The following is a 49436-nucleotide window of genomic DNA, read 5'->3' as shown; positions in this document are numbered from 1 at the left end:
CCCATCCCGAACAGGACAGTGAAACGACTTTGCGCCGATGATAGTGCGGGTTCCCGTGTGAAAGTAGGTCATCGTCAGGCTCTTACAGTGAAAACCCCGTAGTCGAAAGATTACGGGGTTTTTTATTTGATCAATCGGTATTCTTGATATTGCTTGCGCAGTAGTGGATATGGAAAGGATGAGCATGCAGCTGCAGGACATGTTGTATTCACAGGGCTTTGGCATTCGCCGTGTCTGCTCCGGCTTGGTGCAGCAAGGCTGGGTGGAGCTGTGGAACCCGCAGACTTCTGACTGGGAGAAGGTCCTGGATTCCACCCAGCAGGTGGATCCCGAAGGTCTGCGTTTCAGGGTGCAAGGCGTGGAGTGGGAGTATCACGAGCTGGGTTATGTGCTGCTGAACAAGCCAGCCGGCACCGAATGCTCGCAAAAGCCATCGGCCTATCCCAGCATCTATACCTTGCTACCGGCTCCGCTGCGTCAGCGACCCAACAAAGGGGCGGTGCAAGGTGTTCAGGCGGTGGGTCGTCTGGACCAAGATACGACGGGCATGCTGCTGCTCAGCGATGATGGCCAGTTCATCCATCGCATGTCGTCGCCCAAAAAGCATGTCTCCAAAGTTTATCGAGTGACTTGCAAGCATCCGCTGGATGCCAAGCAGATACAGCGGCTGCTGGATGGTGTCGTACTCGATGATGATCCCAAGCCCGTCAAGGCAGCGGCCTGCGAGCAGGTGGATAGCCATGTGCTGGATCTGACGCTGACCGAGGGCAAGTATCACCAGGTCAAGCGCATGATTGCGGCTGTGAGCAACCGGGTCGAAGGTCTGCATCGCAGAAGAATCGGCGGCATGGAGTTGCCCGCAGAGTTGGAGCCTGGCCAATGGCGCTGGCTTACGGCGGATGAGCTGGAATTGTTCAAGCCGGGCAAGTAAGACAAAGCAAGATAAAAAGCCTGCTGGCTTGCGCCAGCAGGCTTTTTGATTGGCGACAGGGGAAATCAGTGCCGCTGCGCAGGGAGCATGGACGCCTGCTGGAGCTTGCCCGAAGTTTGCAGCGCAGCGCCGGGCAGGAATTCGATGCCGGTACGGCGTACCAGCTCCGCATAGCTGATGGGCTCGGTGACGCGGGCTGCGTCATCATTGGCCTGCCAGTGCGCCCAGGCACGCTGGCTCTGAGCGTCATAAACCAGCTTGTAGAGAAAGCTGGGCACACGCACCTGGTTGTGGCCGACGGAGGCTGCGCCGGCCTCAAAGACCGGGCCGGTGATGATGTAGACATCGCCCTGAGCCCGTTGTGCATAGCTGCGCGTGTCTTTTTCGATACGGGCCCAGGGGCCGCCGTTCTGCTTGATGGACTGGGGCACCATATTGGCCAGCGAGAAGCTCTGGGCCATGGCCTGTGCGCTCGGCATGTCGCCAGCGGGAGCCATGTGGCCGCGTGAGTAGCCGGAGCGCTTGTAGTCGTCCAGCTCGGCGCGTTCATCGCGGGGCAGGCGGGCATCGCTGTAGAACTTGTTGGTGCGCTTTTCGTCGGCATCGGCGACCAGGGCCTTGTTCAGACGTTGAGCAACGAAGACGGGCGTCTTGCTCTGGCCGCTGTGCAGCACGGCAAACGCGTCATAGCACAGGGCCCGCAGCTTGGGCTGATCGCTGAGCACGGGAGCTTTGCCATTGGCAAAGAACTGCGGGCATTGCTCAAAGCCCTGGGTGCTGCGTGTGGGATTGCTGATCTGGATGAGCGGTGCGGGGCTGGCCGCTGCCGGGGGGGCAGGCATCCTGGCGGAGCAGGCCACGCTGCTGATGACCAGCACTGCGATGCCGGCATGGCGCAGCCATAGCGGGACTCGTGAGGAGAAAGAGGAAAGCGGTGCTGAAAAAGCGGAAGACATGCGCGAAGAAGGCCGAGGGAGATGAAAAGAGTGCCAGCAGCCCAGGCGCAAGAGCGAGTCTGCCCGTCATCGAGGATGATTGATTGCTACTTGAATAAGAGCTGCTTGCGCAAGCTTTGAAAGCTTTTCAAGGTAAAAGTTTCCTAAAAAGCTTTCTAATAAAGCGCTAAGTGCTCATATTTTATGAGGGTGGACTTTGCCACAGCCCAGCCCCGGCTTACTTCGCCTAGTTGCGAATCCCCGAGGGCGTTCCATGCATGAGCAGAATCTGCAGTGCGGCTTGGGTTTGCAGATGCAGCTGCTTGAGTGCCTCATCTTTCTGAGGCGGCAAGATGTACTGGCCCTGTGCGTTCCTGGCGTAGGGCTTGCCCAGAATGTCTGCCATGTCGATCTGGTAGTAGCTGCGGTCGCCATATGGCCGCTTGCCGTCGATATAGGGCAAGGGCCAGATCGCCTGGCCGTCTTCCTCCTCGGCCAAGACATAAGGCAGGTCATCGGTACCGACTTCACGCCACAGGGCGGCATGCAGCAGCGTCAGGTGTTCGGGGCGAAAGTCGAAGCTGCTGTCTGGCGCCTGACCTGAGAAGTCGGGCGGCAAGGCATAGCGACCGGGCGCCAAGGTGGCGGTGGCCACAAACTGCGGCAGCCAAAGGCAGACCTCGGTCAGGAGCCGGGTGGCCAGAGCAGGATCGTGACTGCGCAGCACTTGCTGGGCCGTGTCGAGGGTGGACAGATCGCCGCCAAAGGGTTGCACGGGATCGAAGCCGGGTGCCCCAGACTCTACGGGCATCCACCGCACCCGCAGCAGGCGCATCAGCTGCTGATGCTGGGCGCTCAGCGGCGGCAGCGCCTGGCTGAAGACCGTCTGGATCACGGCTCGACGTTCGGTACTGCCCTGCCGCTTGCGCAGCCACGACCAACTCAAGGCGCCGGTTGCCGCAACTGCCAGGGTGGAGAGTGTGGAGATCAGCAGCCTGCGCTTCATGGGCGAAGGTTTTCAGTCATCGATGGAAGCGCTCCAGCGGTCGCCCCAGCCGCTGCGGTCCTGACGCACGCGATCGATTTCGCGGCGGTCGCGCTTGGTGGGGCGGCCGGTGTGCTGGGCCGCCAGTGCTTCGGCGGGCTCGGGTGCCAGACGGCGCTGCTCGGCCAGTTGTTCGCGCTGGGCAATGCTTTGTGCCGTTTCCTCGTATAGCTGTTGGGCCACGGGTGCCGGGCCGCGCATGCCGCTCAGCCCGCGCACTATGACTTCCCTGGGAATATTGCCCTGGCGCAGGTGGATGTGGTCGCCCGGGCGGATTTCACGCGAGGCCTTGGCATTGGCGTTGTTGACCGTGACCCGGCCTTTGCCAATCTCCTCCACAGCCAGGCTGCGGGTCTTGTAGAACCGCGCGCACCATAGCCATTTGTCCAGACGCATGGATTCAGTTTCACTCATATCGGTATTTTGCGGCGTGAAGGGATGGCGATTCAAGTCAGAGCAGTATCCATGTCCTGGGCATCGCCATTGTGCAGGGGCAGCTGAATCAGCGCCTGCAGGCCACGCACGCGGCCGAGTCCGTCGTGCAGGTTGCGCAGCTCGATCTGGCCGTCCAGGGTCTGCACGATTTCCTGGCAGATGGCCAGGCCCAGGCCGGAGCCGCTGCGCGTATTGCCCGCCGAAAAGGGCTGGAACAGCCGCTGGGCCAGTTCATCGTCGATGCCGCTGCCGCTGTCTTCGATACTCAGCTGCGCCATGCCATCGTGCGCGCGCACATCGACCTGCAGACTCCCGTGCCTGGGGGTGTGGCGTATGGCATTGTGCAGCAGGTTGCGGGTCAGCTCGCGCAGCATCCATTCATGGGCGGCCACGCAGCAGGCCTGGGTTTCGATGCCGAAATCCATGTCGTGATCGGCAATCAGCGGTGACAGCTCCAGCGCCACGTCGCGCACGATATCGTCGAGCTGGGCGAGTATGGAGCTGTTCTGGTTGCTGTCTTCCTGGCGCAGCTGCTCGACCTTGGCCAGGGCCAGCATCTGATTGGCGACGCGGGTGGCGCGGTCCACCGTGTCGTCAATCTCGGCAAAGGCCTGGGCCGGTGGAATATCGCCGCGCTTGGCAGACTGGACCTGAACCTTGAGCACGGCCAGCGGCGTGCGCAGCTGGTGCGAGGCGTCGCGCACAAAGCGCTTCTGATTGCTCAGCAGGCCTTGCAGGCGCTGCATGGTCTGGTTGGTGGCTTCCAGCAGAGGCTGGACTTCGCGCGGGACCTCGGGCGCAGCCAGCGGACTCAGATCCCCCTGGGCACGGCCCTGCAGGTCCTGGCTGAGCTGGCGTATGGGCTGGGTGGCGCGCTGTACCACGATGATGACGATCAGGGCGACGACCAGCACCAGCAGGGCCTGACGAATCAAGGTGTCACGCAGAATCTGCAAGGCCAGGGATTCGCGCAGTTCCAGGGTTTCGGCCACCTGGATCACGGCCATGCCGCGTCCGTCGGCGCTGGCAACCGGCTGCAGCAGCACGGCCACGCGCACGGGGTGGCCGCGAAACTCGTCGTCGTAGAAGTCCACCAGCGCCGCATAGGGCGGGCGCTGTGGAATCCTGCCGTTCCAGACAGGCAGTTCCTCGAAGCCGGAGATCAACTGTCCGTCCAGCGTGGAGACGCGGTAGAACATGCGGCTCTGGTTGTCAGCCTCGAAAATTTCCAGTGCCGAATAGGGAACGATGGCGCGCAACTGTGCCTGATCGTCGTATCCCGTGACGCCAATTTGCTCGCTGATGCTTTTGGCCGAGGCCAGCAGGGTTCTGTCGTAAGCCGTGTGCAGCGATGCCAGGGTTTGCTGATAGAGGCTCCAGGCGTTGAGGGCAATCAGCGCCAGCACAGGCAGCAAGATGCCGGTGAGCAGCAGGCGCCGCAGCGACCAGGCTGTCTTGGGCCGCGCTTTGGCCGCAGCGGCTGTCATGCCGCGGCCTCGGCCTTGACCAGATAGCCCAGTCCGCGCAGCGTGACCAGTTGCACGCCGGTGCCGCCCAGCTTTTTGCGCAGCCGGTAGGCCACGACTTCCACGGCCTCGTATTGCACATCGACCTCGCCGGGGAAGACCAGACTGAACAGCCGTTCCTTGGTGACCGCATGGCCTGGGCGGGCCAGCAACGCATGCATCATGGACAGCTCGCGCGGGGTCAGCTCCAGAACCTTGTCGTCGAGATAAATGGCGCCGCTTTCCTTTTCATAGCGCAATGCGCCCAGGGTGATAACTTCAGAGGCCGATCTGGGGGTGAAGCTATCCTGGCTACGGCGCAGCAGGGCGCGCAGGCGTGCTTCCAGTTCGTCGAGGTCAAAGGGCTTGGCCAGATAGTCGTCGGCACCGGCGTTCAGCCCCATGACGCGGTCGCCCACGGTGCCACGTGCCGTCAGTATCAGCACCGGTGTGCGCAGGCCCAGGGCCCGGGCGCGCTCCAGCACCTGCAGGCCGTCGAGGCCGGGCAGACTCAGGTCCAGCACCACGGCATCGGGTTCGCGGGTCTGCCAGTGAGCAAGGGCACTGGGGCCGTCGGCCGCCACATCCACATGCAGCCCGCGGCGCATCAGGGTGCGCTGCAGCGTGGTGCGCATGGCGGAATCATCTTCAACAAGCAGTAATTGCATGCAGCCGAACATAGCACTGCGCTGCGAATGCGAAGACAAGTCGTGAAACTACCGGGCTTGCTTAAGGGATAGCCCTAGGTGATTGGACAGCCGTTTGACAGGCAGGCTGTCCATGATTGCATTCACCAACTACATAAGGAGTACATCATGCGTCGTGATACGTTTCTGAAGTCTCTGGCAGCCCTGGCGGCGGCCGGTGCTTTGCCCCTGTCGGCCCAGGCAGCGGCAGCCATCAAGATGATGCTGCCCGCCAACCCTGGTGGCGGCTGGGACACGACAGGCCGTGCCCTGGGCAAGGCCTTGCAGGACGCAGGTGTGGCTTCTTCCGTCACTTATGACAACAAGGGCGGCGCTGCCGGCGCCATCGGTCTGGCCCAGTTCGTCAACGGCAGCAAGGGCGATCCCAATGCCATGATGGTCATGGGCGCCGTGATGCTGGGCGGCATCATTACCGGCAAGCCTCCTGTCAACCTGAGCCAGGCCACGCCTTTGGCGCGCCTGACCAGCGAGTACAACGTGTTTGTGCTGCCCGCCAATTCGCCCTACAAGAACATGGCGGAAGTGGTGGCCCAGCTCAAGAAGGACCCTGGCTCCATCAAGTGGGGCGGTGGCTCGCGCGGCTCCACCGAACACATTGCTGCAGCCATGATCGCCCGTGAAGTGGGTGTGGACCCCGCCAAGATCAACTACGTGGCTTTCCGTGGGGGCGGTGAGGCCATCTCCGCCATTCTGGGCGGCAACGTCACCGTGGGCGGCAGCGGCTTCAGCGAGTTTGCCGAGTACATCGCGACCGGCAAGATGAAGCCCATCGGCGTGACTTCGGCTCAACGCCTCAAGGGTGCGGCGTCCAGCATTCCCACGCTCAAGGAGCAGGGCATCAATGTGGAAATCGGCAACTGGCGCGGTGTGTATGGCGCGCCCGGCATTTCCAAGGCCCAGCGCGACGAGCTGGTGGCCCAGATTGAGAAAGCCACCAAGAGCAAGGCCTGGGCTGAAGCGCTGCAGAAGAACGACTGGACACCTGCCTGGCTGAGCGGCGATGCCTTTGGCAAGTTCGTCGACGACGAGTTCGCCAGCCTGCGCGCCACCATGGCCAAGTCCGGCATGATCTGATGATCTCCAGGCCGCTGCGTTCTGCAGCGGCCTTTTCAGGACATGGCACAGGGCTGGCGACTTCAGCCCTGATCGCGTTGTGTCCTGCTGTTTTCCCCCGCACTGATTGATGGCCTGCCCCCTGACGGCGCAAGCCAGGGTTTGTGCAACCCCATGATGCCGTGAGAGCTGCTGGCAAGTTTGCTCTGACGGGTTCCGAAAACCATTGAAATCAAACACATTCATCATGTCTGATTCATTCCAAGATCTGGCCCGGGCAGCGGAGGCCGCACAGGTTTCGGCCTATGCGGACCCCGATGAGCCTCAAAGCCCCAATGTACCGTCCAAAAGAGCACAAACCATTGTCGGTTCGGGCGTGCTGCTGGTCGCTGTCGGCCTGGCTGTCGGCGCACTGCAGATTCCTTCCGATTCGGGCTATGGTGGCGTTGGCCCCAACTTTCTGCCCTGGCTGTGCGCCATCGTGCTGGCCGTTTGCGGTGCGTTGCTGATTTGGGAAGCTCGGAGCGGCGGCTTTCGCCATGCGGCGGATCCTGGCGGCCATGCCAAGGCCGATATATTGTCTTTTGTCTGGGTTTCTGCAGGCCTGCTGATCAATGCGGCTTTGATTGGAACCGTCGGCTTTATCTTCAGCTGCACGATTTGCTATGTCTTGGCCGTGCAAGGCCTGCGCCGCGCCGCGCATCAGCCTCAGGCCTCTGAAATCGGTACCTGGGTGAAGGATGTGATCACTGGCTTGCTGATTTCAGCGCCCGTTTTCTGGATGTTTACTCAGTTCCTGGCAATCAATCTGCCTGGCTTGACTCAGACGGGGTGGCTGTAATGGATATCTTCAATGCTTTGATGGCAGGCTTTGCCACCGCCATCACGCCCGTCAATCTGTTGTGGGCTCTGGTGGGTTGTGCCCTGGGTACGGCTGTGGGCGTGCTGCCCGGTATCGGCCCGGCCGTGGCAGTGGCCATGCTGCTGCCCATCACCGCCAAGGTGGATGTGACGGCTTCCATGATCTTTTTTGCCGGCATCTACTACGGTGCCATGTATGGCGGCTCGACCACCTCGATTCTGCTGAACACGCCCGGCGAAACGGCGTCCATGGTCACGGCCATGGAGGGCAACAAGATGGCCAAGAGCGGCCGAGCGGGCGCGGCGCTGGCAACCGCCGCTATCGGCTCGTTTGTCGCGGGGACCTTTGCCACAGTGGTGGTGACCCTGTTTGCTCCCTATGTCGCTGACTTTGCCGTGAAGCTGGGCCCGCCCGAGTACTTCATGCTGATGGTGCTGGCCTTCACCACTGTGAGCGCCGTGCTGGGCCAAAGCTCGCTGCGCGGCATGACGGCGCTGTTTGTCGGCCTGGCTGCAGGCTGCATCGGCATGGATCAGATCTCCGGTGCCGCGCGCTATACCGGCGGCAAGATGGAATTGCTGGACGGCATCGACATTGTGCTGGTGGCAGTGGGGCTGTTTGCCGTGGCCGAAGTGCTGTATGCCGCCATGTATGAAGGCAAGGTCGAGGAGTCGCAGAACAAGCTGACCCGTGTGCACATGACCAAGCGTGACTGGAAGCGTTCCTGGCCCGCCTGGATGCGCGGCACGCTGCTGGGTACACCGTTTGGCTGCATTCCCGCTGGCGGCACCGAGATCCCGACCTTTCTGAGCTACGCGACCGAGAAGAAGCTGGCCAAGGGCGAAGACAAGGCCGAGTTCGGCGGCAAGGGCGCCATCGAAGGCGTGGCCGGTCCGGAAGCTGCCAACAACGCCACCGTGACCGCAGCCCTGATTCCGCTGCTGACGCTGGGCATTCCTACCAGCAACACCACGGCCGTGCTGCTGGGCGCCTTCCAGAACTACGGCATCAACCCCGGCCCCCAGCTGTTCACCAGTTCGGCTGCCCTGGTCTGGGCGCTGATTGCCTCGCTGTACATCGGCAACGTGATGCTGCTGGTGCTCAACCTGCCCATGGTGGGTCTGTGGGTCAAGCTGCTGAAGATTCCGCGTCCCCAGCTGTATGCCGGCATCTTGATCTTTGCAACGGTCGGTGCCTACGGCATGCGCCAGAGCGCGTTCGATCTGTTCCTGCTCTACGGTATTGGCTTGCTCGGTGTGATCATGCGCCGCTTCGACTTCCCCACCGCCCCCGTGGTGGTGGGCATGATCCTCGGCCCCTTGGCGGAAGCGCAGATGCGCAATGCAGTGTCGATCGGCGAAGGCAGCTGGTGGATCTTCCTGCAGCGTCCCATGTCGCTGACGCTGATCATCATTGTGCTGGCCGTACTGATCATTCCCCGCGTGCTCAAGCGCCTGTCGGAGGCCAAGCAGGCCCGGGAGGCAAGCGCCGCCTGAGTCCCGTTTCCTAGCCTGCTGCGGGTGCTGTACGCATGGAGCCCGTTGCATTCATATCCCCTGTTCGGTGAGCTGGACAGGGGATTTTTTTATGGAGGCCGGCTAAAGCATTGCTTTGAATGCGCTAGCTGGAGGTCTGTGCCGATGGTTTTGGGGCAATGTCGCCCTACCATGGCGCAATGATCGAAATGAGCCAACGGCTACCCAACGATTTCGCTTGCGAGCTGCCCGACGATGCCGACGGCATCTATGCATTGGCGGCACGGTCCATGTTTCAGCTGTTCTCGTCAATGAGCCAGGGTATGTTTCTGGTCGACAGAAGCGGGCGCATTGTCTGGGTCAACAAAGGCTACGAGCGTTTTTTGCCACGCCTGGGAGTAGCCGGTGTGGGCGATTTTCTCGGGCATAAGGTGGAGGAGGTCATCCCCAACACGCAGATGCGCAGCGTGCTGGAGACCGGCAAGCCGGTCCTGATCGATCTGCTGACCAATAGCGCCGGAACCTTTGTCGTCAGCCGCCTGCCGCTGCATGACGATGAAGGTGGCGTGATCGGTGCCATCGGCATTGTGCTGTTCGACCAGCCCGAGACAACCTTGCAGCCGCTGATCAGCAAGTTTGCGATGCTGCAGCGCGATCTCGATGAAGCGCGGCGCGAGCTGGCTGCCCAGCGCAGCCGCAGCCTGCAGGCGTCCGTGCAGGGTTCGCGCCGCAGCAAATACAGCTTTGCCAGCTTTGTGGGCAGCAGTCCAGCTGCGGTCGAGGTCAAGCGCCAGGCGCGACGGGCGGCCCAGTCCATGAGTCCGGTGCTGCTGCTGGGCGAGACCGGTACCGGCAAGGAGGTGCTGGCCCATGCCATCCATGCCGCATCGGCGCGGTCTGCCGGTCCTTTTGTGAGCGTCAATATCGCGGCCATTCCCGAAACGCTGCTGGAGGCAGAATTCTTCGGCGTGGCTCCGGGCGCATTCACCGGAGCCGACCGCAAGACGCGCGATGGCAAGTTCAAGCTCGCCGATGGCGGCACCCTGTTTCTCGACGAAATCGGCGACATGCCCGCCAGTCTGCAGGCCAAGCTGCTGCGGGCCTTGCAGGAGGGAGAGATCGAGCCGCTGGGCTCTAACCAGATCGTGCATTTCGATGTGCGCGTGGTGGCCGCCACCTCTCGGGATCTGCTGCAGATGGTGCGCGACGGGCGCTTCCGGGAAGACCTGTTCTACCGGCTGCATGTGCTGCCCGTGCGCGTGCCGCCGCTGCGCGAGCGCAGCAGCGATATCCCGGCCCTGGTGGAAATGCTCTGCGAGGACCTGGCGCTGCGCAACGACATGGTTCCGCCGGAGCTGGGAAAGGGGGCGCTGGAATTGCTGGTTGCACAGGCCTGGCGCGGCAATATTCGCGAGCTGCGCAATGTGCTGGAGCAGGCAGCCATGCGCTGCGATGACTCGCACATCGATGCCGGCCTGCTGGCACAGGTGCTGCGCTCGTCCGGGGTAGAGCTGCAGGTTCCGCATCGGCAGCCCTTGGCGCAGGAACCCGTGGCTGCGGCGGGCGATTTGCTCAAGCCGCTTGCCGAGCAAATGGCCGAGCTAGAAGCCCGTGCGATAAGGGCCGCGATGCAGGCCCATGGAGGCAACAAGCTGGCCGTTGCAAGGACGCTCGGCATATCGCGCGCCAAGCTCTACGACCGGCTCGAGAAGCTGAATTTCTGAGTCATGCTAGGGATTGCCCTTGGTGAGTAGGACTTGGTTTGTTTTTATAGTTATAAAAAATATCTAATTTGAGTCCGGAGACAGCATGGCATTGGTACAAGGGCAGGAGTTGTGGAGGCCCACGCAGCAGCAGCAGGAGCAAAGCGGCCTGTGGCATTACATGGACTGGCTGCGCGACAGCCGTGGCCGTGACTTCTCCGACTATGAAGCGCTGTGGCAATGGTCGGCGACGGATATCGAAGGCTTCTGGCGCTCCGTCTGGGACTATTTCGACATTCAGGCCGATGGTGACCCGACGCAGGTGCTGGCCGGCCGCAAGATGCCGGGTGCCGAGTGGTTTCCCGAAACCCGGCTCAACTATGCCGAACACATCTTCCGCCAGGCCTGCGACCAGCGTCCGGCCATCATTGCGCGCTGCGAGGGCCTGACCCCGGTCGAAGTCTCCTGGCCGCAGCTGCAGCGCGATGTGGGCGCCCTGGCGGCAAGCCTGCGCGGTCTGGGCATCGTGCGTGGCGATCGCGTGGTGGCCTATTTGCCCAATGTGCCGCAGACCGTGGTGGCGTTTCTGGCCTGTGCCAGCATTGGCGCCATCTGGTCCAGTTGCGCGCCGGAGATGGGCGTATCCGTGGTGCTGGATCGCTTCCAGCAGATTGCGCCCAAGCTGATTTTCGCGACCGACAGCTACACCTATGCCGGCAGGCAGTTCGATCGTCGCGATGTGCTGGACGAGGTGCTCCAGGGTCTGCCCGATATCGCCCGGGTGATTCATGTGCCGGGGCCCTTGTTCGGCAGCGATGCCGAACATGCTGCCGTGCCCTGGCGCGACTGCATGAGCTGGGATGAGGCAACGCGCCATGCAGCGCCGCTGCAGTTCGAGCGCGTGCCGTTCGCCCATCCGCTGTGGGTGGTGTACTCCTCGGGAACCACCGGCCTGCCCAAGGCCATGGTGCACAGCCATGGCGGCATCGTGCTCACCCACCTCAAGACCAATCGCCTGCAGCACGATGTCTTGCCCGGCGATCGCTTCATGTTCCTGGGCAGCACAGGCTGGATTGTCTGGAATCTGATGATAGGCAGCCTGCTGGCCGGCGCGACCGTGGTCCTGTCCGACGGCAATCCGACGGCGCCGAATGACGATGCGCTCTGGGACTTCATCGACCAATACCAGGTCAGTATCTTTGGTTGCGGTGCGGCCTTCCTCACCAAGAGCATGAAGGATGGTGTCTCGCCGAAGAAGGGGCGCCAGTTCGAGAAGCTGCGTGCCATCAACTCCACGGGCTCGCCGCTGCCTCTCGATGCCTATGCCTGGGTCTACGAGAACGTCAAAAATGATCTGTGGCTGGCCTCGATCAGCGGCGGCACGGATATCGCCTCGGGCTTTGTGGCCTGCGCGCCCATACTGCCCGTCAACGCGGGCGAGATTCAGTGCCGCGAGCTGGGTGTGGCCGCCTATGCCTTCAACGAACAGGGGCAGAGCGTGGTCGGCGAAGTCGGCGAGCTGGCGATCACCGAGCCCATGCCCTCCATGCCCGTGTTCTTCTGGAACGACAAGAGCGGGGCGCGCTACCACGACAGCTATTTCGACGTGTTTGCCGGCTGCTGGCGCCATGGTGACTGGATCGAGTTCAGCGAGCGCGGCACGGCCGTGATCTACGGACGCTCGGACAGCACCATCAACCGCTTCGGCATACGCATGGGCACGGCGGAGATCTACCGTGTCGTCGAGGAGCTCGACGCCGTCAAGGACAGCCTGGTGGTCGATCTCGAATATCTGGGTCGACCTTCCTTCATGCCGCTGTTCGTGACTCTGGCCGAAGGCCAGGCATTGACGGGCGAGCTGACCGCCCAGATCAAGAACGCCATCAAGACCAAGGCTTCGGCACGCCATGTGCCCAATGTGGTGGTTCAGGTGGCCGAGATTCCGCGCACCCTCACCGGCAAGAAGATGGAGGTGCCGGTGCGCAAGCTGCTGCTGGGAGCGGACGCCGCCAAGGTGGCCAGCCCCGATGCCATGGCCAATCCATCCAGCATTGATTTCTTTATTCAATTTCGAGAGCAGGTACCGCAGGCGTGACAAGCGCTTGAGGCTGATTTGACTCAATACCCAAAGCAGGCCCACCCATGAATCATCAAGATCTGATCGCCATCGACTTCCACACCCATGCGGAAGTCAGCTGCCGCAATCCCTTTGACAGCTACGGCGAGGAGTACGACCGCGCGGCCGACAAATACTTCGGCAGCTCGCTGCGCCCGACGATCGCCGAAACCATTGCCTATTACCGCGAGCGCAAGATCGGTCTGGTGATGTTCACGGTGGACAGCGAGGCGCAACTGGGTCGCCGCCGCATCCCCAACGAAGAGATTGCCGATGCCGCGCGCGAGAACAGCGACATGATGGTGGCGTTCGCCAGCATCGACCCGCACAAGGGCAAGATGGGCGCGCGCGAGGCCGAGCGCCTGATCACCGAATGCGGCGTCAAGGGCTTCAAGTTCCATCCCACGGTGCAGGGCTTCCATCCCTACGACCGCATGGCCTGGCCCATCTACGATGTCATCAACCACTACAAGCTGCCCGCCATCTTCCACACCGGCCACAGCGGCATCGGCAGCGGCATGAAGTGCGGCGGCGGTCTGCGTCTGGCCTATAGCAACCCCATGCTGCTGGACGACGTGGCCGTGGACTTCGGCGATATGCAGATCGTCATGGCCCATCCCAGCTTTCCCTGGCAGGACGAGGCGATCTCGGTGGCGCTGCACAAGCCCAATGTCTGGATCGATCTTTCGGGCTGGAGTCCCAAGTATTTCCCCAAGCAGCTGGTGCAGTACGCCAACACCCTGCTCAAGGACCGTGTGTTGTTCGGCAGCGACTTCCCGCTGATCACGCCCGAGCGCTGGATGAAGGACTTCGAGGTCGCCGGCTTCAAACCCGAGGTCATGCCCGGCATTCTCAAGGACAACGCCGTGCGGCTGCTGGAGCTGGACAGAAAACGCGATGCCGCATGAAAGCCACAAGGATCACCCCGGTGATCCTTTTTTCATGGCGGATTGAGCAAAGCCTGGGATGGGCCCTAAGGCGGCTGTTGATTTGTATTGAAGTCAGTCAGTGTCTGAATTAAAGACATATGTTGTCTGATTTTTAGTCAATACCGATCTGCGTATGGCGGCTCCTCAGAGGAAAACCAGACTGGCACGAAGACTGCTATCTGCACACCATAGAAAGACAAGCGGACACACCGCATCCATCCTCAAGGAGACAACACATGCACAAGCGCAGCCTGCTGCAGGCGGCCGTTCTGGCGGCCATGGTGGTTCATGTTCCCGGCGCCCTGGCGCAATCCGAAATCCGCATTGCCCATGTCTACAGCAAGACCGGCCCTCTGGAAGCCTACGGCAAGCAGACCCAGGCGGGCCTGATGATGGGCCTGGAATACGCGACGGGTGGCAGCATGACGGTGGCAGGCAAGAAGCTGGTGGTGATCGAGAAGGACGACCAGGGCAAGCCCGACCTCGGCAAGAGCCAGCTGGCCACCGCGTATTCGGACGACAAGGCCGATCTGGCCGTGGGTCCCAGCGCTTCGGGCGTGGCGCTGGCCATGCTGCCCGTGGCCGAAGAGTACAAGAAGATCCTGATCGTCGAGCCTGCCGTGGCCGACTCGATCACGGGCGACAAGTGGAACAAGTACATCTTCCGCACGGGCCGCAATTCCAGCCAGGACGCGATCGGCAATGCCGTGGCCATAGACAAGCCCGGCGTGACCATTGCCACGCTGGCCCAGGACAATGCCTTCGGCCGCGACGGCGTCAAGGCTTTCAAGGAAGCCATCAAGAAGGGCAAGCTGGTGCACGAGGAGTACCTGCCCGCGGCCACGACCGACTTCACGGCCGGCGCCCAGCGCCTGATCGACAAGCTCAAGGACCAGCCGGGCAGGAAGATCATCTGGATCGTCTGGGCAGGCGCCGGCAATCCTTTCAAGATCGCCGACATGGACCTCAAGCGCTACGGCATCGAGATCGCCACGGGCGGCAACATCCTGCCTGCCATGGCCGCCTACAAGAACCTGCCGGGCATGGAAGGCGCGACCTATTACTACTACGGCATTCCCAAGAACCCGGTCAACGAGGCGCTGGTGTCCATGAACTACAAGCAGTTCAAGGCGCCGCCGGACTTCTTCACGGCAGGTGGCTTCTCGGCCGCCATGGCCATCGTCACGGCGCTCAAGAAGACCAATGGCGACACCAAGGCGAATACGCTGATCAAGGCCATGGAGGGCATGAGCTTCGATACGCCCAAGGGCCAGATGACCTTCCGCAAGCAGGACCACCAGGCCATGCAGAGCATGTACCACTTCAGGATCAAGAACGACCCGGCCTTTGCCTGGGGCGTGCCCGAGCTGGTGCGCGAGATCAAGCCTGAAGAAATGAACGTTCCCGTCCGGAACGGACGCTAACCACCCCCTGAGTTACTTCGCCCAGGCGGCCCCGCGCCTACCCCTAACCGGGCGTCCCCTCTCTCTTTGGGAGGGGGACGACGCCATCGCCGCGAGGCGGCTCTTGCTCGGCGTCTCTGACTTGGTCAGCGCGCGGGCAAGGTTAAGTTCACTTTTTGATAGCTGCATGCGCTTGTGCATAGGGCGCTAGGGGCTGATTTGCCTATTTCTCATGCTGACCACTGACAAGCTCACCATTCGCTTTGGCGGCCATGTGGCAGTCAATAGTGTGACCTGCTCCTTCGAGCCGGGCACGCTGACGGCCATCGTCGGCCCCAATGGCGCGGGCAAGACCACCTACTTCAATCTGATCTCGGGGCAGCTGCGGGCCACGGAGGGCCGGGTGTCGCTGCAGGGGCGCGACCTTACGGGTCTGGCACCCTCGGCGCGCACGCGCGCCGGCCTGGGACGGGCCTTCCAGCTCACGAATCTGTTTCCGGCCCTGTCGGTGCTGGAGAACGTGCGCCTGGCCGTGCAGGCCACGCGCCAGGGCGCGCACCGGCGCGGCATGAACCTCTGGAGCATCTGGAGCGACCACCGCGCATTGCTGGCGCGCGCGCAGCAAATCCTGGAGCAGGTGGCGCTTTGGGCGCGGCGCGATGAGCCGGTTTCGGCCCTGCCGCATGGCGACCAGCGCAAGCTGGAGGTGGCGCTGCTCATGGCGCTGGAGCCGCAGGTCTATATGTTCGACGAGCCCACGGCGGGCATGAGCCATGACGAGGCGCCGGTGATCCTCGACCTGATCCGCGAACTCAAGAAGGACCGCAGCAAGACCATTTTGCTGGTGGAGCACAAGATGGACGTGGTGCGCGAACTGGCCGACCGCATCATCGTGCTGACCAACGGCACGCTGGTGGCTGACGGCAAACCGGCCGAAGTCATTGCCTCGCCCGTGGTGCAGCAGGCGTACCTGGGGCTGACGCCCCAGGATGCCGTTGGCGGCACTGACGCTCCCCCCCATCCCAGCCTTCCCCCGTCCGGGGGAAGGGGAGAACAGCCATGAGCGAGCTACTGTTGGAACTCCAGGGCGTGCACACCCATATCGGCGCCTATCACATCCTCCACGGTGTGGACTTGGCTGTGCCGCGCGGAGAGGTCACCATGCTGCTGGGCCGCAATGGCGCGGGCAAGACCACCACGCTGCGCACCATCATGGGCCTGTGGCAGGCCAGCCAGGGCAGCATCCGTTTCGGCCAGCAGGACATCACGCGCCTGGCCACGCCGGCGATTGCCCAGCTCAACATCGCCTATGTGCCCGAGAACATGGGCATTTTTGCCGACCTCACGGTCAAGGAAAACCTGCTGCTGGCTGCACGCTCGGCCTCGCATGCTGCGCGCATGGACCGCTCGCGCCTGGACTGGATCTACGAGCTGTTCCCGGCCGTGCAGAAATTCTGGGACCATCCGGCCGGCAAGCTCAGCGGCGGGCAAAAGCAGATGGTGGCCGTGGCGCGCGCCATCGTCGAGCCGCGCGATCTGCTCATCGTGGATGAACCCAGCAAAGGTCTGGCTCCGGCCATCATCAACAACATGATCGAGGCCTTCGCCCAGCTCAAGGCCGGCGGCGTGAGCATTTTGCTGGTCGAGCAGAACCTTGCCTTCGCCAAGCGCCTGGGTGACGGCGTGGCCGTAATGGACAACGGCCGTGTCGTACACGCGGGCCGCATGGCCGATCTTGCGGCCGACGAGGAACTGCAGCAGTCGCTGCTGGGGCTGGCGCTATGAGGTCACAAAAATCAAAGCAAAAAACAGCTCAAGCGCTGGCAGCTATGGATATGAAAGTTGGTGCCGAGGTAAAGACATGATGCGCAAGGACCTGGATTACAAGCCGCTGCTGCTGGTGCCGCTGCTGGCGCTGGCTACCTTGCCCCTGGTGGGCTCTCCCAGCACCTGGCTCACGCTGACGGTGGCGGGCCTGGCCATGGGCATGATCATCTTCGTCATCGCCTCGGGCCTGACCCTGGTGTTCGGCCTCATGGACGTGCTCAACTTCGGCCATGGCGTGTTCATCGCGCTGGGCGCCTTCGTCGCCACCAGCGTGCTCGGTGCCATGGGCGACTGGACGGGCTCGGCGCAGCTGTGGCGCAACCTGGTGGCCGTGCTGCCGGCCATGGTCGTGGCCATGCTGGTGGCGGGGGCCCTGGGCCTGGCCTTCGAACGCTTCATCGTGCGGCCTGTCTACGGTCAGCATCTCAAGCAGATTCTCATCACCATGGGCGGCATGATCATCGGCGAGGAGCTGATCAAAGTCATCTGGGGGCCGCAGCAGATTCCGCTGCCACTGCCCGAAGCCATGAAGGGCGCCTGGCTGCTGGGCGACGCGGCCGTGGAGAAATACCGGGTCTTTGCCGTGCTGGTGGGGGCTGCCGTGTTCGCCGTGCTGGCCTGGACTCTGGCGCGCACCAAGATTGGTCTGCTGATCCGCGCCGGCGTGCAGGACCGCGAGATGGTCGAGTCCCTGGGCTACCGCGTGCGCCGATTGTTCGTGGCCGTGTTCGTCGCGGGCTCGGCCCTGGCCGGCCTGGGCGGCGTGATGTGGGGCCTGTACCAGCAGAACGTGGTGGCGCAGATGGGCGCCCAGGTCAATGTGCTGATCTTTATCGTCATCATCATCGGCGGTCTGGGCAGCACGGGCGGTGCGCTGATCGGTGCGCTGCTCGTCGGGCTGATGGCCAACTACACGGGCTTTCTCGTGCCCAAGGTGGCGCTGTTTTCCAATATCGCACTCATGGTCGCCATCCTGCTGTGGCGTCCCCAAGGCATCTATCCGGTCGCCAACCGCTGAAGGAGAACAGAATGCTCAAACGTTTGCTCTCGGGCGATCTGCCGCGCAGTCGCATCCTGGCGCTGATGCTGCTGGCGATCTTCATCGGTCTTGCCGTGGCGCCGTTTGCCTTCCCCGGCGTCAAGGCGCTCAATGTGGCGGCCAAGGTGCTGATCTTCGTGGTGCTGGTGGCCAGCTTCGACCTGCTGCTCGGCTATACCGGCATCGTGAGCTTTGCCCACACCATGTTTTTCGGCATAGGCGCCTATGGCGTGGCCATTGCCTCCACGCGCCTGGGCGCGGGCTGGGGCGCGCTGGCCGCGGGGCTGGGCGGTGCGCTCGTGGTCTCGCTGCTGCTGTCGCTGGCCATAGGCCTGTTTTCGTTGCGCGTGCGGGCCATCTTCTTCGCCATGATCACGCTGGCCGTGGCGGCGGCCTTCCAGACTCTGGCATCTCAGCTGTCGGACTGGACCGGGGGCGAGGACGGCCTGACCTTCAAGATGCCCGAATGGCTGTCACCCAGCTTCGAGCCTTTCGAGAACGATATCTTCGGCGTGACCATCGACGGCAAGATTCTCAGCTACTACCTGCTGTTTGTCGTGGCCGTGGCCCTGGTGCTGATGCTGCTGCGCATCGTCAATTCGCCGTTCGGCCGCGTGCTGCAAGCCATCCGCGAGAACGAATTCCGTGCCGAGGCCATTGGCTACCGCGTGGTGGTCTACCGCACCACCTCCAGCGTGCTATCGGCCCTGTTTGCCTGCGTGGCGGGTGCCATGCTGGCTGTCTGGTTGCGCTACAACGGGCCTGATACCTCGCTCTCGTTCGAAATCATGATGGACTGCCTGCTCATCGTGGTGATCGGCGGCATGGGAACCATCTACGGCGCGGTGATAGGCGCGGTGGTGTTCCTGATCGCCCAGAGCTATCTGCAGGATCTGCTGCGCATGGCCAGCGAGGCCAGTGCCAGTCTGCCTTGGCTGGCCGCACTGCTGTCGCCCGACCGCTGGCTGCTGTGGCTGGGCCTGCTGTTCGTGCTTTCGGTCTATTACTTCCCCACGGGTGTCGTGGGGAGGCTGCGCGCGGCTGCGGCGCGCAAGCCCTGACATCTTTTACTGGCATCCCTTCTCTGACCGCCTTCACTACGACAGGAGACAAAGCCCATGCAGAAGACCTATGCGATTGCCTTGCCACCCGCGGCCCTTGCGGTGCTGGCGGCCGCCGTGCTGACCGCCTGCGGGGGCGGCGATGGAGGCGAGCTCAATGCCAAACCCGGTTACCTGGGCACGGTGCGGCAGCAGAGCTATGACGGCAGCAGCGATGACCTGCTGACCGCGGGCCTGGGCAAGAGCGGCCTGGCCGTGGCCACGGCACCGGGCTTTGCCAGCGCGCTCCAACCCACGGCGGCCGAGCTGCGCCGCCTGGCCATCTACACCAATTACCGCGCCATGCTGGACATGACTGCAGCGGGCGGCTACGGCACGCTCTACGGCCCCAATGTGGATGCGCAGGGCCGGGTGACGGCCGGCGAAGGCAGGATTGTCGGCACCGAGTACATCGCGTTTTCGGACGACGGCACTGGCCGCAAGAACGTCACGCTCATGGTGCAGGTGCCGGCCAGCTTCGATCCCAGGAAGGCCTGCATCATCACCGCCACGGCTTCGGGCTCGCGCGGCGTGTACGGCGCCATAACCACGGGCGAATGGGGGCTCAAGCGCGGCTGCGCGGTGGCTTATTCCGACAAGGGCACGGGCGCCGCGCCACATGACCTCATGAACGACACCGTGCCGCTGATCGACGGCACGCGCAGCACGGCTGCCGCAGCGGGCAAGCAGGCTGCATTCAATGCAGGGCTCACGGCTGGCGAACTGGCCGCCTTCAACACTGCCACGCCCAACCGCTTTGCCTTCAAGCATGCGCACTCGGGCCAGAACCCAGAGAAGGACTGGGGCCGTACCACGCTGCAGGCCGTGGAGTTCGCCTACTACGTGCTCAACGAGCGCTATGGGGACCGCAATATTCTGGGCGAACGCCTGCGGACGCTCAAGCCTAGCAACACCATCGTCATCGCGTCCAGCATCTCCAACGGCGGCGGCGCGGCGATTGCCGCCGCCGAGCAGGACTCGCAGGGGCTGATCAACGGCGTGGCCGTGTCCGAGCCTGCGGTGGAGTTGCCTGCCAGCCCCGGCGTGACCGTGCAGCGCGGCGGCACGGAACTGCCTGTGGTGGGCAAGACGCTGGTGGACTTCACGAGCTATGCCAACCTCTATCAACCCTGCGCCTCGCTGGCGGCATCGGTCAGCGGATCTCCCTATGCGGCTGCGTTTGCTGCGGGGGTTGCCGGCACGGCTCTGCCGATTGCGCCCAACCGCTGCGCGGCACTCAGGACTGCCGGCTTGCTGAATGCCACGACCACGGCGGCCCAGGCCGAAGAAGCTTTGCAGAAGCTGCGCGACTATGGCTGGGAGCCGGAGTCCAGCGAGCTGCACGCCTCACTGGCCGCCTTTGAGGTGGCGCCCGCCGTGTCGGTCACTTTTGCCAACTCGCTCTCGCGCGCCAGCGTGAAGGACAACCTCTGCGGCTACAGCTATGCCGGTGCGACGGCTGCGGGCGCAGTGACGCCGTTGGCCCCAGAGGCGCTGGCCAGCATGTTCTCCACAGGCAACGGCGTGCCGCCATCGAGCGGCGTGCAGCTCATCAACAACAAGGGCAAGTTCGGTGCCGCGCGCGACTTCCTCTCCGTCTCGGTGAACTCGGGCCTGGCCGACTGGAACACGCCGGGTGCGCTATGCCTGCGCAATCTCGTCACGGGCAATGATGGCGCCGCCAGGGCGCTGCAGGCCGGTGTCGACGAGACAAGGCGCAACGGCAATCTGCAGGGCAAGCCGGCCATCATCGTCCATGGCCGCGCGGATGCGCTGCTGCCCGTGAACCACACGACGCGGCCCTATGTGGCGCTCAACCGGAAAGTGGAAGGCGCTGCCAGCAAGCTCAGCTATGTGGAGGTCACGAATGCCCAGCACTTCGACAGCTTCATCGGCCTGCCCACCGTGCTGCCGGGTTATGACACGCGTTACATCCCGCTGCATGTCTATCTGAACCGCGCGCTCGATGCCATGTATGACCACCTTGCCAACGGCAAGGCGCTGCCTCCCAGCCAGGTGGTGCGCACCGTGCCGCGTGGTGGCAACCCGGGCCAGGCACCGGCCATACAGCCAGCCAATCTGCCGCTGATTGCCGGCACGCCGGCAGCGGCCGACAGGATAGAGGTCAGTGCCGGAGCCATCCGCGTGCCGGACTGATACGCATGACCGGCCGGTGGCTACGGCTGCCGGCTGACTACCGAAGTTGATAGCTGATAGCGCTTATCACATATGCGCTGGAGGCCTTTTTGATGCTGAAACCTGCCATGCCCAACAACTGCGCTTCTGCGGCCATCGTGCCGGCATCCTGCTATGCGAACTGCGCTGGCTACGAGATTCATTACCTTGACTGGAAGCCGCAAGGCCCGACCAAGGCTACGGTGATCGCCTGGCATGGCCTGGCACGCACGGGGCGCGACATGGATGCACTGGCGCAGTTTCTTGCGGTGCAAGGCTATCGCGTCATCTGCCCGGATACGCTGGGCCGCGGCCTGAGCCAATGGAGCCGCAACCCGCGCGAGGAGTATCAGCTGCGCTTCTATGCCCGGCTGGCACGCGAGCTGATGGATGCGCTGGCGCTGCAGCAGGTGCACTGGGTAGGCACCAGCATGGGCGGAGCGATAGGCACGGTCTGTGCATCCGGCCTGTTCGAGCCGGATCTCAGGCAGCGCATTCTCACGCTCACGCTCAACGACAATGCGCCCGAACTGGCCGAGACTGCGCTGGCCCGCATCAAGAGCTACGCGGGCCGGCCGCCGGTGTTCGACACCGTCGCCGAACTGGAAGGTTTTTTCCGCGCGGCCTACAAGCCCTATGGCTGGCTCAGCGATTTCGAGTGGCGCAAGCTGACCGAGACCAGCACGCGTCGTTGCGATGACGGCCGCGTCACCCCGCATTACGATCCGCGCATGATCGAGCAGTTCACCGAGCATGACAACGACTATCTGCTCTGGGATCACTATGACGCGCTGCAACTGCCCGTGCTGTTGCTGCGCGGCGAGGAGTCCGATCTGGTGCTCAAGCCGGTGGCCGAGCAGATGCAGCAGCGTGGCCCCGGTGCTCGAGGTCTGCTGACCTGGCTGGAGGTGCCGGACTGCGGCCATGCGCCGGCGCTCAATGTGAGCACGCATTTCGAGGCCGTTCTGTCCCATCTGCACCAGGCTTGACGCGCCACAACCTCGCAGCTCCGGGGATGTTCGCGTCTCGCTAGCATTGGTGGCTAACCCTGGTCGGGGTAAGGAGCGTGGGTCATGGGTTTTGTCGTGGATCTGATTCGGGAATACGGCTTCGGCATTGTCTTTCTCAATGTGCTGATAGAGCAGCTGGGCGCGCCCATCCCGGCCTATCCGGTGCTGGTGGTGACCGGAGCGCTGGAGGGGGGCAGCCTGGCACGTCTGGGCTGGCTCACCGTGATTGCGGTGGCCGCAGCGCTGATAGCCGATGTGCTCTGGTACCACGCTGGCAGGGCCTATGGGCACAGGGTGCTGGGACGTATCTGCCGCATTTCGCTCTCGCCCGATGCCTGCATACGCCAGACCGAGTCCGTCTATGGACGCTGGGGTGCCAAGTCCCTGCTGGTGGCCAAGTTCGTGCCGGGCTTTGCCTCCATTGCCAGTGCGCTGGCCGGTGTGGTGGGCACGCCGCTGCGCACCTTTGTGTTGTTCGATACGCTGGGGGCCCTGATCTGGGTGGGCTCGGCGGTGTTTCTGGGCTCGCTGTTCAGCTCCACGGTGCAGGATCTGCTCGATGTGCTGACGGCACTGGGCAAATGGGGGCTGCTGCTGCTGTGCGTGGCGTTCGCGGTCTTCGTGGCGCGCAAATGGTGGCAGAGGCAGCGCGTGGTGCGTTCGCTGAAGATGCCGCGCATGTCGGTCGAGGAACTGGCGGGGCTCAACGCCCAGGGCATCACGCCGACGGTGATCGATGTGCGCGAACCCCTGCTCTTCGGTCAGGGTCATATTCCCGGAGCCAGCTCCTGGCTGGAGCATCAGGGCAAAGGCAAGGCGGCCTACGAACATTTGCTGCCGCGCGAGCGGCATGAGCATGGCCTGGTTGTGTACTGCGACTGTCCCGACGAGATCTCCGCCGCGCGCGTGGCCCGGCAATTGCAGCGTGCGGGATTTCACAACGTCCGGCCATTGTCCGGTGGCCTGACGGCCTGGGAGGCAGCGGGCTTCGAGCTGGAAAAGCCCCGGGCCTGAGCAGGCGCCAAAGAAAACGCCCTGACCATTCCTTGGGCAGGGCGTCGAGCGGATCGAGGCGCTTATTTGCCGGCAGGCATGGAGCAATGTCCGCCCTGTGCTGCCTGGCCGGAGCCGGCTGCGATCAGCGGCGCTTCAAAGCGCAGGTCGATGGCCGGCGATGTATGAAAGTCCCAGGCCAGAAAGACGAGCAGCAGAGCCCAGAATAGGGTGCGCAAGGTGCTTGGTGAGGTCATGGTTGTTCCTTGCTCAGAAGCCGAAATGGCGGCGGATGCGCAGGCCGAAGATGGTGCCTGCAAATGCCAGTGGGACCCAAATCCAGCCGTGGATGGAGCCGGTGGAGATGCCCGAGAGCATGGCGCCCACATTGCAGCCGAAAGCCAGGCGCGAGCTATAGCCGAGCACCAGTCCCGCCACCAGGGCCACGACCCATTGCGTGCCTGTCAGTGCCTTGGCTGCCGCGGGCTTGCCGGCGGCAATCCACAGTGCGCCGCCCAGAATGCCGATATTGGTGATGCTGGTCACGTCCAGCAGCACGGTCTCGTGCAGGCGTGCCGCATTGCCGGGCTGGCTCCAGAACCAGTTGCTGGCCAGATCGACGGCGCCCGTGGCGTTGACGATCTTGGCGGCCCACAGACCAAAGCCGTAGACCACGCCCCAGGGCTGGCCCGCAATGATCAGATTGAGCGTGGCCAGGATGGCCAGCAGCACGGCGCCGACCAGCCATTTGCGCACCAGCAGCGGCTTGGCCGGGCGGTTCAGGGCGGCATTGGCCTTTTTCACATACAGGGCCACGCCTGCCGCTATCACGGCCAGTGCGACCAGCGTGGCGATCAGCGCTGGAGCCCAGCCCCATTGCGTGACCAGGCCCACGGGTGCCGTATTGCCCAGGTCCAGCCACCAGCCCAGGTGAAGGCTGCCCAGAAAGCTGCCGATCGCGAACAAGGGTAGTATGGCCGCGTTCATGGGAATGCCCATGCCGGCTTTGTACAGCGTGCCGCTGCCGCAACCGTCGGCGATCTGCATGCACAGGCCGAAGACAAAGGCTCCAACCAGTAGGCTGATGCTGGGGGGGCCGAGAGCTGCCGTCAGCTCGGGGAAATGGCCCAGCAAAGGCATGGCCAGGGCTGCAGCCAGCGCCAGCAGCAGCAACTGGCCAAAGATGCCGCTGCCGTCTTTTTCCTCGACCAGCATGCGCCAGCCCGTGGTGAAGCCAAAACGCCTGCCGGCCAGCACCGCGCCCAGGCCTATGCCGACGGCAAACAGTGCCGCCTGACGCACCGAGACTGACCACAGCAGCCAGCCAAAGAAAACGGCCAGCAAGGCCGTTATGGGAAGTCGTTTCATGTGTTTTTATGGAATTGATGGGTAAGGACTGCGACGCACTTTCCGCAAAGGGCATGCACCCAGATCAGAGACAACGAGCAAAGGCCGCCCTGCAGCGAAGTTGTTGTCCCCTTGGGGGCGCCCGGCTAGGGGAAGGCGCGAAGCGACTCAGGGGAGTCATTTAAAAGTTTTTTCCCACCATTTCTGGGCGTCATAGGCCAATGACTGGGCGCGGCCCGGCTGGTTGGCCATGCGCGGCGCGTCCTTGGATTGCGTCCAGTCCACCATGGAGCCCGCATACAGCTTCACATTGGGCAGGCCCGCCATTTCGGACAGGCCGAACCAGTCGGTGGCCGCCCAGTGACCGGTGTTGCAGAAGGCCACCATGTCCTGGCCTTGCGGGCGCTGGACCTTTGCGGCGATCTCCCTGGCCTTGGCGGTATCCACGAACTGCGAAGTACCTGGTACAAACCACTGGTTGAAATCCAGCTGCTGGGCGCCGGGCAGGGTGCCCGAGAGCTTGGCGGCGGGCGCACGGGTCTTGCCCAGATAGAAGGCGTCGGGGCGCGAGTCCACCAGAGCCGCGTTGGAGAGGTCGAGATGCCTGCCCACGTCCTGCTTGGTGGCCAGCCAGTTGGCGTCAAAGGTCGGTGCGTAGCTGCTGGGTGCGATCTGCGTGCGGGTCTTGGCCAGGGGCTTGCCTGCGCTTTCCCAGGCCTTCATGCCGCCGTTGACGATGGACAGCTCCTGGAGACCCAGGCTTTTGAGCGTCCAGTAGACGCGGGCCGCGGCACCGAAGTCCGTGGCATCGGCACCGCTGGAGATCACGATGGCATGCGTGGCTGGCGTCAGGCCCAGGGACTGCACCAGCGCCACCAGCTTGGCCTGGTCGGGCAGCTCGCCGGGATTGGTGGCGGGGCCGCGCCATTTGCCGTAGGGGGCGTTGGCGGCCTGGGCGATATGGCCGGCCTCGAAGGCTTTGGGGTCGCGGATATCGATGAGGCGGACATCGGCCTGCTGCAGCAGTGGCTGCAGTTGCTCGGGGTTGAGCAGGGGTTGGGCTGCGAGCGCCCAGGCGCTGGTGCCCAGGCCCAAGCCCAGAACCAGCGCATAGCTTGTCAGAGAGTTTTTCATGGCAGGAGTCGGCAAAGCCGATTCGTCAGGGGCATGGCTATGCCCAGGGCCTCTATTGTCCGGCCTTGCCGCGACAGGGCCAACCAAGAAAAACTTGTCTGCTTATTGCCTGGGGTCATGAACCGGAGAGCAAACGGTGTAACTTCTGATGATGATAGCTAGAAGTGGTTGAATCGCTTTGTAAGTAAGCGATTTCAGCTATTGATTTTGAATAATCATGCGCTTTGCCCGGCCGGAAACAGCTCCTGCACGGCACGCCGGATGCCGCCATAGCCCGTACAGCGACAAAGGTTTCCGCACATCTGAGCCTCGGCCTCGGCGGCTGTGGGGCGGGGCTGCTGCTGGTGCAGCCAGCTCATGCTCATGACCATGCCGGAGCTGCAGTAGCCGCATTGCACGCCGCCGCAGCGCGCCAGCGCCTCACGCACGGGTTCGCTGGCGCTGTCCTGTGCCACGGACTCGATGGTGCGCACGGTCTGGCCCTGGATCTGATAGGCCATCAGCAGGCAGGCATTCACGGGCTCGCCGTCGAGCCAGACCATGCAGGCGCCGCAGCGCCCCACTTCGCAGCCGGGTTTGGCCCCGGTGAGGTGCCAGTGCTCGCGCAGCAAGGTCAGCAGCCGGGTATCGGGGCTGCAGCTGGCGCTGACCGGCTGGCCGTTCAGATTCAGCTGCAGCACAAAAGCCGAAGCCTCCTTTGCGCTGGCTGCGGCTGGCTTGCCGCCGGGCTCCGGGGTGTAGGTCGTCGTCATGGTGTGGAGGACTCCGTGCCCGCTTCCAGCAGCGCGATCACGCGCTCCGGGGTCATGGGCAGTTGCGTGATGGGTTGCTGCAGTGCGGCAGCCAGGGCATTGGCCACTGCGGGCAGGGCCAGGTTGACGCTGATCTCGCCGGCTCCGCGCGGGCCTATGGGGTCGCCCTCGGGAAGGTTCTCGATCGCCAGCACCTGCATTTCAGGGGCATCGGCCAGCGTGGGGATCAGATAGCCGTCGAGATTGCGTGCCCGGTAGTGGCCATCCAGGCAAGCCAGCTCCTCCTGCGTGCCCATGGCCAGGCCCATGAGGGCGCCGCCCTCCATCTGGCCCAGATAGCCCTGGGCCGACGCCACGGGGCCCAGCGCCGTGCACATCACCAGCCGCTGCACCTGGACCATGCCGCTCCAGGTGTCGACGCGTACCTGGGCAATGGCGGCGCAGGCTCCGAAGACGAAGTGGGTGTCATGCGCGTTGCCCTCCGGGTCCTCGGCGCGCAGGTCTATGGAGATACAGGGCGCTTGTTCGCCCAATGCCCTTGCCAGATCGGCGTAGCTCAGGCGCAGGCCCGCAGCGCTTTCCAGGCCCCATGCGCCGCAGCGCAGAGGGATATCGGGCAGCAGTCTTGCGGCTGCCAGGAGCAAGGCTTGCTGCCAGGGCCGGGCCGCCTCGTGCAAGGCGCGCCATACCAGCGTGGTGGCGCGCGAGGCGGCCACCGGGCCCGAGTCGGGCGTCAGCCGGGTATCGCCCAGCACCGGCCGGATCGCGTCGGCGGCGCAGCCCAGATGCTGCGAGCCCAGGCTCTGTATGGTTCCGACCAGGTTCTGTCCCAGCTCGGTGAAGCCGCAGCGCAGCTCGATCGCACCATCGGCGGCCAGGGCCAGCTGCATACGGCAGTCACTGGGGCCACCCTTGCCAAAGCCATCGCTGCGATGGATCAGCGTGAGGCCCACGCCGTGCAGATGACGGCCGTCCGCGCTGGCCCAGCGATGCGGCCCGCGCCACAGCGCTTGCTGGCGGGCGACATCGAGTGCGCGCTGGGGGCCGTCAAACGGCACGACATGCTGGCCGAGCGGGCCGGGTGCTTCGGGAGCGGCGAGATTGAGGGCGCGAAATGCGTCAGCCGTCATGCCGACCATTGCAGCCAGTCTGTCCATCTGCTGCTCAAGTGCAAATTGCACCTGCACGGCACCGAAGCCGCGAAACGCACCGGCGATGCCGTTGTTCGTATAGGCCAGCCTGGCGCCGAGGTCCAGTGCCAGATACCGGTAGGGGCCGGGGGCATGTTCGAGAGCGGCATCCAGCACCTCGGGGCCATGCGTGGCATAGGCCCCGGTGTCTGCCACTATCTGCACCTGGTGGTAGGTAAGCCGCCCCTGTGCATCGCAGCCGGTCTGCATGTCGATCTGCATGGGATGTCGCTTGACACCCAGATCCACAGATTGTGGACGTGTCAGGTGCAACCGCACTGGGCGCTGCGTCCTCCAGGCCAGCAGGGCCGCAATCGGCTGAATCGTCAGCTCGTCCTTACCGCCATAGGAGCCGCCCACGGGCGTGCCCACGGCATGCACTCTGTCGTGAGGCAGGCCCAGCATGTCGGCGATGACCTGCTTGTCCCGCGCGGGGTTGTGGCCGCCGAATAACAGGCGCAGGCCGCCCGCGCCATCGGGCTCGGCCACACCGCCTTCGGTCTCGAGAAAGGCATGCATCTGGCGTGGCGTGACATAGCTGTCCTGCACCCGGTGCACTGTGCTTGCCCGGGCCGCAGACATGTCGCCCTGGCGGTGGCTGGCGGCATGCAGCAGATTACCACCCTGGTGGACCGGCTGCTCGGAGGCCGCCGTTCCGTCAAGGGCTGCGACCGGGTCGCAGACTGGGGGCAGGGGTTCGTAGTCAACCCGGATCAGCGCCAGAGCCTGCCGCGCCGTCTCCATGTCCACGGCCGCAACGGCGGCGACCGGGTCGCCCACATGGCGCACCTTGTCGATGCAGAGCACGGGCCGGTCCACCTTGCGCAGGCCGTAGTGCTTGAGGCCCGGGATATCGGCATGGGTCACCACGGCATGGACGCCCGCAAGAGCTTTGGCCGCGCTGGTGTCGATGCTCAGAATGCGCGCATGGGGGTGGGGGCTGCCGAGAATCGCTGCGCGCAGCTGGCCCGGTCGGATGCGGTCGGTCAGAAAGCCCGGGTTGCCGCCGAGCTTGGCCCAGGCATCGGGCCGGACCGGCAAAGCCTCCAGGCCCAGCTCGCGGATGTGATGAGGGGTGAGGAATTCCATGATGGTTCAGGCCAGCAGCCCGCAATGTCCGGCAATCAGGCGGCTGGCGATCCGGGCCAGATCGGGAGGCAGGCTTTGCTCGCAGGTAGTGCGTATATCGCCGAGGGAGGGACGGATCTGCAGCTCCTGCGCATAGCTCAGCAGCTTTTCCGTGGCTTGCAGGCGGTGCACGCCTATGCCAGGGGCCGCCGCAGCAATGCGGTCCAGGTTCAGGCGCTTTTGTGCATCGCTCCAGCGCAGGGCCATGCGCAGGCGCGCGGGGGAGAATGCCGCGCGATAGCCGACTTTCTCGAACACCAGTGGCCGTGGCTCCATCACATCGCCGCGCGGCAGCAGGAACGACAGCATCAGAGGCCGGTCCATGAGCTTGAGCGTCTGCGCCAGCGACTGCAGGTTGCCGTCCGTCAACTCGACCTGCGCATCCATGGCCAGCAATACCGGGCAGCAGTCGCCTTCGCCCCAGCCTATATTGCCGCCCAGGGTTCCCTGGCGGCGTATTCCCATGGCCCCTAGCTGATCCAGGGCCTGGACGAGCACGGGGGCGTGTTGCTGAACCCAGGGGTGACAGCGGACGGCCTCCAGCCGCATGCCTGCACCGATGTGCAGGTATTGCGGGCCGAGGCTGATCTGCTGCATCTCGGGCCAGTGCATCACATTGATGAAATGCGTGGTCGACGGCGCCAGGCGAGGCTCTGCCCATGACTGCTGCAGCAGCGTGCCCCCGGCGATGAAGCAGGCGGCATCGCCGAGCTTGCGGGCCAGGGCCTGCGCGGCCTGGGGTGACGAGGGGTGGGTGAGCAGCATGGCAGCCTCCTGTGGGCGTGGTCCTCAGCGCTGCGCCCAGAAGGCTTGCTGCTGGGCGGCGATCTCGGCCTCCATCTCGGGTACGGGGCCGATCAGCTCCACGGCCTTCTGGCAGTGGTCGAAGACATAGCGCGACGAGACACTCATGGTCGGGTTCTCGCCATGGCTGCCAGTGCATTCCAGCAACCGGTGCTCGGTCATGCCGAACACGATGCGACCGATATTGGCCCAGTAGGCCGTACCGGCGCACATGCAGCAGGGCTCCACATTGGTGTAGAGCGTGCAGCTCCAGAGAAACTCGGCCGTGTAATTGGTGGCCGCCATGCGCGCCAAGGTCGATTCCGCGTGATTGACGGTGTCGATATTGCACTGCTCCATGAGCACAGTCTCCTGATCGGGGCCCACCAGCACGGCACCGAAAGGGTGGTGGCCCATTTGCGTGGCGCGCTGGGCCACGGCCTGGGCGCGACGCAGATTGCGCTGGATTTGTTCGGCAGAGGGCGTCAGGCCCTGCGGGGGGAAGTTCTGGTCTGTCATGGCGGCGGTCCTTGTGTTGATCAGGCGGGAGTGCTCTGGCTCCAGGGAAAGAGGCGCTTGTGCAACTGCTGCACGCCACCATAGAGCAGCAGGCTGCACAGCACCAGCAGTGCCAGTGCGGCAAAGGCCACGGGAACCTTGAAGGAGGAGGTGGCAAACAGGATCAGATAGCCCAGGCCTTTTTCCGCCGCCACGAACTCGGCGACCACGGCGCCCACAATGGCCAGCGTGATGGAGACCTTGAGGGCCGAAAACACATAGGGCACTGCAAACGGCATGCGAATCTGCCAATACTGGCGGCTGGTGGTGGCGCGCAGCGAGCGCGACAGCTCCACCAGCTCTGCCGGCACCGAAGCCAGGCCCAGGGCCGTGGAAACCACCAGCGGGAAAAAGGCAATCAGCGTGGTGATGACCACGCGAGGCAGCAGGCCTGCACCCAGAGTGACGACGATGATGGGGGCGACGGCCACGATGGGGGTGGACTGGATCACCACCAGCCAGGGCATGATGATTTTCGAGAGCAGCTGCGATCGCGTGATGGCAATGGCCAGCGGAATGGCCAGTGCGATCGCCAGCGCATAGCCTATGAGCGCGACCTGCAGGGTGGCCGTGACATGCTCCAGCCAGCGCTGCAGCCCCATCTCGGCAGCAGAGCGCCAGATCTGGCTGGGAGCGGGAAAAATGTACTCGGGTATATGCGCCAGGCGGCAGGCGCACTCCCAGAACAGCAGGACGGCGAGGAAAACCAGCAGCGACGCATGGCGTTGTATGAGGGCAGACATAGGGGGCCTCTTGGGGCTGCGGGAGGATCTTCAGGCGTGTGCGGGGTGTTTGCTGAAGACCTGGAGACGAATCTCGTTGGCCATTTCGGTGAACACGGGATCGGCCAGGGTGGCCATGCTGCGCGGGCGTGCCAGCGGCACATCGATGATGTCGGCCACACGGCCCGGGCGGGCGCTCATGACCACGATGCGGTCGGACAGCAGCAAGGCCTCCTGGATGGAGTGGGTCACAAAGACCACGGTCTTGGGGCGCTCGTTCCAGATACGCAGCAGCTCCAGGCTCATTTCGTCGCGTGTGAGTGCGTCCAGCGCCGAAAAGGGCTCGTCCATCAGCAGGATGTCCGGATCATGCAGCAAGGAGCGTGCAATCGCGACGCGCTGCTGCATGCCGCCCGAGAGTTCGTGGGGGCGCTTGTGGCCGAAGTCCCTGAGACCGATCATCTCCAGCAGTTGCTGGGCGCGGGCCTCCTCCTTCATTTCCACATGGCCGTATTTGTGGCGCATGGGGAAGGTGATGTTGTCCAGCACCGAGAGCCAGGGCAGCAGCGTCGGCTTCTGGAAAACCATGCCGATCTCGTCGCGTGGTTCGGTTACGGGCAGATTGAAGATGCGTAGCTCGCCGCTGCTGGGGCGGATCAGACCCGCAATCAGGCGCAATATGGTGGACTTGCCGCAGCCCGATGGGCCGATCAGCGAGACGAATTCGTGGCGGCGCAGATGCAGGTCCACGCCTTGCAGGGCCGTGACAGGGCTGCCATCGCTGGAGACAAAGGTCTGGGTGACCGCGTTCAGATCGATTACGTATTGCATGGCAGGCGATCAAGGAAAGAACAAGGGCGGGAGCGCGAGGGCGGCGCTGCGCCGCCCTCACATGGGATTTACTGGCTCAGAAAGCGGCGATCCACCAGCGTTTCCGGGTCGACCTTCTTGAGGTCGTAACTCATGGACTGGGCCACCCAGCCCCAGGTGGCAGCCAGCAGCCGGGGCTCAAATTTGCCAAGGCCGTCGCGCTGGCTGATCTCGTTCCTGAGCAGCGGGATGGAGGCTTCAAATTCGGCCTTGACCACGGCTGTGTCGGCTTCGGGCACCTGGGCCTTCAGCGACTCGGCCGCCTTTTGCGGGTTCTGGATGGAGAACTCCAGCGACTTGCCCAGTGCCCGCACATAGCGCTTAAGCACTTCGGGACGTTCCTTGATGGTCTTGTCGCTGGCCATGACGGACCAGCCATAGCCGTCCAGACCGAACTGCGTCCAGGGCAGGACCGAAAGCTCCTTGCTGGCCTGCTTGAGCACTGCGCCGAAGGCCGGAGCCACGGTCACCCAGTTGATGGTCGCGTCCACGCGGCCCTGGGCCAGCATGGGAGCCAGTGTGGCCGGGTCCGACTTGATGACCTTGATCTTGCTGGCGTCCACGCCGTTCTTCTGCAGCACGATGGGCCACAGGGCATTCGATGAGGAGAAGGTGGGCATGGCCACCGTCTTGCCTTCCATGTCCTTGAGGTTCCTGATCTTGCTGTCGGCGCGCGTGAACAGTGCATCGGGCTGTTTGGAATACAGCGACATCACGGCCTTGACGGGAATCCTGCCTTCGGCTGCGGCCATCATCAGCGCCGAGATGCCGCCAAAACCCACATCGGCAGAGCCAGAGGCCACCTTGGTCACAGCATCGGCCGAGCCCCGGCCGGGAACTATCTTCACGTCCAGGCCTTCGTCCTTGAAAAAGCCTTGCTGCACGCCGGCATAGACAAAGGACTTGTCGCCCCCGGGCAGCCAGTCGAGCTGCACCGTGAGCTTGTCGGCCGCCTGGGCCGCAGCGCCACAGGTGACGAGCATGGCGAAAAGGGCGCAGCGTTTGAAGTAGGTCGTGGAGCGCGTCATGAATAACTCCTGAAGAATGTGAGTTCGGGGCAATTGGTTGCTATACATTGATGAGCGGCATGCGCAAGCTCATAAAAGGCTTCGATTGAATTTCATCTAGAACCGGCAGCAAGGCGTCGCTCAGGGCCTGAGGGCAGGCCAGCTGGGGCACATGGCCGCAATCGAGGCTGATGCGCCTGGCGCCCGGTGTGAGCTGCTGCATGCGTTGCTGCAGCGGCAGCGTCACGGAACGGTCCTGGCGACATTCCACATAGATACGTGGCACCCGGCCAAAACGCTCGGCGCTGAGCTGGTTCACCATGGTCCGGCCCGCTTCGGGCTGGACGCAGAGACGGCTGGCCGCCTTGAGCGCTGCGGTCGGCGGGCAGTCATGCAGGAACAAATCCATGGCGGCTTCCAGCGGCACGCTGCTGGCATTGCGCTGCTCGTTCCAGGCCAGATGCGGGCCTATGCCCTGGTAGTCGAAGCCCGGATCGGCGGCGCGGCATTGTGCGATCACATCGCCATAGCTCATGCCGCTGGGCAGCATCATTCCGGCCAGGTAGACCAGGGCGCTGACCCGCTCGGGGGCGGCCTGGGCGACCTGAGACGCCGTCATGCCGCCACCGCTGTGACCGACCACCACGGCAGGGCCGTCCAGCGCTGCCAGCACGCGCAGCACATGGGCGGTGTAGCCGTCGAGATTGGCGCAGCTGTCGTCTTCGGCGGCGGCATCGTTGCCCGGCAGATTGACGGCAAGCACCTTCCAGCCCCGGGCCTGCAGCAGCGGCGTCCAGGCCGCAAAAGCCCAGCTGCCTTGCCAGGCCCCGTGGATCAGCACCATATTGCGTGAGCTTGTCATCGTGGTCTCCGTCAACCGTAGGTGCGGCGATAGCATTCGATCTGGTGCTGCTCCACCGTGACAGCCGGGTATCTGGGCAGCTCGCCCTCGTCCAGGCAGGTGGGAATGCATTCCACCTTGTGCAGCGGGTTGCCCGTGAAGAAAAAGGGCACGGAATAGCGTTCGCGACCCGAGACATTGATGACCCGGTGCAAGGTGGAGACATAGCGGTCGTTGGTCCAGCGCGCGAACAGGTCGCCGATGTTGACGACGAAGGCGCCGGGCACGGGGGGCGCGTCGATCCAGCTGCCGAGATTCTTGTCCCAGACCTGCAGGCCGCCTGCCTCGTCCTGCAGCAGCAAGGTCACGCCGCCGAAGTCCGTGTGCTCGCCGCAGCCTTTCTCGCCGGGTTCAGGGTTGGCGGGCTGGGGCGGGTAATGCAGCAGGCGCAGGGTCGCGGCGGCCTCCTTGAGATAGCCGTCGAAGTGGCTGACCGGCACGCCCAGGGACAAGGCCAGGCCGCGCACAATGGTCGCGCCCAGGCTGTAGGCGGCCTGGTAATAGTTCTGCATCACGGCGCGGAAGTCGGGCAGGGTTTCGGGCCATTGGTTGGGGCCGGTATTGAAGCGGCCGGCCAGCACGCGCGCATCGTTGGCCGCGACCTCGGCACCGGCGTAAAAGCTTTCCTTGAGATCGGGCGGTGCGCCGCTCTCCAGCGTCTGGGCGCGCAGCGGCTCATAGCCGCGATTGCAGCGGGAGAGCTTTTTGTCCACGGCCAGCTTTTCGGTCATGGGCAGGTCAAAGAAGCGCTGGCTGGCGGCAAACAGGCTGCTGATCAGTGCCGGGTCTATGCCGTGGCCGGTGATATAGAAGAAGCCGCGCTGTTCGCAAGCCTGGCGCAGCTGCTCGGCCACCAGGTGCTGATCCACAGGGTCATGGCTGCGCAGGCCGCTGATGTCGATGAGGGGGAGGGCAGAGATGCTCACAAATGGCGTCCAGAAACTGAAGAACTGGAGTCAGTTTAGAAAGCGCAGCCCGTGCTGGATAGCGCAGCTTTTGCTGCGGGGTGATCTAAAAATGTGAGCGCCAGTCGCTGATGGGTAAAGGGCTGCACGGCATTGGTGCATTCGCAAAAAGCGATGCGCACAATGCCGGTGCAAGCACAGGCCGGGGGCGGGTTCAGCTTCTGGCGCAAGCCGCTGCAGCGGCGGTCTGCGTGCGGGCCACCCATTCACGCAGGGCGACGCTTTCCTCGTCCTCGCGGCTTTCTATGGCATCGGCCGCGATGCGGTTGAAGGCGTCGAGTGCCGATGGCAGCGTGCGTCCTGCACGCACATAGACGCCGAGTTCGGAGTACAGCGTGGTGGGCGTATCCAGCGGCACATGGACCAGCCTGCCTTCGCGCAGCTCGCGCTCCAGTCCCAGGCGGCTCTGGAAGAAAATGCCCACGCCGCGTTCGGCAAGACTCTTGGCCAGCTCGATGGACGAGGTTTCCAGCAACACCTGCAATGCACGCTTGTGGTGCGCCAGCAAGGGCTGCAGCAAGTCGTGCATGGAGAGTTCGGGCGTTGGCAGAATCAGCGGAAAGGCCGCGCATTGCGCAAAGTCCACGCGCTCCAGCTGGGCAATCGGGTGCTTGGGCGGCACGATGGCACCCAGTGCAAAGCGGCCCATGGTGCATTGGCGCAGATTGTCGTGGCGCTTGACCGAAAAGCCTATGCCCACGTCCGCATCGCCCTGAATCACGGCCTGTGCCGCCTGCTGGGAGCCGCAGGTGCGCACATGAATCTGAATCGTGGGGTAGCGCCTGTGCATCTGCGTGAGCACGGCCGGCATCAGGTCGGCGTTCAGGCCTTCCACGGCAGCCACGCTGACCGAGCCGCGACGCACGCCGCGCAGCAGCTCCAGCTCGGTGCTGAGGCGGTGCTCGTCCTGCAGCACCGTGATCACATGGCGCGAAAAAACTTCGCCGGCGGCCGTGAGCCGCAGGCCCGAGCTCAGGCGCTCGAACAGCGGGCTACCGATTTCGTCCTCGAGCTGCAGCAGCTGGCGGTTGACTGCTGATGAAGCCACATGCAGATGGCGTGCGGCTTCGCGTATGGAGCCGCAACGGCGGATCATGTCGAAATAGCGAATGGAGCGGGCGTGAATATGCATGCTGCCGGAGGCAGCATATGCCGTGCCAGTTCGCTGGATGGCCGCCTACTGCGGCGCGCCGGCCGCCTTGGCGTGCTGGGCGCGGGCCTTGAGATCGACATCGTCCTCGCGCCCGGTGGGCCAGCCTTGCATATGCTGCTGGGCAATATCGCTGAGGGCGGTGATCCAGGGCGCACTGTCGTTGAGGCAGTCTATGTACTCGAACTGCTGGCCGCCCGCATGCAAAAAGGCCTCACGCGCTTCCTGCTTGATTTCCTCCAGCGTCTCCAGGCAGTCGCTGGTAAAGCCGGGGCAGACCACGTCGACGCGCCGAGTGCCAGCCTGGGCCATGGCAATCAGCGAAGGCTCGGTATAGGGTTCCAGCCATTTGGCCTTGCCAAAACGCGATTGGAAGGTCACCAGATACTGCTCGTTGCCGAGCTTTAGTCGCTCGGCCAGCAGGCGTGCCGTCTTGTGCGATTCGCAGTGATAGGGGTCGCCCAGATGCAGGGTGCGCTCAGGCACACCATGAAAGCTCATGACCAGCTTCTCCCCGCGACCATGGCCGCGCCAATGGGCTTCTATGCGCTGTGCCAGCGCTTCGATATAGCCGGCATCGTCGTGGTAGCGGTTGACGAAACGCAGCTCGGGAATATGGCGCTGGGTCCTGGCCCAGTCGTAGACGGCGTCGAACACGCTGGCCGTGGTCGTGCCCGAATACTGGGGGTACAGCGGCAGGATCAGGATGCGCGTTGCGCCGTCTTTCTTGAGCGCATCCAACTGGGCCGCAATGGACGGCGTGCCGTAGCGCATGGCTGGCAGCACCAGCACATTGTGGCCCCGCTCGCCCAGCCAGCCGCGCAGCAAAGTGGCCTGGCGTGTGGTCCAGTGCAGCAGCGGGGAGCCGTCTTTTTCATGCCAGACGGTGGCGTACTTGGCGGCCGACTTGGCCGGACGGGTGCGCAGGATGATGCCGTGCAGAATCGGCCACCAGGCGAGCTTGGGAATCTCGACCACACGATCGTCACCGAGAAACTCCGCCAGATACGGGCGCACTGCGGCGGCCGTGGGCGCGGCCGGCGTGCCCAGATTGCACAGCAGGATGCCGGTGCGTGCGGATTGATCGTGACGGAAGCGGGGTTCGGGCGCAAAGCGTGATGGCATGGCGCAATTGTGTCAGCTAATCGGATAGGCGCAGCCGCTCTGCGGCATTAGCCGGGGCGCTATTCTTCGGGACATGCAACCCCAAGACACCACCGCCTCAGCCATTGAAACCCTTCAGCGCCTGCGCCACAGCGGCCAGATTCGTGCCATCAGCCTGGATCTGGACGACACGCTCTGGCCCATCTGGCCCACGATTGCCAAGGCAGAGGCTGTTTTGCTGCAGTGGCTCGCGCAGCATGCTCCCGCTACGGCCGAGCACCTGGGCGATACAGACAAGGTGCGCGCCCTGCGCCATGAAATCGTGACCTTGCGCCCGGATCTGAAAGCCGACCTCAGCGGCCTGCGCCGCGAGTCCATCCGGCTGGCGCTGAGCCGTGCCGGTGACGATCCTGCCCTGGCCGAACCGGCCTTTGACGAGTTCTTTGCCGCTCGCCAGCGGGTAGAGCTGTTTGACGACGCCTTGCCGGCGCTGCAGTTTCTCTCGCAGCGCTGGCCGGTGGTGGCCCTGTCCAATGGCAATGCGAATGTGCATGTGGTGGGGATAGGCGAGCACTTCCATGCCTCGCTGTCTGCCAGCGGAGCCGGCATGGCCAAGCCCGAGACGCGGTTTTTCCAGGCCGCAGCCGATGCGGCTGGCGTGGCCCCCGAGCATGTGCTGCACATCGGCGACGATGCGGAGCTGGATGCCCGGGGCGCGATGGATGCGGGTATGCACGCAGTCTGGCTCAACCGTGGGCAGGTAGCATGGCCTTGCGTGGGTCCTGAACCCCACGTCACAGTCGCCAGCCTTTGGCAGTTGTGTCAGGGGCTGGCAGATCGTTGACCGGGACGAGCGGGAGCAGTGCGGGTCAGCGAACAAGGACCGCCTATGCCTACCTGCCTGTCTGCCTGTCTTCACACGCCTCCACTGGCACCTGTGCGAACCATTGCCTGGAGCCGGCCTCTGGTGTGGTTGTCCAGAGCCTTGCAGGACATTTCTAACGCTCCGTTAATCAGTCTGGCGCATGGTCTTGCCTTGATCCTGATCGGTGCAGCAATCCTGACCCTGGGGCACAATCGCTTCTGGTTGATGGCAGGGGCCTTGTCGGGCTTTCTGGTGGTGGGGCCTCTGGTGGCCACCAGCCTCTATGCCGTCAGCCGGGCCATGGAGCGCGGTGAGGTGGCAGACTGGGGTCTGATCCGCCGCACCTGGACGCAGTGGCGGAGCTGCCATGCCACGGGCCGGGGAGGGTACTGGTGCATGGTTCGGTTCGGCGCCTTGCTGGCGCTGGCCGCCACGGGCTGGGTGCTGATTTCGGCATCGCTGATCACTGTGATGTCGCCCGTGCGCGTGCAGACCCTGCAGGATTTCATTGCGCATGTGGTGCTGGCCAGGGATGGTCAGCTATTTGTGCAATGGATGGCTTTGGGCAGCTTTCTGGCTGCTCCGATTTTTGCGTCCAGCGTGGTGGCCATGCCGCTGATGCTGGACAGGCGAGTGACCGTGCGCCAGGCCGTGTTGACCAGTTGGTCCGTGGTGCTGGCCAACCCTGGCCCTATGGCCTTGTGGGCGGCACTGATTGTGATGTTGACTTTGCTGGGCCTTGGCAGCTATCTGCTGGGGCTGGTGGTTGTGATGCCCCTGCTGGGCCATGCCAGCTGGCACGCCTATCGAGACCTGGTGGATGCCTCTGCATTCCCCGCCAGAGATGACGAGATAGTGCCTGCCGTCTGAGCGCTGCGCGACCAGGGCCTGGCAAAGGCTGTAAGGACCTGGTTGTCGTGATATTCGGATATACGGAAGAACAGCTTGCCCACTTTTTCCTGACCTGGGGCGTGGGCGCCTTCATCTTGTTCATGGTGTTCATCATCCTGCAGCTGGCGCGTCAATCCAAGGCAGGCAAGTTCGGCACCTTTGTGATCTTTCTGGGCCTGGGTGTGGGCTTTGTAGGCTATCTCGCCAAGATCATCATCCAGTGGTGGATAGAGAGCCGCTGAGCCGATACATGGGGCGGCGCTGACCGGCTCACTACTCGAGCAAGGTCCGCCCCGCAGCGAGAACCTTTCCCCTTCCGAAAAGAAGGGGCAAGAAGCGGTGCCTCAGTGGATTAACCCGGTTTCACCTGTGCGCGCTTGAGCACTTTTTGCCAGCGGTTCTGCTCGGTGGCGATGAACTGGGCAAACTGCTCCGGCGTGCTGCCAATGGGCTCGGCCGCGTCGCCCTGCAAGCGCTTGAGTGCATCGGGCGCCTTGACGGCCTTGGCGCACTCTGCTGCCAGCTTGTCTACATGGGCGCGAGGCAGGCTGGAAGGGGCCAGCATGCCGTACCACTGGGTCATCTCGAAGCCCGAAAAGCCCTGTTCGGCCACCGTGGGCACGTCGGGCAATTGCGGCAGGCGCCTGGTCGAGCCGGTGGCGATGCAGCGCACCTTGCCGGCCTTGATGAAGGGCAGCAGCGCGGCGGCACCGACCGAGGCAGCATCAAGGCGGCCCGAGAGCAGGTCGGTCATCATGGGGCCGGTGCCGCGGTAGGGCACGTGGAGCATGAAGATGTCGGCCGTCATTTTCAGGTATTCGAATGCCAGATGCCCCGCGCTGCCGTTGCCGGCCGAGCCATAGCTGAGCTTGCCGGGGTTCTTCTTGGCATAGGCCACCAGATCGGCAATGTTCTTGACGGGCAGATCGGGGTGCACCACATAGAGGCTGGGCACCTTGGCCAGCAGGCTCACGGGCACAAAGTCCTTTTTAGGGTCCCAGGGCAGCTTGTCGAAAATATAAGGGTTGACGGCCAGGGTACCGATATGGCCGAGGATGACCGTGCTCTGGTCATCGGCGCGAGCCACTTCCTGCATGGCGATATTGCCCGCAGCGCCGGGCTTGTTGTCCACGAATACGTTCTGGCCTATGGTCTTGGACAGCTCTGCGGCGGTGGAGCGGGCCACGATTTCAGAGCTGCCGCCAGGCGCAAAAGGCACGACAAAGCGAATCGGGCGGCTGGGCCAGCCGTCATCGGCAGCGCGGGCCATGCCGGGCAGCAGGCTGCTGCAGGCCAGGGCTCCTGCACCAGTCAGCAGATGGCGGCGCGAGATGCTCAGAACTTCGCGAGTGGACTTGTCGAACGTGGATGCCATGTTGTCTCCGTTGCTTTTTGGCTTTTGGCGGCTGAGAGATTGCCTCTTCGGCCATGGTTGCAACTGTGGCTGTCAAATCGCTGTCAAACCTGGTGCAGCAGGACTATCCAGGCATCAGGATTGTGCTGATAGGGTTTGCTCTAGAGCTGCTCAGCCCTGGTCCATCCGGACCAGTTCGTCGGCTGCCGTTATCCCGCAACGCACCGCGCCTTCCAGCGTCGCCGGGTAGGGCCCGTTCACATAGTCGCCGCAAGCCCAGAGGCCATGGCCGAGCTCCATGTCAGGGCGCTTCACGCCGGGTCGGCAGGCAAATGTGGCGCGTTTTTCAACCACGGTCAGCACAGCTTGAATGTCCTGCCAGCCCAGTTGCTGACGGGCTTGTTCCAGCACCTGCTGCTCCAGGGCTTGGCGGTCCGTGCGGCAGTCGCTGACGACAAAGGCCATTAGGCCTTGCTGGGTGTCATCTGATGGCTGCAGGTGCCCGCGGTCAAACACAAACTGGGCTGGAGCCTGCTTGCCGGGTTGCAGTGCCTGCCAGGGCAGCCCGGCGGTAAGGCGATGGCTGGTGCGCGCATAGACCGTGGCAATGGCCGTGTGCTCCAGCGCCTGCGCGGTCTGTGCCCAGTGCTGGTAAGCCACCGCGTCGCGGGCGGGCAGGCGCTGGTCTTCGGCCGCCAGCAGGGCCAGGCGGACGGCTTCCTGAGGTGGGCAGGCCAGCAGCACGGCATCAAAGCGCGATTGCTCCAGCTCCGCGGCAATGGCTGGATTGGAGCTGCGCAGCAGCCATTGCCGGCCCTGGGGGCTCAGCTCCTGAATGCGGTTGGCCGTATGCACCGCATGGCCGCGGCCTTGCAGCCATTGCGCAGCCGGGATGGGAAAGAGATCGCCCAGGCCGCGGCGCGGCACCAGAAAGTGCGAGCCGCCCGTGCCCGCGAACAGTGCGTCATGCAGCACACGCAAGAAGATGCTGCCGCTGGCCTCTGCGGCTGGCAGATTGAGGGCCGACACGCACAGAGGTTCGATGAATTCATTGAACAGGCGCTTTGGCAGGCCGCTGCAGATATCGGCAACGGTTGCAGCATCTGCGCAGCGAAAGCCCTGAATTCGCCAGCGCAGGGCACGGCCCAGCAGGGCGGCACGTTCGCGCAGTGACCAGCCGCTGGCGCTGGCAATGCCGATCAAGGCGTCCAGCGGCGCCGGCAGGTTGGGGAAGGACAGGCCGCTGCCATCGGCATAGCGCATGGCAAGTGGCCTGCGCAGCAGGGCATGCTCTGGCGCCGCGCCCACGACACGCATGAGCCGCAGGCATTCGGCATAGGCGCCGATCAGAATGTGCTGGCCGTTGTCGGCGATGGTGCCGCCCGGCAGCTCCAGATTGCGGGCCCGGCCACCCAGCTGGCGGCCGGCTTCGAAAACCGTGGGCCGATGACCGCTGAGCGAGAGCTGTACTGCGGCAGCCATGCCGGCCCAGCCGCCACCGATGATGGCAACTTGCATGGCGCGCTTACATGCGGCCCAGTGCCTGCATCTTCCAGACCAGCCAGAACTTGCGCAGCGGCGTGAGGCTGATGCGCTGGTGCAGCACCTGGAAGTTCTCGGACTCGATTTCGCGCAGCAGGGTGCGATAGATGCTCGCCATCATCAGGCCGGGCTTTTGTGCGTGGCGGTCGGCGTCGGGCAGCAGGCCCAGCGCCTTGTCATACAGGCTGTGGGCACGCTCGGCCTGAAAGCGCATCAGCGCCGTGAAGCGATCCGAATACTCGCGCTTGTTGATCTCGTGGGCCTTGACGTCGAACTGCTGGAGCTCGCTGATGGGCAGGTAGATACGGCCGCGCATCGCGTCTTCGCCCACGTCGCGGATGATATTGGTCAGCTGCAGGGCCTGACCCAGCGTGTGGGCGTATTCGGTGGTGCGCTCATCGGTCTGGCCGAAGATGCGGGCGGCGACTTCGCCGACCACGCCGGCGACCAGATGGCAGTAGCGCTGCAGACCGGCTAAGTCCAGATAGCGGGTCTGATCCAGATCCATCTGGCAGCCTTCGATGACGGCCTGCAGATGGCGCTCTTCGATGCCATAGGTCTTGGCGTGGGGCATTAGTGCCTGCATCACGGGATGAGCGGACTGGCTGGTAAAAGCCTTGTGCACCTCGGTCTTCCACCAGGCCAGCTTGGTGGCTGCCACGCCGGGGTCCGTGACCTCGTCGACCACGTCATCCACTTCGCGGCAGAAGGCATAGAAAGCCGTGATGGCGGCGCGGCGCTCCTTGGGCAAGAAGAGAAAGGCGTAATAGAAGCTGCTGCCCGAAGAGGCGGCTTTGTCTTGGACGTACTGATCCGGATTCATAGGGGGAGCATTGTCCCATGACGCGGGTCGTTGGCCGACACAACAGTGAAATGCGCGGCATGCGCCTGGTTGGAAGTCAAATTCAATAGCGCCTTGCACAGGTCTATAAGGGGTTTGGAGCTATCTTTTCGATCACATGCGCACGGCTTGCCAGAGCATGGCGACCATATCGAGCTTGCTCAGCTTGATGCGCTGATAGAGGTTGCGCCCCTGCATGGCGTCCAGCCTGTCCAGAATGCGCAGACCGCCTTGCACGACCAGGCGCAGTTCCCAGCCCGTGCGGCCGGGTAGCTGATGCACCAGAGGCGCCCCATGGATCATGAGGCTGCGGGCCTGGCGGTTGAGCTCGCCGAGCAGAGAGCGCAGCTCGGGTGTCAATGCCGCTGCTTCGGGCTTGATGGCGCTGCGCACAAGGCCGTGGCGGGCCAGATCGGCATCCGGCAGGTAATGGCGCTGGCGCGGCAAGTCCTGGCTCAGATCCTGCCAGAAGTTGATGAGCTGCAGGGCGGTGCAGATGGCGTCGCTCTGAATCAGTGCCTTGGCGTTGACCACGCCATACAGATGCAGCAGCAGGCGGCCGACCGGGTTGGCCGAGCAGCGGCAGTAATCCAGCAGTTGGGCCATATCGGTGTAGCGGGTCTGGGCGGCCGTCATGCGCACGTCCTGCTCGAAGGCACTGAGCAGGTCGGCCAGCAATGGCTTGGGCAGACCATGGGCCTGGACCTGGACTGCCAGCGGGCCAAAGATATGCGGCCATGCTGTACGCATCAGCATGGCGGCTTCGCCGGCGCTGCCCAGCTGCTGCAGATCGTCGGCATATTGCTGCAACTGTGCGAGGCGCTGCTCGGTGCCATGCTGGCCCTCGTCGGCCAGATCGTCGGCGGTGCGCGCAAAGTGGTAGATGGCGGCGATGGGCGCACGCAGTCGTGGCGGGCACAGCCAGGAGGCGACAGGGAAATTTTCGTAGTGGGTGATGCTGGCCGGCGCGTTGGCGGCGGGGCTCGCTGAGGGCATATGGTTCACGCCACGTATTGTGGACCGGGTGGACTTGCCGGCTGGCGACAGCCCATAAAAAGACGACGCAAAAGCGCACGTGCGTGCACAATCAGCGCTGACTTTGGTGCAGCGGCCTGCCCGGCAGCTGCGCTTTTCCTATTTTTACAAGCCCAGAACACCATGGCTGTTTCGTCTTCTCGTCGTTTTGCAATGTTGTCTTTGTCACACCGGCCTGCCGCGCCCTTGCTGGCGTTGTCCATAGTGGCGGCTGCGGCCATGCTGTCGGCATGCTCCAAGAAAGAGGCCGCGCCCGAGCCGGTGCGCGCAGTCAAGCTGGTGACCGTGGGTGAGGGGCCGATCGAATCTGCCCAGGAATACTCGGGTGATGTGCGGGCCCGTGTGGAGTCTCGCCTCGGCTTTCGCGTGGCGGGCAAGATCACCAGGCGCGAGGTGGAACTGGGCCAGCATGTGAAGGTCGGACAGGTGCTGGCGCGACTGGATGCGCGCGATTACCAGCTCAGCGCCGATGCCGCGCGTGCCCAGCTGGCCTCGGCCACCACGCAGCGCGATCTGGCCGAGGCCAATGCCAAGCGTTTTCGCACGCTGCGCGCCCAGAACTTCATCAGCGCCGCGGAGATGGAGCGCTACGAGGCCAATCTGAAGGCTGCCCAGGCCTCGCTCGATCAGGCCCGTGCCCAGCTCTCGAGCCAGTCCAATCAGGAGAACTACACCCAGTTGCAGGCCGATGCCGATGGCGTGGTCACCGCCGTGGAGGCTGAACCCGGTCAGGTGGTTGCGGCCGGCACGCCCGTGGTGAGGATTGCCCAGGACGGCGCGCGCGATGCGGTGTTCAGCGTGCCCGAGGACCGGCGCAGTGCCATCAAGCCGGGCCAGGGCGTGAAGGTGCGTCCCTGGTCGGATGAGTCGCGCATGATCAACGCACAGGTGCGTGAGGTGGCGGCCAGTGCCGACCCAGCCACACGCACCTATGTGGTCAAGGCTGCGCTGCAAGGTACGGACCTGCCTGCATTGGGCGCGACCGTGCATGTCATGCCCGAGGGCATGGGTGTGAGCCGCGAAGCCATGGGCAGCCAGGTCATCAAGTTGCCAACCACGGCCTTGCGCCAGGAGGGCGGTAATGGTCAGGGTACGGCCGTCTGGCTCTATGACGCGGCCAGCAGCTCGGTGAAGCTGCAGCCGGTGCAGATTACCAGCGCCGACGGTAATGAGGCGGTGATTGCCTCGGGTCTGCAACCTGGTATGCAGGTGGTGGCCACGGGCGCCCATGTGCTGACCCCTGGGCAGAAGGTGACGGTATATCGCGATAAGTATGCAAAGCCGCTGCAGGGCTCTGCATCAAATCAGCCGAAAACGCAGGCAGGTAAAGCGCAGGATGCTCATGAATCAGGTGTGGGTCAGCCTGCGGTGGCTGCGGAGGCGGGCAAATGAGCGGCGCTGGACACAAGAAGACCAGTGGCGCGCATTTCAATTTGTCTCGCTGGGCGCTCGATCATGTGGCGCTGACACGCTATTTCATAGTCGTGCTGATGCTGCTGGGCTTTACGGCCTTCTTCCAGCTGGGCCAGGACGAGGATCCTCCGTTCACCTTCCGCGCCATGGTCATTCGCACTTACTGGCCCGGCGCGACTGCCGAGCAGGTGGCTCAGCAGGTGACGGACAAGATCGAGCGAACGCTGCAGGAGGTGCCTTATGCCGACAAGATCAGTAGCTATTCCAAGCCCGGCGAGTCGCAGGTCATCTTCCAGGTCAAGGACTACTCTCCCCCCAAGGAAGTGCCGCAGCTCTGGTATACGGTGCGCAAGAAAGTGGGGGACATGCGTTACACCCTGCCGCAGGGCGTGCAGGGGCCGTTCTTCAACGACGATTTCGGCGATGTCTATGGCGTGATCTATGCGCTGCAGGCCAAGGGCTTCAGCTATGCCGAGCTCAAGACCCTGGCCGACGATGTGCGTCAGCAACTGCTGCAGGTGCCCGATGTGGCCAAGGTTGAGCAGTTCGGCGTGCAGGACGAAAAGGTCTATGTGGAGCTGTCGCACCGCGCCACGCAGATGGGGCTGAACCTCAAGCAGGTGCTCGATCAGCTCAACCAGCAAAATGCCGTGGCATCGGCCGGTACCTTGCAGACGCCGGCTGAAACCATTGTGTTGCGTGTGCAAGGTCAGTTCAACGATCTGGAGCAACTGCGTGCCATGCCCATCATCGGCCAGGGCGGAGCGCAGTTCAGGCTGGGCGACATCGCCGAGGTGCGTCGCGGCTATGCCGACCCGGCCAATGTCATGGTGCGCTTTCAGGGCGAGCCTACGGTGGCGCTGGGAGTGTCCATGGTCAAGGGCGGCGACATCATTGCCTTGGGCAAGGCGCTGACGCAGGCCACGGAGCGCATCGCCAAAAGCCTGCCCGTGGGCGTGACGCTGAGCAATATGCAGAACCAGCCCAAGGCGGTGGCGGATTCGGTCAGCGAGTTTCTCCAGGTGCTGATCGAGGCTGTGGTCGTGGTGTTGGCCGTGAGCTTTCTGAGTCTGGGTCTGCACAAGCGCCCGGGGCAGCATCCGCTGTGGAAGCGCTGGTATATCGACCCGCGCCCCGGGCTGGTGGTGGGAATCACCATTCCGCTGGTGCTCGCCGCAACCTTCCTGGCTATGTGGTACTGGAATATCGGTCTGCACAAGGTGTCGCTGGGCTCGCTCATCATTGCGCTGGGCCTGCTGGTGGACGACGCCATCATTGCCGTGGAGATGATGGTGCGCAAGATGGAGGAGGGCTACGACAAGTACCGTGCCGCCACCTTTGCCTATGAAATCACCTCCAAGCCCATGCTGACCGGCACGCTGATCACGGCAGCGGGCTTTCTGCCCATCGGCATGGCCAAGTCCATGACGGGTGAATACACCTTCGCCATCTTTGCGGTGACGGTGATTGCGCTGGTGCTCAGCTGGTTTGCATCGGTGTACTTCGTGCCCTATCTGGGCCTGCTGCTGCTCAAGAAGCCGCCGCATGCCGCCAAGCTGCCGCCCGAAGTGGCATCCGGTGAGGTCTCGGCCGAAGAAGCGGGCATCAACACCAATGCAGGTGAACATGAGCTGTTCGATACGCCGTTCTACAACCGTTTTCGCCGCATGGTGAACTGGTGTGTGCAGCACCGCTGGCTGACGATTGGCGCGACGGTGCTAGTGTTCGTGCTGGGTCTGGCGGGCATGGGCAAGGTGCAGCAGCAGTTCTTCCCAGATTCCAGCCGCCCAGAAGTACTCGTCGATATATGGTTCCCCGAGGGCACGTCCTTGCAGGCCAACAAGGAAGTGACGCTGCGCGTGGAAAAGCGCTTTTTGCAGCTCGACGGAGTGGAGTCCGTCAGCGAGTGGATAGGCTCTGGAGCACCGCGTTTCTATCTGCCGCTGGACCAGGTGTTTCCGCAGAACAACGTCTCCCAGTTCATTCTGGTGGCCAAAGACCTGAAGGCGCGCGAGGAAATCCGTAGGCAGTTGCCGGCGCTGATGGCCGAGGAATTCCCCGAGGTGCGGGCGCGCTCCAAGCTGCTGCCCAACGGGCCGCCCGTGCAATATCCGGTGCAGTTCCGTGTCATGGGTTCGGACCCCGCCAAGCTGCGCACCTACGCCGATGAAGTCAAGGCGCTCATGCAGGCCAATGCCGATATGCGTGGCGTGAACGATAACTGGAACGAGTCCGTCAAGGTCATCCGCCTGCAGGTCGATCAGGACAAGGCGCGTGCCCTGGGTGTGACCAGCCAGTCGATCGCCGAAGCCACGGGCATGAACTTCAGCGGCACCACAGTGGGGCAGTTCCGTGAAGGCGACAAGCTGATCGATGTCGTGATGCGCCCGCCCAAGCAGGACCGCGATGCAATTACCGATATCGCGGGTGTCTATGTCACCACGGCAAACGGGCAGTCCATTCCGCTCACGCAGATTGCCAAGCCCGTCATGGTCTGGGAGCCGGGTGTGATGTGGCGCGAAAAGCGAAACTTCGCGATTACCGTTCAAGGCGATGTGCGCGAAGGCCTGCAAGGTGCAACGCTGACCAACGAGCTGTTGCCGCAGTTGCGCAAGATGGAGGCTGGCTGGCATGCTGCAGGCGACACCGGCTATCGCATCGAGGTGGCTGGTGCCGTGGAGGAAAGCTCCAAGGGGTCGGGTGCCATCGTGGCAGGAGTCCCGGTGCTGCTTTTCCTGACTTTCACCCTGCTCATGTTGCAGCTGCGCAGCGTCAGCCGTTCGCTGCTGGTGTTTATTACCGGTCCGCTAGGCATTCCTGGTGTGGCTGCGGCCTTGCTGCTGCTGAATCGCCCCTTTGGCTTTGTGGCACTGCTGGGCGTTGTGGCTTTGATGGGCATGATTCAGCGCAATTCGGTCATCCTGATCGATCAGATCGAGAGCGGACGTGCTCAGGGTGTGCCGGCCTGGGACGCGATTGTGGAGGCTGCCGTGCATCGGCTGCGTCCCATCGTGCTGACCGCAGCAGCTGCCGTGCTGGCCATGATTCCGCTGTCGCGCAGCGTGTTCTGGGGGCCCATGGCTGTGGCCATCATGGGCGGTCTGATTGTGGCGACCGTGCTGACCTTGCTGGCTTTGCCCGCCATGTATGCGGCGGCTTTTCGCATCAGAAAGGACACAGCCTGAGCCTGTTTTGCGCGAAAGAGCGCCGGTTTTGCGGCTAGAATCTGCGTCTTGACCTCAGTAAGCGTAAATTTGCGCATTGCTGACCGCGCGGGTGGCGAAATCGGCAGCAGGTTAAAGTCTGCTTGCTATGTACATCGCTCTAACCCGCGTGCACCATATGTTTTAGATGGTTAGTGGAATGTACATGTGTACATGGAGTTAGCATCTGGAAAAATGTCAGCTAAGTACATGACTGACATTGCGAGATTGATGGAATGGTAGACATGCAGGATTTAGGTTCCTGTGCCGCAAGGCGTGAGAGTTCGAGTCTCTCATCTCGCACCATTGAACAGGTCAGCGCTGCAACGCAGCGCTGACCTCTGATTTCGGCACCGGTTGGACTCAACTTCTGAGTTCTCAGCTTGAGCTTGTCGTCGTTCCAGTCAGTGAATCGACAAACACAGATTCATTTCTTAGTAGCGGTACTTCACCGCTTCACTCAGCTTCACAGAACTGGCTTGATTGCTAGTACGTTGCCTGAACTTAAGACTTTCGAGCCAGGATCCCTCTGTTGCAGCAGTCTGTGGTTAGGTTGGCCGTTCAGCGAGAGTAGTACTTCAGTCGAAGCGCACCGAGCACCGGCGCGCGCTGCTCATTAGCTCACGAATCGTGTGTTGTGCACTTGGTGAGTGACCCTGCGTTAGGTTGCCATAGGCAGAAGCAACTGATGCTGCGCTTTGACTCGGTTGATACGCATTTTGAATGACCGAACCATGGCTTTTAGTGCACCGCTCACTACCTAGCAGAGCGCCCCGGATCTGCATTCCTATTAGGCGACTAGTCCTATTCGGATTCATCAAGAAGGTCACGAACAGGGACGTTGAGGGCTGCTGCGAGTGCCTCTAAAGTTTCAAGAGTGACGTTGCGTTGTTTGCGTTCGATATGGCTAACAACCGTCCTACTCAAGCCTGCCAGGTAGCTGAGGTCCTCTTGGGACATCATACGCTCAGCTCTTAGGCGCACTAGATTCTTCGCGAGTAGCTCCTTTGTGGAGACTGATGTTTTCTGTTTTGGAAGCTTCGGAACATACATGCCTACATGTTCTTGTAACCCTTCTTAGACGTCGACTTCTTATGTGGCAACTTCATATGTGACACTGACATATATGGCACAATTTGAGGTGTGGCTATCGTGGATTTTCATCAGTGTTGCCCTTGTATTGAGTAGCGCTTGTGCTTGGTGTGCCATCTCAACGACAGAAGATGAAGGTGCGATTCAAAGAAGCAGATAACGGATAGTTGAGGGAGGTCGAAACGCGGCTGTCGGTGTCAGAGTAGTGCTGCTAGCTCGGCTGGAGCGGCCCCATTGATCTGAGGACAGGTAAACCCTCTTAACCTAAGAGGTAGTCTTGTGACTGTATTTATGCCTAGTCCTAAAAATCTAACGAACGTAGAGGTGCTGGGGCCGCAGAAGCGCC

At 63.3% G+C, this 49436-nt stretch carries 44 protein-coding genes and 1 tRNA gene; 21 read left to right on the top strand and 24 right to left on the bottom strand.

Features of this window, described 5'->3' with window-relative positions; all coding sequences use genetic code 11:
* The first annotated feature begins 184 nt into the window (after nt 1–184).
* Nucleotides 185–931, top strand: coding sequence for a 16S rRNA pseudouridine(516) synthase (locus tag FSY45_RS25430; protein ID WP_046462273.1), 747 nt, complete (start codon nt 185–187; stop codon nt 929–931).
* Nucleotides 932–996: 65 nt separating this feature from the next.
* Here FSY45_RS25430 and FSY45_RS25425 read toward each other — a convergent pair whose 3' ends face one another.
* The 5 genes from FSY45_RS25425 to FSY45_RS25400 form a co-directional block, all read right to left on the bottom strand.
* Nucleotides 997–1809: a DNA/RNA non-specific endonuclease gene (locus FSY45_RS25425; RefSeq protein ID WP_046462272.1), complete on the bottom strand. Its 813-nt coding sequence runs from the start codon at nt 1807–1809 to the stop codon at nt 997–999.
* Nucleotides 1810–2113: 304 nt separating this feature from the next.
* Nucleotides 2114–2872, bottom strand: coding sequence for a hypothetical protein (locus FSY45_RS25415; protein ID WP_046462271.1), 759 nt, complete (start codon nt 2870–2872; stop codon nt 2114–2116).
* Nucleotides 2873–2884: 12 nt separating this feature from the next.
* Nucleotides 2885–3325, bottom strand: a complete 441-nt coding sequence (locus FSY45_RS25410; RefSeq protein ID WP_034362959.1) for an RNA-binding S4 domain-containing protein — start codon at nt 3323–3325, stop codon at nt 2885–2887.
* A gap of 32 nt (nt 3326–3357) precedes the next feature.
* On the bottom strand, nt 3358–4833 hold the full coding sequence (locus tag FSY45_RS25405) for a sensor histidine kinase (protein ID WP_046462270.1): 1476 nt from the start codon (nt 4831–4833) through the stop codon (nt 3358–3360).
* A complete protein-coding gene (locus tag FSY45_RS25400; protein WP_003068809.1) occupies nt 4830–5531 on the bottom strand; it encodes a response regulator in 702 nt (233 codons plus the stop codon). The genes FSY45_RS25405 and FSY45_RS25400 overlap by 4 nt, the downstream gene beginning before the upstream one ends.
* 135 nt (nt 5532–5666) lie before the next feature.
* Here FSY45_RS25400 and FSY45_RS25395 point away from each other — a divergent pair, with 135 nt between their 5' ends.
* The 14 genes from FSY45_RS25395 (at nt 5667) to FSY45_RS25330 (ending at nt 23264) form a co-directional block, all read left to right on the top strand.
* Nucleotides 5667–6632: a tripartite tricarboxylate transporter substrate binding protein gene (locus FSY45_RS25395; RefSeq protein WP_003068811.1), complete on the top strand. Its 966-nt coding sequence runs from the start codon at nt 5667–5669 to the stop codon at nt 6630–6632.
* A 226-nt stretch (nt 6633–6858) separates the two neighbouring features.
* Entirely contained in the window at nt 6859–7452 is a 594-nt protein-coding gene (locus FSY45_RS25390; RefSeq protein ID WP_003068813.1) for a tripartite tricarboxylate transporter TctB family protein, read from the top strand.
* On the top strand, nt 7452–8969 hold the full coding sequence (locus tag FSY45_RS25385; RefSeq protein WP_003068815.1) for a tripartite tricarboxylate transporter permease: 1518 nt from the start codon (nt 7452–7454) through the stop codon (nt 8967–8969). Before FSY45_RS25390 ends, FSY45_RS25385 begins: the two co-directional genes overlap by 1 nt.
* A gap of 188 nt (nt 8970–9157) precedes the next feature.
* Nucleotides 9158–10672, top strand: a complete 1515-nt coding sequence (locus FSY45_RS25380) for a sigma-54-dependent Fis family transcriptional regulator (RefSeq protein WP_046462610.1) — start codon at nt 9158–9160, stop codon at nt 10670–10672.
* An 85-nt stretch (nt 10673–10757) separates the two neighbouring features.
* Nucleotides 10758–12746 carry an acetoacetate--CoA ligase gene (locus FSY45_RS25375; protein ID WP_046462608.1) on the top strand — a complete coding sequence of 663 codons (1989 nt, stop codon included), beginning with the start codon at nt 10758–10760 and terminating at the stop codon, nt 12744–12746.
* Nucleotides 12747–12793: 47 nt separating this feature from the next.
* The gene (locus FSY45_RS25370; protein WP_046462607.1) at nt 12794–13675 is read left to right on the top strand and encodes an amidohydrolase family protein; all 882 of its coding nucleotides are present in this window, start codon (nt 12794–12796) and stop codon (nt 13673–13675) included.
* A 257-nt stretch (nt 13676–13932) separates the two neighbouring features.
* Nucleotides 13933–15120, top strand: coding sequence for a substrate-binding domain-containing protein (locus FSY45_RS25365; protein WP_046462606.1), 1188 nt, complete (start codon nt 13933–13935; stop codon nt 15118–15120).
* A gap of 211 nt (nt 15121–15331) precedes the next feature.
* A complete protein-coding gene (locus tag FSY45_RS25360) occupies nt 15332–16162 on the top strand; it encodes an ABC transporter ATP-binding protein (protein WP_012837425.1) in 831 nt (276 codons plus the stop codon).
* Nucleotides 16159–16884 (top strand): ABC transporter ATP-binding protein, encoded by a 726-nt coding sequence (locus FSY45_RS25355; protein ID WP_046462605.1) that lies wholly within the window; start codon nt 16159–16161, stop codon nt 16882–16884. The genes FSY45_RS25360 and FSY45_RS25355 overlap by 4 nt, the downstream gene beginning before the upstream one ends.
* Nucleotides 16885–16960: 76 nt before the next feature.
* Complete coding sequence (locus tag FSY45_RS25350; RefSeq protein WP_046462604.1) at nt 16961–17944, top strand: branched-chain amino acid ABC transporter permease; 984 nt, start codon at nt 16961–16963, stop codon at nt 17942–17944.
* Between the two features lie 11 nt (nt 17945–17955).
* On the top strand, nt 17956–19026 hold the full coding sequence (locus FSY45_RS25345; protein WP_046462603.1) for a branched-chain amino acid ABC transporter permease: 1071 nt from the start codon (nt 17956–17958) through the stop codon (nt 19024–19026).
* Between the two features lie 57 nt (nt 19027–19083).
* Nucleotides 19084–21222 carry a D-(-)-3-hydroxybutyrate oligomer hydrolase gene (locus FSY45_RS25340; RefSeq protein ID WP_148748525.1) on the top strand — a complete coding sequence of 713 codons (2139 nt, stop codon included), beginning with the start codon at nt 19084–19086 and terminating at the stop codon, nt 21220–21222.
* A 92-nt stretch (nt 21223–21314) separates the two neighbouring features.
* Nucleotides 21315–22229 carry an alpha/beta fold hydrolase gene (locus FSY45_RS25335; protein WP_046462601.1) on the top strand — a complete coding sequence of 305 codons (915 nt, stop codon included), beginning with the start codon at nt 21315–21317 and terminating at the stop codon, nt 22227–22229.
* A gap of 84 nt (nt 22230–22313) precedes the next feature.
* Nucleotides 22314–23264, top strand: coding sequence for a VTT domain-containing protein (locus tag FSY45_RS25330; protein WP_003068843.1), 951 nt, complete (start codon nt 22314–22316; stop codon nt 23262–23264).
* A gap of 62 nt (nt 23265–23326) precedes the next feature.
* On the opposite strand, the gene FSY45_RS27975 is transcribed toward FSY45_RS25330, so the two are convergent.
* The 14 genes from FSY45_RS27975 to hemH form a co-directional block, all read right to left on the bottom strand.
* A complete protein-coding gene (locus tag FSY45_RS27975; protein ID WP_003068846.1) occupies nt 23327–23500 on the bottom strand; it encodes a hypothetical protein in 174 nt (57 codons plus the stop codon).
* Between the two features lie 13 nt (nt 23501–23513).
* Nucleotides 23514–24611, bottom strand: coding sequence for a YeeE/YedE thiosulfate transporter family protein (locus tag FSY45_RS25325; RefSeq protein ID WP_046462600.1), 1098 nt, complete (start codon nt 24609–24611; stop codon nt 23514–23516).
* 156 nt (nt 24612–24767) lie between these two features.
* A complete protein-coding gene (locus FSY45_RS25320; protein WP_046462599.1) occupies nt 24768–25724 on the bottom strand; it encodes a sulfurtransferase in 957 nt (318 codons plus the stop codon).
* A 215-nt stretch (nt 25725–25939) separates the two neighbouring features.
* Nucleotides 25940–26476 (bottom strand): (2Fe-2S)-binding protein, encoded by a 537-nt coding sequence (locus FSY45_RS25315; RefSeq protein ID WP_046462598.1) that lies wholly within the window; start codon nt 26474–26476, stop codon nt 25940–25942.
* Nucleotides 26473–28755: a xanthine dehydrogenase family protein molybdopterin-binding subunit gene (locus FSY45_RS25310; protein WP_046462597.1), complete on the bottom strand. Its 2283-nt coding sequence runs from the start codon at nt 28753–28755 to the stop codon at nt 26473–26475. Before FSY45_RS25310 ends, FSY45_RS25315 begins: the two co-directional genes overlap by 4 nt.
* A gap of 6 nt (nt 28756–28761) precedes the next feature.
* Nucleotides 28762–29559 (bottom strand): xanthine dehydrogenase family protein subunit M, encoded by a 798-nt coding sequence (locus tag FSY45_RS25305; RefSeq protein WP_046462596.1) that lies wholly within the window; start codon nt 29557–29559, stop codon nt 28762–28764.
* Between the two features lie 24 nt (nt 29560–29583).
* Nucleotides 29584–30096: a nucleoside deaminase gene (locus FSY45_RS25300; RefSeq protein WP_003068863.1), complete on the bottom strand. Its 513-nt coding sequence runs from the start codon at nt 30094–30096 to the stop codon at nt 29584–29586.
* A gap of 20 nt (nt 30097–30116) precedes the next feature.
* Nucleotides 30117–30878 (bottom strand): ABC transporter permease, encoded by a 762-nt coding sequence (locus tag FSY45_RS25295; RefSeq protein WP_003068866.1) that lies wholly within the window; start codon nt 30876–30878, stop codon nt 30117–30119.
* Nucleotides 30879–30908: 30 nt separating this feature from the next.
* Entirely contained in the window at nt 30909–31688 is a 780-nt protein-coding gene (locus FSY45_RS25290; RefSeq protein ID WP_046462595.1) for an ABC transporter ATP-binding protein, read from the bottom strand.
* A 68-nt stretch (nt 31689–31756) separates the two neighbouring features.
* The gene (locus tag FSY45_RS25285) at nt 31757–32755 is read right to left on the bottom strand and encodes an ABC transporter substrate-binding protein (protein WP_046462594.1); all 999 of its coding nucleotides are present in this window, start codon (nt 32753–32755) and stop codon (nt 31757–31759) included.
* Between the two features lie 40 nt (nt 32756–32795).
* A complete protein-coding gene (locus FSY45_RS25280; RefSeq protein ID WP_046462593.1) occupies nt 32796–33596 on the bottom strand; it encodes an alpha/beta fold hydrolase in 801 nt (266 codons plus the stop codon).
* Between the two features lie 11 nt (nt 33597–33607).
* On the bottom strand, nt 33608–34561 hold the full coding sequence (locus FSY45_RS25275) for an isopenicillin N synthase family oxygenase (RefSeq protein WP_046462592.1): 954 nt from the start codon (nt 34559–34561) through the stop codon (nt 33608–33610).
* Nucleotides 34562–34754: 193 nt separating this feature from the next.
* Nucleotides 34755–35732, bottom strand: a complete 978-nt coding sequence (locus tag FSY45_RS25270; protein ID WP_046462591.1) for a LysR family transcriptional regulator — start codon at nt 35730–35732, stop codon at nt 34755–34757.
* A 45-nt stretch (nt 35733–35777) separates the two neighbouring features.
* Nucleotides 35778–36875: a ferrochelatase gene (gene hemH / locus FSY45_RS25265; protein WP_003068882.1), complete on the bottom strand. Its 1098-nt coding sequence runs from the start codon at nt 36873–36875 to the stop codon at nt 35778–35780.
* A gap of 73 nt (nt 36876–36948) precedes the next feature.
* On the opposite strand from hemH, the gene FSY45_RS25260 reads away from it, so the two are divergent.
* Genes FSY45_RS25260 through FSY45_RS25250 form a run of 3 tightly spaced genes read left to right on the top strand, consistent with a single transcriptional unit; the run spans nt 36949 to nt 38852 of the window.
* Nucleotides 36949–37698: an HAD family hydrolase gene (locus FSY45_RS25260; protein WP_046462590.1), complete on the top strand. Its 750-nt coding sequence runs from the start codon at nt 36949–36951 to the stop codon at nt 37696–37698.
* 45 nt (nt 37699–37743) lie between these two features.
* Nucleotides 37744–38589, top strand: a complete 846-nt coding sequence (locus FSY45_RS25255) for a DUF2189 domain-containing protein (protein WP_046462589.1) — start codon at nt 37744–37746, stop codon at nt 38587–38589.
* Nucleotides 38590–38636: 47 nt separating this feature from the next.
* Nucleotides 38637–38852 (top strand): DUF2788 domain-containing protein, encoded by a 216-nt coding sequence (locus FSY45_RS25250; protein ID WP_003068886.1) that lies wholly within the window; start codon nt 38637–38639, stop codon nt 38850–38852.
* A 110-nt stretch (nt 38853–38962) separates the two neighbouring features.
* Here the strand turns inward: FSY45_RS25250 and FSY45_RS25245 are convergent, their stop codons facing one another.
* From FSY45_RS25245 to hpnC, 4 genes are all read right to left on the bottom strand, one after another.
* Nucleotides 38963–39985, bottom strand: coding sequence for a tripartite tricarboxylate transporter substrate binding protein (locus FSY45_RS25245; protein ID WP_046462588.1), 1023 nt, complete (start codon nt 39983–39985; stop codon nt 38963–38965).
* Between the two features lie 150 nt (nt 39986–40135).
* Nucleotides 40136–41482, bottom strand: a complete 1347-nt coding sequence (gene hpnE, locus FSY45_RS25240) for a hydroxysqualene dehydroxylase HpnE (RefSeq protein WP_046462587.1) — start codon at nt 41480–41482, stop codon at nt 40136–40138.
* Between the two features lie 7 nt (nt 41483–41489).
* Nucleotides 41490–42329, bottom strand: a complete 840-nt coding sequence (gene hpnD / locus FSY45_RS25235) for a presqualene diphosphate synthase HpnD (RefSeq protein WP_046462586.1) — start codon at nt 42327–42329, stop codon at nt 41490–41492.
* Nucleotides 42330–42461: 132 nt separating this feature from the next.
* Nucleotides 42462–43343: a squalene synthase HpnC gene (gene hpnC, locus FSY45_RS25230; protein ID WP_046462585.1), complete on the bottom strand. Its 882-nt coding sequence runs from the start codon at nt 43341–43343 to the stop codon at nt 42462–42464.
* 192 nt (nt 43344–43535) lie between these two features.
* Here hpnC and FSY45_RS25225 point away from each other — a divergent pair, with 192 nt between their 5' ends.
* The 3 genes from FSY45_RS25225 (at nt 43536) to FSY45_RS25215 (ending at nt 48304) form a co-directional block, all read left to right on the top strand.
* Entirely contained in the window at nt 43536–44774 is a 1239-nt protein-coding gene (locus FSY45_RS25225) for an efflux RND transporter periplasmic adaptor subunit (protein WP_046462584.1), read from the top strand.
* Nucleotides 44771–47980 (top strand): efflux RND transporter permease subunit, encoded by a 3210-nt coding sequence (locus tag FSY45_RS25220; RefSeq protein ID WP_046462583.1) that lies wholly within the window; start codon nt 44771–44773, stop codon nt 47978–47980. Before FSY45_RS25225 ends, FSY45_RS25220 begins: the two co-directional genes overlap by 4 nt.
* Before the next feature lie 240 nt (nt 47981–48220).
* Nucleotides 48221–48304 (top strand) — tRNA-Leu (locus tag FSY45_RS25215).
* Between the two features lie 498 nt (nt 48305–48802).
* Here FSY45_RS25215 and FSY45_RS25210 read toward each other — a convergent pair.
* Nucleotides 48803–49051, bottom strand: coding sequence for a helix-turn-helix domain-containing protein (locus tag FSY45_RS25210; protein WP_080746152.1), 249 nt, complete (start codon nt 49049–49051; stop codon nt 48803–48805).
* Nucleotides 49052–49436 lie beyond the last annotated feature (385 nt).

Origin of the sequence: Comamonas sp. Z1, assembly GCF_008121555.1 — a bacterium.
Classification (GTDB): domain Bacteria; phylum Pseudomonadota; class Gammaproteobacteria; order Burkholderiales; family Burkholderiaceae_C; genus Comamonas; species Comamonas thiooxydans.
Note: the sequence above shows the minus strand (reverse complement) of the source record. Positions and strands in the feature narration are given on the sequence as shown.

Coding starts and splice junctions, on each gene's coding strand:
- FSY45_RS25390 (WP_003068813.1), top strand. CDS start 6,859: ATGTCTGATTCATTCCAAGATCTGGCCCGGGCAGCGGAGGCCGCACAG.
- FSY45_RS25285 (WP_046462594.1), bottom strand. CDS start 32,755: ATGACGCGCTCCACGACCTACTTCAAACGCTGCGCCCTTTTCGCCATG.
- FSY45_RS25370 (WP_046462607.1), top strand. CDS start 12,794: ATGAATCATCAAGATCTGATCGCCATCGACTTCCACACCCATGCGGAA.
- FSY45_RS25380 (WP_046462610.1), top strand. CDS start 9,158: ATGAGCCAACGGCTACCCAACGATTTCGCTTGCGAGCTGCCCGACGAT.
- FSY45_RS25330 (WP_003068843.1), top strand. CDS start 22,314: ATGGGTTTTGTCGTGGATCTGATTCGGGAATACGGCTTCGGCATTGTC.
- FSY45_RS25365 (WP_046462606.1), top strand. CDS start 13,933: ATGCACAAGCGCAGCCTGCTGCAGGCGGCCGTTCTGGCGGCCATGGTG.
- FSY45_RS25210 (WP_080746152.1), bottom strand. CDS start 49,051: ATGTATGTTCCGAAGCTTCCAAAACAGAAAACATCAGTCTCCACAAAG.
- hpnD (WP_046462586.1), bottom strand. CDS start 42,329: ATGAATCCGGATCAGTACGTCCAAGACAAAGCCGCCTCTTCGGGCAGC.
- FSY45_RS25290 (WP_046462595.1), bottom strand. CDS start 31,688: ATGCAATACGTAATCGATCTGAACGCGGTCACCCAGACCTTTGTCTCC.
- FSY45_RS25310 (WP_046462597.1), bottom strand. CDS start 28,755: ATGGAATTCCTCACCCCTCATCACATCCGCGAGCTGGGCCTGGAGGCT.
- FSY45_RS25415 (WP_046462271.1), bottom strand. CDS start 2,872: ATGAAGCGCAGGCTGCTGATCTCCACACTCTCCACCCTGGCAGTTGCG.
- FSY45_RS25305 (WP_046462596.1), bottom strand. CDS start 29,559: ATGCTGCTCACCCACCCCTCGTCACCCCAGGCCGCGCAGGCCCTGGCC.
- FSY45_RS25255 (WP_046462589.1), top strand. CDS start 37,744: ATGCCTACCTGCCTGTCTGCCTGTCTTCACACGCCTCCACTGGCACCT.
- FSY45_RS25295 (WP_003068866.1), bottom strand. CDS start 30,878: ATGTCTGCCCTCATACAACGCCATGCGTCGCTGCTGGTTTTCCTCGCC.
- FSY45_RS25300 (WP_003068863.1), bottom strand. CDS start 30,096: ATGACAGACCAGAACTTCCCCCCGCAGGGCCTGACGCCCTCTGCCGAA.
- FSY45_RS25360 (WP_012837425.1), top strand. CDS start 15,332: ATGCTGACCACTGACAAGCTCACCATTCGCTTTGGCGGCCATGTGGCA.
- FSY45_RS25320 (WP_046462599.1), bottom strand. CDS start 25,724: ATGAAAAACTCTCTGACAAGCTATGCGCTGGTTCTGGGCTTGGGCCTG.
- FSY45_RS25375 (WP_046462608.1), top strand. CDS start 10,758: ATGGCATTGGTACAAGGGCAGGAGTTGTGGAGGCCCACGCAGCAGCAG.
- FSY45_RS25225 (WP_046462584.1), top strand. CDS start 43,536: ATGTTGTCTTTGTCACACCGGCCTGCCGCGCCCTTGCTGGCGTTGTCC.
- hpnC (WP_046462585.1), bottom strand. CDS start 43,343: ATGCCCTCAGCGAGCCCCGCCGCCAACGCGCCGGCCAGCATCACCCAC.
- FSY45_RS25245 (WP_046462588.1), bottom strand. CDS start 39,985: ATGGCATCCACGTTCGACAAGTCCACTCGCGAAGTTCTGAGCATCTCG.
- FSY45_RS27975 (WP_003068846.1), bottom strand. CDS start 23,500: ATGACCTCACCAAGCACCTTGCGCACCCTATTCTGGGCTCTGCTGCTC.
- FSY45_RS25260 (WP_046462590.1), top strand. CDS start 36,949: ATGCAACCCCAAGACACCACCGCCTCAGCCATTGAAACCCTTCAGCGC.
- hpnE (WP_046462587.1), bottom strand. CDS start 41,482: ATGCAAGTTGCCATCATCGGTGGCGGCTGGGCCGGCATGGCTGCCGCA.
- FSY45_RS25335 (WP_046462601.1), top strand. CDS start 21,315: ATGCTGAAACCTGCCATGCCCAACAACTGCGCTTCTGCGGCCATCGTG.
- FSY45_RS25270 (WP_046462591.1), bottom strand. CDS start 35,732: ATGCATATTCACGCCCGCTCCATTCGCTATTTCGACATGATCCGCCGT.
- FSY45_RS25220 (WP_046462583.1), top strand. CDS start 44,771: ATGAGCGGCGCTGGACACAAGAAGACCAGTGGCGCGCATTTCAATTTG.
- FSY45_RS25395 (WP_003068811.1), top strand. CDS start 5,667: ATGCGTCGTGATACGTTTCTGAAGTCTCTGGCAGCCCTGGCGGCGGCC.
- hemH (WP_003068882.1), bottom strand. CDS start 36,875: ATGCCATCACGCTTTGCGCCCGAACCCCGCTTCCGTCACGATCAATCC.
- FSY45_RS25325 (WP_046462600.1), bottom strand. CDS start 24,611: ATGAAACGACTTCCCATAACGGCCTTGCTGGCCGTTTTCTTTGGCTGG.
- FSY45_RS25430 (WP_046462273.1), top strand. CDS start 185: ATGCAGCTGCAGGACATGTTGTATTCACAGGGCTTTGGCATTCGCCGT.
- FSY45_RS25340 (WP_148748525.1), top strand. CDS start 19,084: ATGCAGAAGACCTATGCGATTGCCTTGCCACCCGCGGCCCTTGCGGTG.
- FSY45_RS25280 (WP_046462593.1), bottom strand. CDS start 33,596: ATGACAAGCTCACGCAATATGGTGCTGATCCACGGGGCCTGGCAAGGC.
- FSY45_RS25315 (WP_046462598.1), bottom strand. CDS start 26,476: ATGACGACGACCTACACCCCGGAGCCCGGCGGCAAGCCAGCCGCAGCC.
- FSY45_RS25405 (WP_046462270.1), bottom strand. CDS start 4,833: ATGACAGCCGCTGCGGCCAAAGCGCGGCCCAAGACAGCCTGGTCGCTG.
- FSY45_RS25400 (WP_003068809.1), bottom strand. CDS start 5,531: ATGTTCGGCTGCATGCAATTACTGCTTGTTGAAGATGATTCCGCCATG.
- FSY45_RS25385 (WP_003068815.1), top strand. CDS start 7,452: ATGGATATCTTCAATGCTTTGATGGCAGGCTTTGCCACCGCCATCACG.
- FSY45_RS25410 (WP_034362959.1), bottom strand. CDS start 3,325: ATGAGTGAAACTGAATCCATGCGTCTGGACAAATGGCTATGGTGCGCG.
- FSY45_RS25345 (WP_046462603.1), top strand. CDS start 17,956: ATGCTCAAACGTTTGCTCTCGGGCGATCTGCCGCGCAGTCGCATCCTG.
- FSY45_RS25350 (WP_046462604.1), top strand. CDS start 16,961: ATGATGCGCAAGGACCTGGATTACAAGCCGCTGCTGCTGGTGCCGCTG.
- FSY45_RS25355 (WP_046462605.1), top strand. CDS start 16,159: ATGAGCGAGCTACTGTTGGAACTCCAGGGCGTGCACACCCATATCGGC.